At 60.4% G+C, this 57671-nt stretch carries 41 protein-coding genes and 1 pseudogene (2 of these 42 running past the window's edge); 15 read left to right on the forward strand and 27 right to left on the reverse strand.

Going from position 1 to position 57671, the window contains the following annotated elements; translation table 11 throughout:
- The 10 genes from VF34_RS03435 to VF34_RS03480 all read right to left on the reverse strand — a co-directional run.
- Nucleotides 1–5320, reverse strand: the 5' portion of a protein-coding gene (locus tag VF34_RS03435) for a DEAD/DEAH box helicase (protein WP_045840833.1). The gene continues 941 nt to the left of window position 1, outside the view; the window shows 5320 of its 6261 coding nt (coding positions 1–5320); the start codon lies at nt 5318–5320; the stop codon falls past the left edge of the window.
- Nucleotides 5313–10028 (reverse strand): Eco57I restriction-modification methylase domain-containing protein, encoded by a 4716-nt coding sequence (locus VF34_RS03440; protein ID WP_045840834.1) that lies wholly within the window; start codon nt 10026–10028, stop codon nt 5313–5315. The genes VF34_RS03435 and VF34_RS03440 overlap by 8 nt, the downstream gene beginning before the upstream one ends.
- Before the next feature lie 3 nt (nt 10029–10031).
- A complete protein-coding gene (locus tag VF34_RS03445) occupies nt 10032–12827 on the reverse strand; it encodes a DEAD/DEAH box helicase (protein WP_045840835.1) in 2796 nt (931 codons plus the stop codon).
- A 59-nt stretch (nt 12828–12886) separates the two neighbouring features.
- A complete protein-coding gene (drmB, locus tag VF34_RS03450; protein ID WP_045840836.1) occupies nt 12887–14617 on the reverse strand; it encodes a DUF1998 domain-containing protein in 1731 nt (576 codons plus the stop codon).
- Nucleotides 14614–17811, reverse strand: coding sequence for a helicase-related protein (locus VF34_RS03455; RefSeq protein ID WP_231578177.1), 3198 nt, complete (start codon nt 17809–17811; stop codon nt 14614–14616). The genes drmB and VF34_RS03455 overlap by 4 nt, the downstream gene beginning before the upstream one ends.
- A complete protein-coding gene (locus VF34_RS03460; RefSeq protein ID WP_231578178.1) occupies nt 17808–19631 on the reverse strand; it encodes a UvrD-helicase domain-containing protein in 1824 nt (607 codons plus the stop codon). The genes VF34_RS03455 and VF34_RS03460 overlap by 4 nt, the downstream gene beginning before the upstream one ends.
- A 42-nt stretch (nt 19632–19673) precedes the next feature.
- Nucleotides 19674–20426: a DUF6339 family protein gene (locus VF34_RS24210; RefSeq protein ID WP_052718572.1), complete on the reverse strand. Its 753-nt coding sequence runs from the start codon at nt 20424–20426 to the stop codon at nt 19674–19676.
- Nucleotides 20423–21316 carry a hypothetical protein gene (locus VF34_RS24215; protein ID WP_052718574.1) on the reverse strand — a complete coding sequence of 298 codons (894 nt, stop codon included), beginning with the start codon at nt 21314–21316 and terminating at the stop codon, nt 20423–20425. The genes VF34_RS24210 and VF34_RS24215 overlap by 4 nt, the downstream gene beginning before the upstream one ends.
- On the reverse strand, nt 21316–23049 hold the full coding sequence (locus VF34_RS03475; protein ID WP_156158483.1) for a hypothetical protein: 1734 nt from the start codon (nt 23047–23049) through the stop codon (nt 21316–21318). The genes VF34_RS24215 and VF34_RS03475 overlap by 1 nt, the downstream gene beginning before the upstream one ends.
- Before the next feature lie 89 nt (nt 23050–23138).
- Nucleotides 23139–25706 (reverse strand): Z1 domain-containing protein, encoded by a 2568-nt coding sequence (locus VF34_RS03480; protein WP_045840839.1) that lies wholly within the window; start codon nt 25704–25706, stop codon nt 23139–23141.
- Between the two features lie 158 nt (nt 25707–25864).
- Here VF34_RS03480 and VF34_RS03485 point away from each other — a divergent pair, with 158 nt between their 5' ends.
- Entirely contained in the window at nt 25865–26947 is a 1083-nt protein-coding gene (locus tag VF34_RS03485; protein ID WP_045840840.1) for a DNA cytosine methyltransferase, read from the forward strand.
- Nucleotides 26948–27082: 135 nt separating this feature from the next.
- Here the strand turns inward: VF34_RS03485 and VF34_RS03490 are convergent, their stop codons facing one another.
- Nucleotides 27083–28294, reverse strand: a complete 1212-nt coding sequence (locus VF34_RS03490) for a helix-turn-helix domain-containing protein (RefSeq protein WP_052718576.1) — start codon at nt 28292–28294, stop codon at nt 27083–27085.
- A 103-nt stretch (nt 28295–28397) separates the two neighbouring features.
- Here VF34_RS03490 and VF34_RS03495 point away from each other — a divergent pair, with 103 nt between their 5' ends.
- Nucleotides 28398–28580, forward strand: coding sequence for a hypothetical protein (locus VF34_RS03495; RefSeq protein ID WP_032399093.1), 183 nt, complete (start codon nt 28398–28400; stop codon nt 28578–28580).
- Between the two features lie 78 nt (nt 28581–28658).
- Here VF34_RS03495 and VF34_RS03500 read toward each other — a convergent pair whose 3' ends face one another.
- The 5 genes from VF34_RS03500 to VF34_RS03520 all read right to left on the reverse strand — a co-directional run bounded on the left by VF34_RS03500 (nt 28659) and on the right by VF34_RS03520 (nt 36149).
- Entirely contained in the window at nt 28659–31205 is a 2547-nt protein-coding gene (locus VF34_RS03500) for a DUF6508 domain-containing protein (RefSeq protein WP_045840841.1), read from the reverse strand.
- 296 nt (nt 31206–31501) lie between these two features.
- Nucleotides 31502–33286 carry a DEAD/DEAH box helicase gene (locus tag VF34_RS03505; RefSeq protein ID WP_197077423.1) on the reverse strand — a complete coding sequence of 595 codons (1785 nt, stop codon included), beginning with the start codon at nt 33284–33286 and terminating at the stop codon, nt 31502–31504.
- A gap of 481 nt (nt 33287–33767) precedes the next feature.
- Nucleotides 33768–34802 carry a PDDEXK family nuclease gene (locus VF34_RS24220; RefSeq protein ID WP_156158484.1) on the reverse strand — a complete coding sequence of 345 codons (1035 nt, stop codon included), beginning with the start codon at nt 34800–34802 and terminating at the stop codon, nt 33768–33770.
- Nucleotides 34803–34945: 143 nt separating this feature from the next.
- On the reverse strand, nt 34946–35590 hold the full coding sequence (locus VF34_RS03515) for a vWA domain-containing protein (protein WP_230593331.1): 645 nt from the start codon (nt 35588–35590) through the stop codon (nt 34946–34948).
- Between the two features lie 94 nt (nt 35591–35684).
- Nucleotides 35685–36149 (reverse strand): 5' nucleotidase, NT5C type, encoded by a 465-nt coding sequence (locus VF34_RS03520; protein ID WP_045840843.1) that lies wholly within the window; start codon nt 36147–36149, stop codon nt 35685–35687.
- A 402-nt stretch (nt 36150–36551) separates the two neighbouring features.
- Between VF34_RS03520 and VF34_RS25450 the strand changes: the two genes are divergently transcribed.
- Entirely contained in the window at nt 36552–37268 is a 717-nt protein-coding gene (locus VF34_RS25450; protein ID WP_231578179.1) for a hypothetical protein, read from the forward strand.
- A gap of 55 nt (nt 37269–37323) precedes the next feature.
- Complete coding sequence (locus VF34_RS03530) at nt 37324–39639, forward strand: sigma factor-like helix-turn-helix DNA-binding protein (protein ID WP_156158485.1); 2316 nt, start codon at nt 37324–37326, stop codon at nt 39637–39639.
- Between the two features lie 81 nt (nt 39640–39720).
- On the opposite strand, the gene VF34_RS24880 is transcribed toward VF34_RS03530, so the two are convergent.
- The 3 genes from VF34_RS24880 to VF34_RS03540 all read right to left on the reverse strand — a co-directional run bounded on the left by VF34_RS24880 (nt 39721) and on the right by VF34_RS03540 (nt 41224).
- Nucleotides 39721–39858, reverse strand: a complete 138-nt coding sequence (locus VF34_RS24880; protein WP_156158486.1) for a hypothetical protein — start codon at nt 39856–39858, stop codon at nt 39721–39723.
- Between the two features lie 11 nt (nt 39859–39869).
- Nucleotides 39870–40289 carry a hypothetical protein gene (locus tag VF34_RS03535; RefSeq protein WP_197077424.1) on the reverse strand — a complete coding sequence of 140 codons (420 nt, stop codon included), beginning with the start codon at nt 40287–40289 and terminating at the stop codon, nt 39870–39872.
- Between the two features lie 149 nt (nt 40290–40438).
- Nucleotides 40439–41224: a hypothetical protein gene (locus VF34_RS03540; RefSeq protein WP_045840845.1), complete on the reverse strand. Its 786-nt coding sequence runs from the start codon at nt 41222–41224 to the stop codon at nt 40439–40441.
- Between the two features lie 121 nt (nt 41225–41345).
- Here VF34_RS03540 and VF34_RS03545 point away from each other — a divergent pair, with 121 nt between their 5' ends.
- Nucleotides 41346–42119, forward strand: a complete 774-nt coding sequence (locus VF34_RS03545; RefSeq protein ID WP_045840943.1) for an 8-oxoguanine DNA glycosylase OGG fold protein — start codon at nt 41346–41348, stop codon at nt 42117–42119.
- Between the two features lie 56 nt (nt 42120–42175).
- Here VF34_RS03545 and VF34_RS03550 read toward each other — a convergent pair whose 3' ends face one another.
- Together VF34_RS03550 and VF34_RS03555 are read right to left on the reverse strand one after the other, a co-directional pair.
- Nucleotides 42176–42607: a GNAT family N-acetyltransferase gene (locus tag VF34_RS03550; RefSeq protein WP_045840846.1), complete on the reverse strand. Its 432-nt coding sequence runs from the start codon at nt 42605–42607 to the stop codon at nt 42176–42178.
- Nucleotides 42608–42646: 39 nt separating this feature from the next.
- Nucleotides 42647–43243: a TetR/AcrR family transcriptional regulator gene (locus VF34_RS03555; protein WP_045840847.1), complete on the reverse strand. Its 597-nt coding sequence runs from the start codon at nt 43241–43243 to the stop codon at nt 42647–42649.
- A gap of 158 nt (nt 43244–43401) precedes the next feature.
- Between VF34_RS03555 and VF34_RS03560 the strand changes: the two genes are divergently transcribed.
- The 3 genes from VF34_RS03560 (at nt 43402) to VF34_RS03570 (ending at nt 46211) form a co-directional block, all read left to right on the forward strand.
- Nucleotides 43402–44505 (forward strand): serine hydrolase, encoded by a 1104-nt coding sequence (locus VF34_RS03560; RefSeq protein ID WP_045840848.1) that lies wholly within the window; start codon nt 43402–43404, stop codon nt 44503–44505.
- Complete coding sequence (locus VF34_RS03565; protein WP_045840849.1) at nt 44502–44975, forward strand: ArsR/SmtB family transcription factor; 474 nt, start codon at nt 44502–44504, stop codon at nt 44973–44975. Before VF34_RS03560 ends, VF34_RS03565 begins: the two co-directional genes overlap by 4 nt.
- Before the next feature lie 84 nt (nt 44976–45059).
- Entirely contained in the window at nt 45060–46211 is a 1152-nt protein-coding gene (locus VF34_RS03570) for a DUF3089 domain-containing protein (RefSeq protein ID WP_331386589.1), read from the forward strand.
- A gap of 13 nt (nt 46212–46224) precedes the next feature.
- On the opposite strand, the gene VF34_RS03575 is transcribed toward VF34_RS03570, so the two are convergent.
- The gene (locus VF34_RS03575; RefSeq protein ID WP_045840850.1) at nt 46225–46749 is read right to left on the reverse strand and encodes a hypothetical protein; all 525 of its coding nucleotides are present in this window, start codon (nt 46747–46749) and stop codon (nt 46225–46227) included.
- A gap of 26 nt (nt 46750–46775) precedes the next feature.
- The gene (locus VF34_RS03580; protein ID WP_045840851.1) at nt 46776–47303 is read right to left on the reverse strand and encodes a hypothetical protein; all 528 of its coding nucleotides are present in this window, start codon (nt 47301–47303) and stop codon (nt 46776–46778) included.
- A gap of 262 nt (nt 47304–47565) precedes the next feature.
- On the opposite strand from VF34_RS03580, the gene VF34_RS03585 reads away from it, so the two are divergent.
- The 3 genes from VF34_RS03585 to VF34_RS03595 are packed head-to-tail and all read left to right on the forward strand — an operon-like array spanning nt 47566 to nt 49537.
- On the forward strand, nt 47566–48237 hold the full coding sequence (locus tag VF34_RS03585; RefSeq protein ID WP_032407007.1) for a hypothetical protein: 672 nt from the start codon (nt 47566–47568) through the stop codon (nt 48235–48237).
- 14 nt (nt 48238–48251) lie between these two features.
- Nucleotides 48252–48905: a hypothetical protein gene (locus tag VF34_RS03590; RefSeq protein ID WP_156158487.1), complete on the forward strand. Its 654-nt coding sequence runs from the start codon at nt 48252–48254 to the stop codon at nt 48903–48905.
- Nucleotides 48906–48925: 20 nt separating this feature from the next.
- Nucleotides 48926–49537, forward strand: coding sequence for a hypothetical protein (locus VF34_RS03595; RefSeq protein ID WP_156158488.1), 612 nt, complete (start codon nt 48926–48928; stop codon nt 49535–49537).
- Here the strand turns inward: VF34_RS03595 and VF34_RS03600 are convergent, their stop codons facing one another.
- Complete coding sequence (locus tag VF34_RS03600) at nt 49538–51463, reverse strand: flavin-containing monooxygenase (RefSeq protein ID WP_231578180.1); 1926 nt, start codon at nt 51461–51463, stop codon at nt 49538–49540.
- A gap of 185 nt (nt 51464–51648) precedes the next feature.
- Between VF34_RS03600 and VF34_RS03605 the strand changes: the two genes are divergently transcribed.
- Genes VF34_RS03605 through VF34_RS03620 form a run of 4 tightly spaced genes read left to right on the forward strand, consistent with a single transcriptional unit; the run spans nt 51649 to nt 55645 of the window.
- The gene (locus VF34_RS03605) at nt 51649–52311 is read left to right on the forward strand and encodes a nitroreductase family protein (protein WP_032383742.1); all 663 of its coding nucleotides are present in this window, start codon (nt 51649–51651) and stop codon (nt 52309–52311) included.
- 25 nt (nt 52312–52336) lie between these two features.
- Nucleotides 52337–53899: a class I adenylate-forming enzyme family protein gene (locus tag VF34_RS03610; protein WP_045840854.1), complete on the forward strand. Its 1563-nt coding sequence runs from the start codon at nt 52337–52339 to the stop codon at nt 53897–53899.
- Nucleotides 53896–54510 (forward strand): TetR/AcrR family transcriptional regulator, encoded by a 615-nt coding sequence (locus tag VF34_RS03615; RefSeq protein ID WP_045840855.1) that lies wholly within the window; start codon nt 53896–53898, stop codon nt 54508–54510. The genes VF34_RS03610 and VF34_RS03615 overlap by 4 nt, the downstream gene beginning before the upstream one ends.
- 1 nt (nt 54511) lies before the next feature.
- Nucleotides 54512–55645, forward strand: coding sequence for an EstA family serine hydrolase (locus VF34_RS03620; RefSeq protein ID WP_045840856.1), 1134 nt, complete (start codon nt 54512–54514; stop codon nt 55643–55645).
- A 37-nt stretch (nt 55646–55682) separates the two neighbouring features.
- On the opposite strand, the gene VF34_RS25455 is transcribed toward VF34_RS03620, so the two are convergent.
- The 3 genes and pseudogenes from VF34_RS25455 to VF34_RS03630 form a co-directional block, all read right to left on the reverse strand.
- On the reverse strand, nt 55683–56489 hold the full coding sequence (locus tag VF34_RS25455) for an ATP-binding protein (RefSeq protein WP_231578186.1): 807 nt from the start codon (nt 56487–56489) through the stop codon (nt 55683–55685).
- Between the two features lie 66 nt (nt 56490–56555).
- Nucleotides 56556–56927, reverse strand: a pseudogene (locus tag VF34_RS25460) (AAA family ATPase); the annotation flags it as partial.
- Nucleotides 56928–57043: 116 nt separating this feature from the next.
- On the reverse strand, nt 57044–57671 hold the 3' portion of the coding sequence (locus tag VF34_RS03630; protein ID WP_045840858.1) for an LLM class flavin-dependent oxidoreductase. Its footprint extends 476 nt past the window's final position; 628 of the gene's 1104 nt are visible here — the last part of the coding sequence; the start codon falls outside the window, past its right edge — the gene reads right to left on this strand; the stop codon is at nt 57044–57046.

Genomic DNA, 57671 nt, shown 5'->3' on the forward strand with positions numbered 1-57671 from the left:
CATCTTCCCACGAGATCGACCACACCCGCCGGCCGCTCCGCCGCAATGCGTCGCGCTTCTCGGCATCATCATCGGTTCGGTTGTGCTCGACGCTGGCGTGGTACTTGGCACCGTCGAGGTAGACGGCAACGTCGCATCCCTGTGCGTCGCTACGAGTGAAGAGAAAGTCAGGTTGCGTGGCGATGGAGCCCGCTCTGAGATCCACCAGCGGGCGCATTTTCCACCGGCGCGACTCGCCTGTCAAGTTGACGAGGCGCAGGTCCAGCTCCTCACCCTTCGATCCGATAGCCACGTCTACTGAGCATCCATCGCGACTACCGATACGCCCCTTGAGCGCCTCCCGGAACTGTAGCTCTAGTTCGCTGAGCTGGACCTTTGCGATGTCGACGGTGCTGACCGTCGGAATATCTTCCACATTCCACTCAGTCAAGAATCCGTCGAGCAGTCCGAGCGCAGATTCTCTTGACGCAAGATGCATTTCGCGTGACTGCAGGACGCCGTACAAACATCGGTGACATGCCGCACGCCCCTCCAGCCGACACGGGCAAGCGGCAAGGGCATCACGCGCGAGCGTGAGGATATGGCGCAGACGCTCAGGCTGCCCGAACCTATCCAGGTAACCAGTGCCGCCGGGGACAGTGTCATGGAGAACGAGAAAGCGGCGAACCGATCCTGAGCCGTCGCTCATGCTCGATGAGACCACCGCAAGGTGCTGAGGGTCACCGCCGAAGTCTTTTCTCAGACCCAGTAGGAGCGCCCCCTTGAACGATGCCATTGTGGTCTCGAAATGCAGAAGCGAGACAGGGAGCAGCAGTCGCACGGCCTGCGTTTGTAGTTCATGGGAAAGAAGCAACTTCTCCCAAGCAGGGTCCGCACCGCGACGCGTTGCGCAGAATCCACGGTGGCGGGCGGCGTCGCGCTCCGACGCTTTCTTCGCGACCACCCCGCAGTGCGTACAGGTGGTGAAACCTGCTGCACTGCTTGTCTCACCGGCGACGTTGACCTCTGACCCCAGAGCGTCGCCCAACCCCACATTGAGTGAACGGATCAGGGCGGAGCGGGCGTACTCCGCACCGAAGACTGTGTCCTTGAGCCGCCATGCTTTCACGATGTCCACTGCATCGATGTCGACGCTGGTGACCGTGGAGAAGAACGTCTTGGTCCGGTTCTCCGCTTCCTCATCGATCAACACGTCGTCGAGCCGGTGCACAGCAGACACGCGTTGCAAGGGCAATACCTTGTGTACAGCGCCTGCATCAGTTACCGCCGCCGTGTGACATCTCGGGCACGAGGTCAATGCAGCTGCGAGGTCAGTGGTTGCCCATCCGCAGGACGGACACAGGCGCGTGCGCTTCCACAGCGGCTGTGATGGCGGTCCAACGTCGACGGCGTCCACCTCGACACGCTTTCCACTGGCGTAGAAGAACGCGCCGGGAGCCAACTCTGTGAGCGCATTACTACTGCTGCGTTCGTAGGTCAGGTCCAGTGCCTGCGCTTCCGGGGCATCGTTCTCGCTCGCTGTCCACCACAGATGGACATCGAGTGTTGTGGAGTCATCGAGCAGGTTGTAATTCGGCAGAAGCCCGACACCACTCAACCCAGTGAGCGTTTCTTGTTTCCCGCGTTCGCGAAGTTGGTCACCGAGCGCTCTGGATTCACCCATGCACCGTTTGCGGTCCTCTTTCTGGGCGTCGTCGAGGTGGCCGTGCTTATCCAGTTCCGCAACAACTTTGGCCAGACTATTGAGCCGAGTCCGGATCTCATCGGTATCGGTTTGCCACGCTAAGGCCGCGCGTGCAGCAGCATCTCGCAACCCGCCGGTCGCAAACTCGACCGTGGAAGCCTGCGCATCCGCGCCGACCTTGTTACCGAACAGCTCGAGGAACTGCTGGCTGAGGGTGACTGCGTCCGCGGTTACACCATCGACGACTGCTCTCAGCCAAGCGCCGTCCTCCATGCCCCCACCGAGGGCATTGCCCAGCTTGCTCGGCATACCCGGCAAGATGCGAAGAATACCGGCGGCGGCTCGATCCAGACAGAACGCGAAGAACTGGCGGTGCAAAAGCTCAGTAGCATTAAGATAAGCGCCCGGCGGCAGTACCTCTCCCGCAAGCAAGTTGTTTGGTTGCGAGAAGTAGTACAGATCGCGAGGCGAACTCGGAACTGCTGCAAGTACAAACGCATTTCCGGTGGATCGGCCCGCTCGCCCGATCCGCTGAAGGTAGTTCGCAGTAGACCACGGTAATGATGCCAGTGCCACGGTACTGAGGTCACCGATGTCGATACCCAGTTCGAGTGTGGGAGTGCACGCCAGGATATTGGGATCGATTGGCGAGCGGCCGGACTTGAAGCGCGCCTCCACTTCCTCTCGCTCCTCCCGGTCCAAGAGTCCTGTGTGCTCATGACTCACGATTCGCCGAATCCGATGAGTCTGATACAGGCTGCGGTAGAAGTTCTTCGACTCTGGATCAACTACATGCAGGGTGCCTGCACAGCGCATGCGTGGGCACGGCGCTCCGTCCCACACGGTCACCCGTTCGACGGAAGCCGGTTGCAGGTGATGACAATCCGGGCACTGCAGGCGAACAACACCGTTGGGATCGAGAATGACTTTGTCTGCGGTGAGCCCGTAGACCTTGGCGCCCTTTTCGCCACTGCGGCGCTCCAAGGGTTTGCCGTCGCCAGCCAGAGACTCTACAACATCCGCCAATAGTGCGCGGGCCTCGGGCGACGCCACTTCAAGACAACGCTTGGTCCAATCCGTAAGCCAGGACTCACCCTTGGGATTCACTGAAGAGAAGTCGGTATCTCCTGCAGCCCCCGTCGTCAGGAAACCAGGTGCCGGCCTTCCTCGGGGAAACTTCGGCATCCCTTCGGCACTGCCGCCCCATATAGACCAGCGCTTGCCCTCTTCCTGTACATATTTTTTCAGCCACTGATGGTGAATGCCACCATTGATTCTGAGGTGCTCAAGAATACCTAGCACCCAGCGGTCGTACGACAGGCTCGGCGTGGACGCCACGTCGACGCTCAATTGCGGCAGATTCTGATGTATGTCGCGTGCGAGATCACTTGACTTGTCGAGATCCACGTCGATGTCGACGGCCATCGCCCCGGTGAGCTCGAGGGTGCGGCCGATTCGTGAGCTCAATCCCACTTCTAGTTGCGACTGGAATGCGATGCGTGTTGCCAAGAGCTTCTTCAGGCGATGCCCGAAATCGTGTACGAGCCACTCGCCGTCGACTCCGAGGCGTCGGATGAAGTCCGGGGGCGAAATGGAATAGAGCTGCTCATCCGCAATATCGGTGGTAAGGCGACGGGAAGCTTCTTGCAACGAAGTTCGTTCGTTCTCGGTCGCACCAAGTAGGGCAGACCGGAAGTTGAATTGGAACGCACGACCTTCGATGAAGGCAGCTCGATGTGCCGCGTCCTGCACGGAGTCCGTGAAAACCAACGTCTTCTTCTCGGCGTCGGCCAAGAGGGAGGACCCGAATTCGCTTGTCAAACCGACACTCAAGAGAGTGGCAACGCTGGACCCCAAGAACCGGATCGCATTCCGCGCACCACACGACGGGCATGCCTGCTCGAACGCCTTACTCTCGTCGGGTGTGACGTGAACCGGCAACGATTGCGTTCCCACGGTCGAGGTGAGCTCCATTGTTTCGGGATTGAGGAACCTGACGCCGGGTTCCGACTCTCCCGCGAGTAGAAGCGCGCGGGTCTTCGACCTCGATGCCATGCGTGCACTGTCGCGCCAAATACTGACCGGTTCTTCCCCCAGCGAGTCTCCCAGTTCCGTGGTGTTGGCGACCCATCCGGATCTGCCGCACACCCGGCAGTGGGCGGCGGGGAGGTACTTGCCGTCCTCGGTCGTTCCGTCGTGCCACCAGTCGAATTCGGGCTCCAGGCTTAGACTACGCAGCATTCTGGTGAGCTCCCGCACCCACAGCTGAACCTGAATATTGATCATTGGTCTCACCGAGCCGTGCTCATCTCGGACCTTGGCCACTGACATCAACGCAAGGAATTTCAGCAGCGCTTCTTGGACTTCGAGTGGCTTGGTCGAATTGTGCATCCCCCATGGCAGAACGCCCGCCTGGGTGATCTGCACGACTGCCTCAGCGGGAGTCAGTGGAACATTACTAAGGGCCTCGATAACGGCCCGAGTTAGAAAGTGCGACCGCAATATGTTGCCGATCTGCACGGGGTCGCTGTAATCAATCGGCGCGGAATGCGCTCCCGGTTCCTTGGTCGACTCCAATACCGCGCGCGCCAACGACTCCCAGGACCCCGGAAGAGAAGCGACTGGCAGATCTGCTGCCAGAATCGCTTCGATAGTGGGTATCTCTAGGCCGAAGTCAACATGGGGAACGACGTCAGCTGCCGAGAGTGAAGTTTCGACCACCAACGAATCCGGCTCGAATGTGGTTCCGAAAATGGTTTCTGCGAAGTGGCGCAGCTCGTCAGACCGGGTGCCGCCTCCCAGAGTTGCCGAGGTAGCAACGGGCGTGATTCTCCCGAGTGGGCGGCCTTCTTCAGAAACCTGTGCGCGGGCACCGAGCCGGCGGATCAACATGGCGACGTCTGTGCCCTGCGCCCCGTCATAGGTATGGAACTCATCGAGTACCAGATACTGCAATGTGGTGGCTGCGTTGTCCCACAGAGGATTGTCGTCGTTGCGTAGAAGCAGGAGATCGAGCATCTTGTAGTTTGTCAGCAGAATATCGGGCGGGTTCTTGCGCAGCACCTCGCGATTATCGACCAGCTGATTCCGGGTCGGGGTCTTCCGATGACCTTTGCCGCCGATGTACACGCCAGCGGTCACTTCGCTCAGCTGTGGATCGTCGTGGAGGTAGTTGGCGAGCCTCCGTGCCTGGTCTGTAACCAATGCGTTCATGGGATAGAGGATGATTGCCTTGATTCCACGTTCGCCGCTGGCACTTGCCCGTTTCGCATGGTCGAGAAGCGGAACCAGAAACGACTCGGTCTTGCCGGAGCCGGTACCTGTTGTGACAATCGTTGGCTGCGCAGCGCGTCCCCTGGTCGACAGTCGATCGAATGCCTGCGCCTGATGTTGAAAAGGATGGAAACCTTTCGGCATCCAGTCGAGTGGCGACGCCCAAGCTTTGCTCACCTGTTGATAGGGGGTACGCAGCTTGAGATAGGGGCCACGAAAAATACCAGTCTCCGGGTCACGAAGAAACACATCGAGAGCGTCCCGAGCGCTTTGGTCGGCTAGAGCAAAGGTAGTCGACAAATATTCGGTGATCGAGTCGCGTGTCTCTTCAGCCAGGAGAGACGGGAAGGTCGGCTCAACCATTCAGATCAAGCCTCCGCTCAAACTCCGCGTACGCCATCCGCATCTCAGCTTCACGATCTGGTTTGTAAAAGTACGGCTCATCGTGCGTTCCATCTGCAGCAAACGGTTTGTAGCGATCCAGCAGGTCGCCACAGTCTTCACCATCAAGGTGGGCCTGCAGTAGTTTGTAGTCATCCTTCTGCTGCTTGACCCCCTGCGCGTGATGATCTTTCGCAATCTTGCGACCCTGTGCATCAAAATACATCTCGTACTCGTACTTTTGCAGCACAGGAAACTGTGCGCGGAACATGAGCGCCAGATGATCGGCCGACAGTCCAAGCATCAGTGCCGCTAATGCATCAATCTCCACGAGTGCAGCGCGTCGTTCGAACTCTGTTCGGAGCGGTGTCGCCATCGACCAGACCTGTTCTGAAACTTCCATTCTAGATAGTCTTTGGTCGAACGCCGGTGACCATGAATCCGTCGCAAACCCACCCTCATAGAGTCCGTCCCAAAGAGGAGAATAGTCACGAGTGAGACAATTCAGCCGTAGGGTCCGCAGTAGCAAGTACGGCCAAGCTGGGTGTTCCACCGGGGCGGGAAAGCGATCAACGAGCTCCGCATGCACATGACTCATGCCGCTGACTTTGACGAGGTAGTCGAACGGCAATGACGCCCAAAGCCCAGCTACAACCGCACTATTGCGCGAGTCTTCGGCATTAGTCGAGAAATTCTTTGAAGTATGGAAATGCTTAACACATGTCGATACGATGCATGTGTGTACCGTATGGACATGTGTTACTCCGGGCGGGATTATCGCAGCATGTAGCGAACGCTCAAGCCCCGGTTGCGTCATGCTCCTCCACGCCACCCGCCAATAGTCGGTTGCTACACGGTCGCTCCATTGCGGAATCGCAGCATCGTATATCTCACGGTCGCAGGCACGTTGGTAATTGGTACGCGGGATCACCGATTCAGGGAGTTCTTTAAGATCCCACGTCGTGTAGTCGCTTTTGCTTCTACAGAACTCATTCGGCTGCTTCGCAAACGGGTTACCAACGGTAAAGTGAGGGCCTTGGTATACAACTTCACGCCAAGCGGACGGGAACTTGGTGTGCCACTCTAGGTAGCCATCCTGTTTAGCGCCCTTTTCGTGCCATGAGCTCGACCACCGATAGCCGATGTCGCCGAGCCGAGTCTTCTGATGCGCGAGCACATTGAGTACCTCAACATGCTCCCGGGTTACCGGCCGCAATAGCCTAGCCTGACTCGCAGGCGTACCCGCCGGGTCGAACAGCAACGCCCAGGCCTTCAACGTCACGTCATCGATTTCTGTCACGCGCGATGCATGCGGCCGGGTGTCCCATCCGCCCCAGGGATATTGTAGCCCCGGGACCTCCTCGCTCCCTGGATCATTTAACGAGCCATCAATCATGGCCGGATCAACTAAATTGCTTGCATTCAAGAACGCTATTGGTCGCAATCCACAATAAATCGATACTCCGAAATAGGTGACAGCAGCTATGTCTTCAAACAGTTCAAAGTGGTTGGAAAATTGCCAGTGTCGCCGCAGTCGGCCGTAGGCCTGGGCGCGCAAGGCCCCAGCCTTTGGATCAGTGAAGTGGCTCTCAGGATGAATCAACCCTGAAACGCCGCACGCCCCCCCACTCCTCCAGACCCGTTCCATGAAGTTGGTGTAGAGGTTGGTCTGCACCCCGGCGAGTAGCGGGTGCTCGGCCGCAGAGCCGAGGTGCGCAGCAGTCCCAGCCCAGGAAGTTAAGTCGCGGAGGTAGCGCTGTAGTGCCACCTCTGAGCTGAGGACCCCTGCCCGCCTAACATTAAATACCTTCTCTGAAATCTTCTCTTGTAAAAGAAAGTACGGATCGTGCTCCGCGAGGGTGACATCATCTTTCCACACTGGCCGGACCCATGGCGGGTTTCCTACCTGCAGGTCGAATCCGTCGCCCTGAAAGATATGTGCGAAATCGAGTTCCCAGTGAAAAAAGCCCTCGTCCTCAGCGATACTGCGCGCTGCGCCAAGCCATTCGTGCTTCGAGACGAGCTGCCATACATCTTGCATGCCGTAAAAGCTACGTTCCAGATCATCCATCTCGGAAAGCTGCTCGAAGCTGTTGATGGTTTCGTGGAACATGCCCTGATCAGCAGCACCCTTCTTCAACCCGTCCGCTCCAAGCAAACCTTCAAGCGTAGTAGCCCACTCATCCAAGTCCGGTGGCCCAGGATGGCTATCGTCGCTACTGTCGACCGCTCCAGCTAACGGCCAAAACCAAAGCGCACACCATGCGTCCATCGCCAGCCGCAGCCGCATATATGGACCTTCCGGATTAAGCAGTTCCGACTCGACTTGTTCGCGTGTTACCGCGTCAGTTTCGGATTCGATCTCCGCACCCCACACCCTGATCTGACGGGAGACTTCGCGCTCACTGATTTCGAGTCGGCGCAACGTCAGTTCCCACAGTCGCTCTACTCGGCGGGAGAGCGCACGAAGCCGATCGAGCTGTTTCGCCGTCGGCTTTTTCGTCACCTCAGCCCGCCACTTTCTCAATGCAGATGCCGCGTCGGACGCAAGCTCTTTCGCTTGTTTCGCGCCTCCCACCGCGCCCCATCCATCTGCGGGCAGGAGGAAGTGGTGGATCTCCCCGTCGCCAATCGCCCCCTGTGACAGCGGCCGCTCGGTGGGAGGAGTTTTGAGCCAGTTCTTCTTGGCCCGGCCGAGGGACGTGAAATCGTATGTTGCACGACGCGCTCCGATTAGGGAATTCCCCCGACGCAGATGCAGCCCAAACCATGGTGCTTGCAAACCTTCGTGCATCACGTTGAGCCATAGTGACACCTCGGCAAGCTCGATGGCGGTCGCGTTGAGGTCGACACCATAGGCGCGGTGCAGCGCTATGTAAGCCTTGACGTGCTGCATCTCGGTCGCATAGTCCTCGGGCTTGATCCGCTCGCCTAGTTCACTTTGCCGACGCGTTAAGTACTCGGAGGCAAGCTGATTTATCGCCTCGTTCAAAAATGCGCCACTTCCCAGTGCCGGCTCGCAAATCCTGTATTCCAGAATTTGCGAAGCTGGAGTTTGCTTGGTGATCAATTCCGCTAGTGCATGTTTGACCACTGTCTTGGTGAGCACCTCTGGGGTGTAGTAGGAGGCACTTCGTTGACGGTCACGGCCGGACAATCGAAAGACGAAGCTACCCTTAGGATGCCGCATAATATCCCTGCGGCCAGTCAGTCGATCTTCGCGCCACACAAGATCTTCCGCGTCATAGTCACCCGATTTGGTGGACGAGACCAACCACGACCCTTTGTCAGCGTTGCCGTCTTTGGCTACCTCGACCATGTCGTCAGTCGCGATCAGGCCCGAGTAGGACATCAGCCCTTCGTAAACCGCTCCCAGCTGGTTGATGCCGAGTTGGGCGTACGAGATGTAGCCACGCTGCTTGGTATTGTTCTTCGACGGTTTTGACATTAGCAGGAGCGTCAGGACCTCCTGGAGCACTCCATTGCTCAGCTGCGCGTCGTCGATGAGTGGCGTGCGTTTCGGATCGAAGAGATCTGAACGCATTGCCTCGAATACCAGGCCCTCGCTGTCCTTACCTCCAGCGTTGTGACCATCGTTGACGAGTCGAAAAAGGAGGTTCAGCGACTCGTGCAGGTGATGCCCCCTCGCCGATCGACCCGTCAGCGGGACATCAATAAGCTCGCGCAGTCGATCGAGGCCATACCCTGACCCGTACTCAGGTGCCCCCACCGGAAGAATCCCAAGCTCCGGGCGCGCCTCTGCGAAGAGCAAGAACAGAATTCGGTACAGGAACCGAAGTGATTGGATGGTAAGATCCCGTGGCAGTTCGGAAATTCCTTCAACCGGAAGATCCGCTTCTCTTCGCTGCCCCAGCACCTCGTTGGCGATTTTCTCGATCGACAAGCGGAGTCCTTCGCGCAGGTCTTCACTAACCCCGATCGCATGCTTCTCCGAGTCTTCCGTGAAGGCGTCCAACGCGGTCTTGCCGTCGTCGTTCGGAAGCAGTACATCCGCCGACCACAGGCCCGCGTGGTGAGCCAGCTCACCAGTCGCCTTGTCGTCGCGCCTATCGAGCGCAGCCGCAACGTCGAACGCCAGATACCTGCCCTCAGACCACCTGGCCGCATCCGTCAAGAGAACGACAGAACCGGCTACCAACAGCAGGTATCGCGGTCCGCCGTCAGTAATGAACAACTGGGTGACAGCCTTCGAAACCGACTTTATAAACTCAGTTTTTTCACTCGTAATCTTCAGTTCGATGGGGTGAAGTAGCTGCGCGTCATCACCGAACAGCGCATCAGCATTCTCCACGGGTGCCGCTTGCAGGATATGCAACGCATCCGTCGCCGTCGGACTGACAAATCGCCCTAGAAGCGGCACAGTGATCGGCGTCTCACCCTGGCGAGTCTCCACCAAAGTTTCGGACGTCTCGAAACCCAAGGCGGTGAGCAGGAGACGGTGGGATTCGGTCACAGCTTCCGAGAAGCCCGCGGACTCCGAATCGGGCACGTCGGCCAAGGCGTTGAGGTAGCGGCTGCCCACCGACATCAAACCTTTTGTCGGTGTGTCTTTACCCTGCGCTGCGCGTTCCTTCCACGTCTTCGCAAGATCTTTGAGTTTGTTAGGGAAGACCTCCGCAAGCCAATGCTCAGAAAGGTAATAATTGACGTTGGCGATGGACTCGAACATCGTTTACGACCCCGCTCTCGGCACCATGACCGCTACAACACGCACAAATGGATCGCCGTTGGCGGCGAGAGAATCGATGAGGGCAGAAGACTCGTCAACAGTTTTCGCGATCGTCAGTTTCGAGCCTGCCCCTTTGGCGGACCCTGTCACAATCTCGAGTGAAGTCTGCTCCCAACCCTTCAGGTTCTGCCGATAGTCCTCGATACGTTTCAGGAGATCGAATTCGATGTCGTCGCGGCGATCCCTCAGATGGGCTGATGCGGCATCTACGGCGGCCGAGACGCGGTACTGCAATGATCCGAGATCGACACCTTCGAACCCGGAGTTGGCCGCACCTTCTCTGATTCCAGCGGCATCAACGGCTTCGTCGAAGTCTCCTACCTCCGGGTGGTCGGGCAGGCCTCGTACGGCTCCCCAGTGCGAGATGGCAGGTTGCCCAAAGGCATTCGACCACAACGCTTGTGTCAAGAACACTGCTTCGTCGACATCTCCCGACAGCACAGGGATCTCGTTTCGCTCAAATCGTGATATTGCGCGGTCAGCAGCCCAATCCAGAACTGGGTGGATTGGAGCTAAAAAGTGGACGTCCGGCCAGGCGCTGTCAGTTGACCTTCGGGCCTTGTCCAGCCTTTCCTCACAAAATTCCTTGCTACCGGACAACCTGAGCCTCGTAGTGATGTCCTTTTCAGTGACGTATTCAGAAGGAAGATCACGGAAGCGCGGCACGAGATCAGCGGGGGGTACGAACGCAACCAAATCTGCGTCCGTGTCCCGATGGACATCAAGCGTGTGGCCGCCCGGCTCAGCCGCAACATCTACAATCTCGTCCGCAAGAAAGTTGTCATCGTCATCGAACAGTGACCGCTGACTGGCTACTTCGGCTGCAAAGTCCGCGGCGTGAGCACCGCCGGTGACCAGCAGGGCAGCAAAAGGATTGAGCGCAGAGGCCACGGGCTCAGGAACTACGTCGTCCAGATCCTCACCTCTACGCATCGCCTGCATTACGGTCTTCTCTTCGATCTCGGCGTCGTGAACATCGAGGAGTACGCCGGCATCTCCCAACGCCAGGTTTGCCTCATGCTCCTTGAGCAGCAGCTTCGTCACAACCCGAAGGTCACTGGGGATATCTTCCGCATCACTGGTGAGGGCGAGAGCTGTGATCTGCGGTGCATGCATCTGTCCATACCGGTCGATACGGCCATTGCGCTGCTGAATACGGATAAACGACCAGGGCAGATCGAAGTGCACCAGTTGATGGCATTCCTTGTGCAGGTTCAACCCTTCGGACGCCATGTCGGAGGCTAGTAGCACCCGAATATCAGAACTCGATTGCCCGAAACTTTCCACGATCGACTGGATCTTGTCATCGGGAAGGGTGGCGTGAAGCACCTGCACAGCCGTGCGCGACATCTTGAGCTGCTTCGCTACCTGGACATGCAGCCAGTTGAGTGTGTCGATGCGCTCGGAGAAGATCACCACGCGCGTACTCGATCCCGACGCAACGCCAATCTGCTTCAAATGCTCAATCAAAGAGATGAGTTTGGACGGTGTTTCATGCTCAGCTTGCTCGGCGAGCGCATCCAGTCTCGTCAGAGCTGTTGCTTCCGCAATGTGCGCTTCGCCCAGCACTCTCAGTCGCCGACCGATGCTGGCACGCAACGCCTGGGGCGATGACAAGAATGCTTTGAACAACGTCCACGGAAACAGTTGGCGGCCCTCCCCCGCCACCACCGAACCCCCAGCCGGATGCAGCCACACATCTTCCAACTCCCGCAACACAACCACCTCGGCAGTGTTCGGCTTGACCTCCAGCACCCGGGGCTGTTGGCGTTGCTTCCACTTGTGTGCGACGTCGAGCTTCACATCGGGAGAGTTGCGGTGCCGCCGCACATATAGATGCTCGATATCTTTTGCGGTGTACTTTTTACGATCCGCGATCGCAGTTGGGTCCAGCAGGTTGACCAACTCGGCAAACGACTCCGCTTTACCGTTGTGCGGTGTGGCGCTCGCGAGGATCAACGCGTCAGTTTGCGACGCCAGGAGATTTGCCAGTTCATTATTGAGCGTTCCACGGTTGATCAAGTTGTGGCACTCGTCGATCACCACGGCATCCCACTTGTGATTCTTGAGGTGGTGCTTGTACCGCGTTGGGTTCTTCAGCGTGTCGATCGAGACGATGACGCGCTTGTAATAGCTGAACGGATTCCTCGAGCTCGGCAGAGTCTGCTTGACCTTCTGGATGCCTCCCGAATCGAGTCGCACCAGGGGTATTGCGAACCGCGTCCACAACTCGTGCTGAAACTGCTCGAGAACGGCGCGAGGGGTGACGACCAAGATGCGTTCCCCACGACCTCGCCGAATGAGCTCGGACAGAAGTATGCCGATCTCCAGGGTCTTACCGAGTCCAACAGCGTCTCCGATAAGAATTCGAGGCCGGAGGTTCTGCAGCGCCTGCGCGGCCGGACGCAACTGGTAGTCCATCCTGTCGAGGAGCGCCCGGTGTCCGACGGTGATGCGGGTGTCGCTGGCAGGCACCGGACTGCTTCGCTGCACCGATTCCAACCACAATCGCGATCGACGAAAAGCCTTCGATTCATCCAACACAAGCTTGCCGTCCCGGGGATCGAGGCGGTCGATTGTGTCCAGAGAGTCGAAGAACACCGCACTCTGGTCACGAACCAACTCGCTGACTCCGGTGACCTCGACGCGAGCACCGTCGTGTTCCGTGGTTCTCACCGAACGGACCAGCCATTCCTCATCACGGACAATGACGCGCTCACCTGCGGCGATGTTGACCACTAACACTTCCTCACGTTGACACTGCTGACCAGGCTAGCGGCTACCGATACGCGGTCGATCTACATCGACGCAACCAGTTCGCTGAACAACCCAGCGGCATTGTTTCCGTCCTCTGGCGTGCCGAAGAGCAACGCGCGATCGAGGAAGGTGTTGCTCAATTCGCACGATGTCTCCGGCACCAAAACGCAGGCGTGGCATGCGGCAAGGTTGAGCGCATCGGTACCGGATGCCGTCGCTTCGATGCATACAGGGTCAGACGAACACCACGACAAACGGGCGAGGCCCCCACGCACAACGGCCGCGAATGTATCGGGCTCGGCTTGCGAGGCTACGCCGCCGAGACTGCCGGCGGAGTCCGAGCTAGCGGTGTAAATCAGCACGCCCGCCATGTCGTCGTCGACATACAGACGTTCGCGCAGCGAAGCGGCCGGATAGCCGGCGTCCAGGGACAGCTGATCAATCAGCACGTGAGCCAACGTGTGCACCGCGACCTGCACGATATTGACGGGCTCGGCGTCATCACGGCCGAACTCAGTTGCTCGTCGGTTGGCCGCCCTCTGCAACGATCTCTGGCGATCCCGCGCAAACGCGGTGTGTGCCCACGCCGTCAACACGTCACGATCGAGGTCGATAAAGATACCTTCGCCTATGACCTCAATGGCCGGCAACCAATACCGTTTGCCGTGCGACAGTTCGCATATCCCCTCGGCACCAGGTTCATTGACGCCGTCCAAGCGCGAGAACCCGTATAGAGCACGCACTTCACGTAAGCGAGTAACTTTCCGCACGTCCACAACGATGGACGGTAGCTTCTTGTCACGTGTCATCGGGAGGCATACAAAGTCGGACTCGATTCCAGAGTCCTTCCGCCCCGCGATCAGTGCGCCATACTCTTCCTTGCGTAATCCTGCTTCGCTCAGGTCATCGTTTTCTTCGGCACCGTGCCGTCGCTCCAGCTCGGCCGAAATTTGCTCGACCGAGTGTTTACCGTTCGAGGACTTCGCAATGTTTTCTAGAAGCTTGGGCGTCACCGCGTCTGGATCTTGAAGCGAAATCCAATGGCGGTCAACAAATTTGGATAATGCTTCGGAGTAAGGAGGTATCGATATGGCTGAGCGAACCGCCGGAAACCACACGTTGGACGCGCCGCGTTGCAGCACCCGCGGTGTCTCAGCGCAGTCCTGCTTGTGATCGAAGCCAAGCCACGGCCGCGCCCCTTTGCAATGACCGAACTGAGCAAGGGCTTTTGGGCCGAACGTGCCATCCAGCGACTTGGGCGGCACGCCGCACACGCATTTCAGTACCAGGTCGGCAAGGGATGACGTCCGCCCGAGCGAGTCCATCCGCATCTCGTGTTTGATGTTGGGTGCTGAGGGAAAGCCCTGATGCAGCCATCCATAATAGGGAAATTCATCAATATGCCCTTTGGCGCACGCGATGACCAAACGGAATGGGCTCAGCAACGCCTTATCCTTGCACTGGTTGCATTTCGCGACAGTCCAGTCACCCGACAGGTCATAGATGGAGCCGATCCTCCTGCACGCCGGGCAGACCTGTGTCAGAGGGAACCGCGTCACGGGCACATCGCGCGCCGTCCCCGCAGGCGGCGATTTGAGCTCACGGACACCCAGTGAGCGCGCCAGTCGCGGTTCACTGACGAGCGGAGCACGATCGTCTTTCCACTCATCGAGTCCAACGATCATGTAGCTCGTTGTTTCAGATGGAAAAAGACCACCGATGCCGTAGGTGCTCAGTAGCTGACTTCGACGCGCAGTAGCACCGGTTGTCATCGCTTCCTCCTCATTGGAATCTCGTGCAGACCACTCTCGGCGTCGACATCGCGCATGCTCTGCATGGTCGGCCACGGGACGCTCTGTTGTGAGTACTCGATGGTGTCATCGATCAACGCTGTGGCAGGGTCGATCAAAAGGGCTGCCTGAGTGTTCTTATTTCGGTACTGCATATGCGGTCTCGAGGAGGCCGCCTCCGACCACACCTCCAACAGCTCGTCGATTTGCTTGACCGTGTCTTCGGACTCAGACGCCGCAACCTCGCGTACTCGATCGCCGAGAATCTCGGCCACCTGCCGCAATTCGTCCCAGTTGTCATCAGCAAGATATGCAGCCTTGTCCGAGGAGAGTCCTGGAATGAGAAGCCGCGCGAGCGAAACCAGCACACCGTGCAATCCCCGGTCCCGAGCCCTTGCGGCGAAAGGGGTTGCACTCGTTGCCTCGACGGCCCGGTACAGCGCTTGGTGGTAAGGGAGAAAACTCTCGTAGTGCGACCTGTCACGTGATCGTGCCGAGTTGAAGATGGTCACGACCAAGCCAGGGTGCCTACGACCGACTCGACTCGTCGCTTGGATGTATTCCGAACTCGATTGAGGCTGTCCCATGACAGCCATCAGGCCGAGCCGATCGATATCGACGCCCACCGAGATCATGTTGGTGGCGAGCACTACATCGTCAGGCCTGGCTTTGCCGTCGGAAAGCTCGGTCTCGATGCGCTTGAGCCGTTCTGGTATCTCAGAGGACGCCACGCGGCTCGTGAGCTCGTTCGCCGGCCTTAGATCGCGGGCTTCGACACCCCGCCTATGGGCGACCACACCAAGCCGTTCGCGGACGTCGCCCTCGACCTGAAGGTTCGCGCTGCCGAGAACTCGGAGGCTGTTGAAGTATCCGAGCAGCGTCCAATATGGATCCCGCGTCGTGTTCTCGCCATCAAGGTCCTTCGCCGCTTGCAAGAGGGCCGAATACACGCGGACCATGAGCGTCGCGTGGCTGGTCCCCGGTGCCATGATTCCGACGTACTGGCGAGTTCCGAGGGCGTCCCTCGGTGCCGGTTCCGCAAAGAACGATTCGTCTGGGTCGATCCCCGGCGGTGGGAACTGCGCGGCTTGACGCGCGAACACCGATTGGATTTGCCTCTCGGCACGACGGATTGTCGCCGTGGAGGCGATAACCTTCGGCCTGTTTCGACCACCCTCGATATCAAGAGACCTCACCGCGCAAGCGGCGTCGACAGCAGTTTCGTAGAGGCCGACCATGGAGCCCAGAGGTCCCGAGATCAGGTGCAGCTCGTCCTGGATGATCAACGACGGCGGAGACCCGACCCCGTCGCGCGCAAATAGCCTACCGACATTCTCGTTCCAGGCCATTGCTGCGAATTTGTCGACCGTGCCAAGCACCAGTTCAGGACGGACACGATATATGTCCTCGTCTACGACGTGGACCGGCAATGCATCGGAAAACTCGCAGGTTACTGTCCCACAGGCGATCTGCAAGTGCCGTTCAGGAATCTTCTCGATCGTGTAATTCTTGTAATCGAGAAGAGTTCCACACCAAGGACACTGGGTTAGCTGGACCGGGTTGTTCTTCTCAAGTTCCCGACCTGAGCCCAGGTCACGGAGCGCTACACGAGCAAGATCGAGGGAGTTCGGTGTCCCCCCCGAACCGACCCACAGTCCGATCGAGAATGCTCGATTCCCAAGGTCGGGCTCTGCTTTCCGCACGGTCTCCAACGCGCACATCAACATCGTGGCTCGCTCGAACTGCTGGATGGTCAACAGGCGCAGGGTGTACCGCATGATCACTGCAACGCCGAGCGCATCAGGATCTTTGAGTCGGCGATGAATTATCGAAAAGGCGACAAGCCCGAGATATGCTTCGGTCTTTCCACCGCCAGTGGGAAACCAGAGCAGGTCGGCGATGTCGCGATCGGGATGCCGAGGATCGGCAAGCCCCGGAAGATTCAACAAGATGTAGGCAATCTGGAACGGGTACCACTGTTGGTCCCCACCTTCACCAACGTCCCCTTGCGCTCCCGCCCGCACCCACACCTGTCGGGCTCGCTGCAGTTGCATGGCTCTGTTCGACAGGCGGAAGGCCCGCATCGCTACTGCATCGTTGGACAGCAGGTCGATACCCGCTTCGATTCGTCCTGCCGCCTCCGTCGCCGCCTTCACGTGCCTGCGAGCAGTCGGAAGAAGGTCGGCATCGACATCGGAGCCGCTCGACGTCAACGACCCATCGAGATTCTTGATCCAACTGCGGTAACGCGCGGCCAGTCCTCTGAGGCTCTCGATGATCTCGTTGTCCGGCGCATCGGCCAGAAATGCCATCCGGAGGTCGCTCGACTCGTCCAGGAGTCCCGGGCGAGCCCGCGGAACCTCGTATGTCGGAATGAATGTCGTCGAGACACGATCGACACAGCCGTCGACAGCAGTGGACCGGTCCCATTCGGCAGCGCACCCGTGACCGATTGCGAACGTGTACATATTGCGGTAGAGCAGGGCAGCGCTGTCCAGGTCCTCGTCGTCGCCCAAATTCATGTTGCGCGTGCGGTCGACGATCGCAGGTTGCACTGTGGTGACCGTCACGCCCACCTGAAACCACGCCTTGTCATCGCGCATTGACTTCTGCTCGGGTACGGCCGTGTTCCGTAGCGCGGCGGAAACGGTCGCCACGCCGTCTCGTGCAGGCCGGACGTAAATGTAGAGCTCCAGCCCGTCGGCCAACTCGTGCCGAAAGGTGCCGCTTATGGCCACAGACTGGCTCACAGTGGTTGGCTCCAGTGGAGAGCGTTGCCAGTCGTCGGGCCGCCTCTTCTTGACGCCTTCTGCGCCCTCGACCGGAACGCCTGCATATTGGGCCGCCTGAACAGCCAGTCGAACTTCGGACGAGGTCTGCAACCGCACGGAAAAAGTCAAACCCATAGATGACGGATACCGCATAAGCGCCTGGGCAACGGGACTGTCTTCAGTGGCTTCATCATCAGCAGGCTCGATACCGTCCGGTTCCGGTTCTTCCTGAAGGCGATCATCGTTCGGCCAGAGAACACCGATGATGTACCTGTCAAGCGGTGCTTCAGTGATGACTTCGTCCGCGCCTCCGCTGGGACCGATCACGTCGAGCTCTAGTTCTTCGACCATGTCGGCTCGAAACCGATACTTGTCATCGAGCGGGGTGCTCATCGCTTCAGTCACTGCACTTCCTCCATCATCGACCAATCAGGCTCGGCCAGACCTACAACTCTTGGCGCCAACCACATGCCTGAGTAGCTGACATCCATTTGCTGCGTCTTCCGGTAGTCGCCGGCGACCGTCTCGATCGATACCACGGACAAGCCCCTTGCGGTCGCCGGCCAGGAGCCTCCAGAAAGACTGAACGCCTTGGCAAAAGCTTGGTTGAACGCCTCGCTAGTCCGCCCGAGAACTTGGCCGTCATCGGTGACCAAAAGGTACGAAGGTAGCTCGACCGTTGAATTCTCCAGGTCGAGGATTGCTTCGAGATTCGCCCCGACTAGGTCCGACGCGCCTAGCGCCACCTGAATCGCCATGGCATCACCCTCGTTAGCAAGGAGTGGCACGTCCACGTCCACGTCGCCGTACAGAAACTCGACGGACTTCGTCCGCTTCTTTGTCGACTTCCATTTGTTGACGCGTTCCAGTAGACGGCCAGGCAACCACCGCTCCTCTCGGAAAGACGAATATGTCTTAGGCAGGGAGCACAGAAAAACCTCATCGCGCGCTCGGCTGAGTGCCACGTACCGTGCGCGTATCGCCGACCAGGGATCGGCATCTTTTCGTTCGTAACTCTGCTCCACTACGAACACACGATCAAACTCCAAGCCCTTCGCGCGATGGACCGTAGAGACCACAACGCCGCTGTTATCAGGCTCCGTGAGTGTCCTTGGAATGGACCCGGAGCGAATCAGCATACGGAGCCGAGTCAAGTTGAGGGAGTCCCGTTGCCGCCCATTGCCTTCTGCTGTCTTCAGCTCGAACCACGCATCGTTTCCCTTCTCAGACCCAAGGATGCGTTCGAGCGCGGCTTCAACCTCTGATCGGCCAACGAGGGGTCCCTGTAGCTCGCCCAACGCCTGAGCAACCCACTTCGACGCCCCAAAATCCTGCGCTTGTCTACGAACGACATGTCTGATGCCATTGTCATTGAGGTACTTCGATACTCGCAGCACTTCTCCGTTTGTTGTGCAAAGGATCGCCGTGCTGGTACCCGGGATATCCGCGCTATCGGCCCATTCCTCTATCTCGCCAAGTGCCAGGAGCTTGCTCTCAAAATCGTCCAGCTCACGCGATGCATCCGCCGCATCAGTTGTAACCCGCAGCCTGTCCCCCAGTGATACGACATCCAAGGGATCGCGGCCCCGAGCTCGATAGCTCCTACCTAGGCCGACGCCCTCTGCCCCGAATTCCCCCTCGAGTGACGCGAAGACCTCGCTGGAGGACGTCTTGATCTGCGATTGCTCGAGTTGGAAGTCGTAGATGCCCTGCAACGGATCACCCAATGCGGTGATGCCCACACTGGTGTCGATGGCTCGCAGCAGCGCAAGTACGAAGTCGGCACGATCTCCAACCAGATCTTGCACCTCGTCGACCACGATGTGGCGCAGAGACTCGACGTGATACGGAGTCTCGCGCGACTCGGCCAGAATCCGAGTAGCTTGCCGGATTCGAGCTTCGAACGACCCGATCGGTTCGACATCTGCATCGAGCAGCAACTGCCCAGCGAACGAGTCAAAAGTGCGCACGTTCGACTGTGCAATACCTTTGGCATCCAACCTATTTCGCACAGCCGTCACCGCCGCACGCGAAAAGCTCAACACGAGAGTCTCGGTCGAGGAGGAAAGATCCTCGTTCTCGATCAAATAGCCGATGCGCGCGGCGACAACTTCAGTCTTTCCCTGGCCTGCACCAGCGACAACCAGCAGTCGTCGGTCTATCGGCGACTCGACAACAGCGCGCTGCTCAGCACTCAATTCAAAGGGGGCATCCAGATCAGTCACGTTGATCAATCCACCCATTCCCGGTCGGAGTTGCTTGCCGAATCATTCCTGCACCGGCTTTTCGACCGAAGTCTCACGAAAGATCGCCCGGACGCGGTCGTCAAGCTGGTCGTCGCTGAGCACCGAGAAGTCTATGAACGCCATCAACCTGCGGAGTCGAGGTACCGAGTCGCGGAGGGCCTTGCGGCGACCCGTTGCTCCCTCGCTTTCGGTCGAGACCCGTGCGATGGCGCGAGCGAGTGGGGTGACACCCGCAATCGAACGTCGTTCGGTGATCTGGTTCAAGTCGCTTTCCGACAGTTTTCGCAGTAGGGAGTAGTCCATTGCTCCATCAACGGATCGTCCGAATGTCATAGCCTGCCACCACAGTCGCGAAAACATGTGCCGTGTCAGGTCAGTCGCTATCCAACGTTCTATGTTCTCGTTCGGGAAGCGCCACTGGGTTATATCGGGCATAGCTACAACCGAGAGGAAGGTCCACACGCCTCGATTTGCAGCTTCGACCGAAGTGATCCGCATAGTCCGGTGAATATGCTCGGCCGCCACTCGATCGAAATTGATCAGGTCCGCCTTCGCCACCTCGCCCGGGTAGCCGTGATCTTGCGCAATCGTACGAATAGCATCGATCAACTCTTGCACACCCGACTCGCTGACTCGTCTTCCTCCGCTCGCGGCATAAGTCATCTGAGGGTGCTTCGCCCGCGCTGCACCAGCCATATTCTCTGGGTCTTCGTCGAGATTCCGTAGCGCAACCACGCCCGATGCAAGACTCAGCCTGGGCCAGAGGTCTGTCACGAGAGTAACCGTCCGAATCCAATCGAGCGTGCCCCCGCGACAAGAGAGCTACGCAAATCCATGGAGGAGCTCAGGACCGACTCAGCCGTCCATGCGGCAGGATCGTCTAGAACTCGCAACGCGAGACTCCGAGCGGCGGCACCGAAGGATTCTTTGTCGCAATCTTCGAGTTCGTCCCAATGAGCCAACGACCACCGAACGATCTCCTGCACGAGATCTTCCTCCATCTCCTGGATCAGTGCGAGCTGTTCGTCCGTGTGGTTCTTTTCTTTCTGCACGGCCTTGACGAGCTTCGTGTCCAATGGGTTGAGCAATAACAGCAACGCACCCATGGCAGGCTCATCAGGGCTGGGCGGCATCCGAAGGTGCCAACTGGCACCGTTATCGATGCCGAATGCCTCGAAGTCGACCACTTCCGTCGGAAACATGGCTTCGGTTCCAGTCAGCCTCAGCGATTGCTCATCGCTCCACAGGATGCTTCCCGCGTGCCGGGCCTCGCCAGGAAGCGGGCTCAACCTGTCGCGCTCCAGCACCAATCGCCGAGTCAACGAAATAGTGGCACCCGCAAATTGCGGATCGATGTCGATGATGACCTCGAAGTAGTTCTCTGACAACGACACACGCACCGACGGCCCGACCAGATACGTGTCCAACGCTCGCCACCCGAAGTGGAAGGCCAAGGGCGACCCATCGTCGAGCATCGACTGCGCACGTACGACTGCTGGATCAACCTCGATCGTGCAGCGCAAGCGAAGCTCGGAACGGTAGTCCCAGTTCTCGATGGCGTCGCCCAACGGCTCCCATTCACCGTCGACCGATCGGAACCACGTTGAAGGCTGCACGGTATCCACGGCTGGAACCAAGTACGGACGAACATCGCTGACTGCCATCAGCCCTCGTCCTCGACAGTCAACGCAATGCGCACTACAGCGTCTTTAGGAGGCCTGATGGAGACCGTCCATTTTCGGCTGTCCTCCCGAGCGACAGAAATGCTGCGACCTACCCGCTGTTCTCCGTTGGCAGCGTCGGCCCACCCCAAGACCACTGGAGGCTCCAGTGTCCCCGGTTGCTCCGTTCCTCCCTCGATGACCACGAGCGGCTCCGCGGTTACCGTTTTCGAGGTCGGCCACAGTGGTAATTCGATTGTGGCAGTTACCAGAGCCTCACCGTTCACCACCACGAGAGCAGGCCCGTCCACAATTTTGGGCTTGGCCGCTGAACGCCCACCAGAACGACCGGACCGACGGCTCCCGCTCCCCTCAGACGAGCCGGCTCCATCGGCTGATGCCCCGGCAACCAAGCCGGACAGCCGTCCAGCTAGAGGAGCCAACGCCGCTTCATGGTGTAACTCCGGGTCTAAGTCCGGAACAGATGGCTTGAGGTTGCTCTTCAAGAAGCGCGCTCCCAGCCGAACAACACCAAGTGCGGCTCCGTGGAGCCCACTTGTCACCCAATCGTCGTGCGTGGGTGGCTCCGCGTCCGAGAAGTAGCTGTCGGCATCGACGCCGGCTTTGAAGACTGCACCGTACTGAACTGCCTCATTCGGGTGTGGTTCGCCTGCAACATAATCGACTACAAGGTCCGCTTGACGCATTCGCGCACAATGACGTGCGGACCCGCTGAATGGCGCAGCAAGCGACATCAGGTAGTTGTTGGTGATCGGTGCCATCGACTCCACCATTGCAAACCGACCGATTTCTTGCGGCTTGGCCTTCCGGACTGGCACGTCGTACTCACCGGCACGCGAGAGCTTTCGGTAGGCATCCACGAAGGGCTTCAGTTCGATAGTCCGCGCCGGATCTGGAATGTCTACCGGAAAGCCCTCGAATTTGACCGAGCACCTCAGCCGGTTGTTGTCCCCGTCTATCATCCGAGGCCACAGATTCCACAACATAGTCGACGCAATGTAGTCAGCCGCGCCCTCCGGTGTGCGTGGCTCTTCGATGTCGCCGTTGCGAACTGCGCCAAGGTCGACGTCGACGATAGCGACGGTGGTCCCCGTCTGACCGGGCGCAAAAGACGGCAAACCAAGCGACGACGCCATTCTTTCGGCCTCATCGCCGATGAGGGCCTGCGCGATCTCGCCTTCCTGCACGCCGAGCCAGTGTCGCCCGGTGTACCGCACGCCGTTGTGCTGAAATCCATCCCCCATCGCCGCACCGATGAGTCGACGTTGCGGCTTTCCACGGAAGACGCATTGGCTATCGGCCACGATCACATGACAGCGGCTGACGTTGTACAGAATTCCCTTGCCGAAGCCGTATGAACCTCCCCCGAGATCGACGCCTTTGCGCTCACCGACATTTCGGATGAATTTGACGAAATCCGCCCTTTCCCCATCGAGCGGGGGCTGGTCAGCACGCAGGGGCCCTCCGAGCCCAGTTGTACCGCGGTCGGAGATGATGAGGATTGTTGCTTCACGGTCCAATGCCTCCCTCAGCCCCAGACCGCCGCCGTCGGGTCCGGGAAGCAAGAACCCTCGCCACCCAGCCAGTCTGTTACCAGTCAGTTTACGGATTTGGACCTTGAACTCGACATCATGACCAGGAAGTGCTGCATCACAACTATTTTGAGCCGCTTCACGGATGAGGACCGTCAGTGGATCAAGTTTGGGCTTGCCCAACTGGCGACGAATTCCCTCCGAGGCAGTCGAACCCTCGGCAGCAACGCGCTGCGACCACCACGCCGGCTGCTCTACCGCAGCCGTCGAGCTCAACTGGACTCCGAACCGACCAGCTCGTTGAGCTCGTCATCGTTCGATTCGATATCGGCCTCGCTCAAGTCCACACTGACGTATGTCTGCGACACCTGGCTGGTTTGGACGGCGGAGCCTGGAAAGACCAACGCTATCCCGATCACGTCGTCAACAGCATCCAAGGCTTTTCTGGACTCGGCGTTGACCGCTTCGGGTTCGGACAATGGGTCAATTGGGTAGACAAGCAGGAGACCCATTCGTCTAACCTTCGGATCTTTATCCCGATCGTCCATCAGCGTGTTCTCGCCACGTTTACGGGCTTCGGCGGGAGCCATGAAGTCCACAACCCGGTGATCTTTCGACATCAGCGTCTTGATATCGGCTCGCTCATCGCCGTCGTTCTTGAGCTGGGAACGAACGATCCGACCGAAATCGATCCCGCCTAACCGGACGGTGCCTCTCTCCGCACCAGACTTTGCAGCCATCACGGCAAGGTTCCATCGTCCGAGACTTCCCTGCCGCTGCTGTTTGATCACATACTTCTTGATCAGTTCATGATCTATATCGGGCGAGTCGGTGTGAGCTTTGTAGTCGCTGAGAAAAGTGAGTACGTCGTCGGCCTCGACGTCGCGGAACAGTACTGTTCCCGAGTCCAGCACTTCCGCTTCTGATCCTTTGGTGCGCACACGTGACACGAGGCCGTCGGCAGCATCTTTGTTGTGCGACAGCCATTCATGGTCCCGCGCCTTGAAATAACGAGTTTGGACCCTGCGGCCACCGTAGGACGCATACGCAGGAATCGCCGCTCCCATCTTGGCGGTGATGCGAAGCGTCGGATGGGTACGAATCCGAACGCCGAACTCCATCGGAGTGAGATCTTCGGACTCGTACCGTTCGATGTCCAGCCGAATCTCGCGCTCTACCGTCGCGAGGTGGCGGAACCACCGGCGCAGCTCGTCAGTCATCCAAATCCGGGGCAGATCCTCATAACCCGGTCGGAAGCCGAACCAGCGGGCCATCTGCAGAAGGGTGTCGTACGCTCCTGCTGCGCGGACGAAGTAACTTACGATCAGCCCTTCGAGAGTCAATCCACGACTCAGAGTATTACCGCCAACCGCGATTGCCACTTGACCCTCACCCGAGTAGTCCAGGCGATCGTCGCTGCGGAAGTTGTCGATGATGACGCGGCAGTCGGTCAACACTTGCGCGAGCTCCGCGGTGATCTCGTCGAAACTGAGTGCAATCAAGCTGAATTCGTCTGACGGTACCTTCGCGGACTCTGCATTCCACAGGGCCCGGAGACGAGTCTGAGTACTCTCCTCGCCTGACGCCCATGCTCGCGCAAGGGCGGCAACATACGCATTGAGCGGACCTTTGAACTGATTGTGCACGTCCGTCTTCATCGACGTGTGAATCAGCATCGTCGAATGTCCGGCGTCGCCCCGCGCGCGACGCGCTGCTGTGGACAAGACGAACCAATCGAGCGCGGTCGCGAGTGACGGCGGAATCGAAGGGATGAAGTTCGCTGCCGCGGTCTTCCCCAGCGGACGTACGTCGTCGACATCGCCATCGGGGATGATCCGCAACATGTTGGAGCCGTCGAGGTCTTTCCCGTCCGCTTCATCACCTTCGACCACATCTCGGCCGAATATCCGCTCGGTACCGAAGTATCCCTTCGGCTCCGGGAGATTCAAGATGAAGTCTTTCGGATACAGGTCACCGCCTGCGGGATCTATCAGGATGTTGGCGAATGGCGTTGCGGTGTAACCGATGTACGTGCTTTTAGGCAGCTTGGCGATGATGCCCCGGATCAGCGGGTTGATGGACTTGGTTTCCACGCTGGCTTGATCTGCCTCATCGTCGATGATCAACGTCGGCACATCGACCAGGGCTCGCTGTTTGACCGCTGGTTCCAACCACTTGTCCAAACGCTTGAGCACAGCCGCGTTCTTCTTGACTACGGCAAGGATGACCCCGCTGTCGTCGACATGCAGCAGTGCCGTCGACTTGATTGCCGGGGCACGAAAATCGTCGTCCGCGTTTGTCAGAAGCTTCCACTTCGTTGGGGTGAGCTGCTGGAGCTGCTCGTCGAGGCGCTCTTGCGTCTGCTTGCGGAGCCCATTGTGAATACCGGACAGCACGATCACGAACTTGTAGCCGACGTCCGCGGCTTTCGCGATGACGGCGGTAAAGTTGGTGGTCTTTCCGGACTGTACGTAACCGACGACGAGTCCCTTTGCATCCCAGGACGACTCATTCGGCCGAGGAGTGTAGGCGATGACCTTGTTCGACGAGCCGTTCAGCGAGTCAACCCGGTCTTTGGGCCACGACAAGTCGACGCCGATATATTTGCGGAGCGCCGGCCAGTAGATGTCTGCACTGTCGTTCGGTCCTGCGTACCACGGGTCACGGGGTCCGTGAATGATCGGCGGGCCGCCGTTCAGGACACCCTCCATGTTCCGCCGATACTCTCCGACGAAGGCAGTCAACTCCTCTGCAGACACCCTGCCCTTGAAGCTCTTGATGGCCGACTCCAACGATGTCTTCCTCGCCCAGCCTGCAAATACGGCGTAGAACTCGTCCATCAACTCCGTGCCTCCGTCTCGCTTGGTACGACAGAACGCTATCGCAGAAAGTCTTGAGTTCGGGTCAGAAACGATCCGGGCGGTCTGGTGTCTTCAAGCCACAAAGCTGCGGCCAGGGGTGAGAACGCGATCCAAGATCTGCCGGCTATCATGCATGAATGGATCCCGCCGGAGGCCGATCGACGACGAGATACAAAGTGATCGACTTGTTCGCGGGGCCCGGCGGACTCGATGTAGGCGCACACTGGCTCGGAATGACTAGTACCGGGATCGAGATCGACCCCGACGCGTGCGCCACTCGTGCTGAGGCCGCATTGACCACAGAGCAGGCCGATGTGCGCCACTATGGCCCTGACCGTTTCCCAGAAGCGAACGTTCTGACCGGCGGACCGCCTTGCCAGACCTACACACTGGCGGGTAAAGGTAGTGGCAGACAAGCCCTGGATAAGGTTGTCTCCATCGCCGAAGCGATGGCCGAAGAAGTCGACGCGGCCCGGAGTCTCCACAAGTTCGAGGACGAGCGGACTGGGTTGGTGCTCGAGCCGCTTCGCTGGGCTCTGGAGGCACTCAAAGCGCAGAAGCCGTACGAAGCGATTGTCCTGGAGCAGGTGCCAGCGGTAATTCCCATCTGGGAAGCGATCGGCGATGTCTTGCGTAGCCACGGATACGGCGTCGATTACGCCGTTCTGCGTACCGAGCAGTTCGGCGTGCCGCAAACCCGACGACGCGCCATCCTGGTAGCGCGATGGCAAGATGACGTTTCACTGCCCAGACCGACTCACGAGCATTTCCGAAAAGGGGCAGCCGTCCCTACTGGGACTGGCCTTCTCCCCTGGGTTCCCATGCAGTCAGCACTACGAAAAAGCTCCCCGTTCACCGTGGTCTCCAACTATGGCAGCGGTGGTGATCCGCGCAAACGCGGCGAACGCACATCCGCAGAGCCCGCGGCCACTGTGACGGGCAAGGCCACCCGGAACAAGATTCGGATGCGCGACGGCAACGTCAGTGGCATGACTACCGTCGAAGCAGGACTGTTACAGACCTTCCCTGCGGACTACCCGTGGTCAGGTCGGGACATCTCACAGCAAATCGGCAACGCCATCCCGCCAAGACTGGCCACACACGTTCTGGCTGCCGCCCTGAAGCTCCCAGTGTCCGCTGCAGCACTCGATGTCGCGGTGACACTGCCGTGGTCCACGTCGAGGGTTGGCGTCGACGCGCTTGTCGGCACCCCCGTATAGCGGCAATTGCCGGGCATTCTTAGTCGTGCTTACCTGCGACAAAGGGTTGCCACTGGCCCGCCTTGTTCCCACGTTGCTGCGTCAACGAATTCAAGACTGAGACGTTCTGTTCGACGCCCGTGTCTGTCACCACCGCTAGACGAGCGCCTCGACCGTCCGCTTCGAGCGCCGAAGAACTTCGAGAGCGAAGTCGGTCATCCGTACTCGTTCGACGTCACTCGCGGCAGCAATGTCGTTGACGTTGATGGAGATCACGGACAGCTGGCAAGAGAGAACCTCGACGAAATCTTGGTACCTCGCACGCTGTTCGTCCGTAAGTGACTTCCACTGGGTGGGAAGCGGACCCAGACCACGTTGCCATCGCTTCAGGGCATGACCGGCGTGCACGGCGACGTAATCGAGAATTTCCGTCGCAACAGGGATCAGCTTCTCGAGGGCATCGACGCCGCCGCTTGTCCCGCTGAGGCTCGCCTCAGCTGCGTCGAGTTGCTCGTCTTGTTCCTTGTTTCGCTTCTTTCGATACATCCAAAACGCTCCACCGAGGGCCAAGATCACAGCCGGGCCCGCAACCAAAGCGCCCAACAATGCCGTTCCACCAGCTATGCCTGCGCCGCCTGCAGCTAGGGTCCCGCCACCCAACAGCGCTGTGGCGGCATTGGTAGCCGCAACCCCTGACAAACCAGAAATTGCCGCGCCCGTCGACGCGGTTCCGAACGAAACTGCCGCAGTGAACGCCCCGTAGGCCGCAGCAGTGCCTACAGCACCTCCTGTTGCTGCACCGGCCGCACCCGTTGCCAAGACGTGCTTGACTCCGATCTCCGTGACCTTCTGCCGAAGAGCCGCTTCAGTTTGGATTCCGTCCGTGTCGTTCGCCTCGGAGGATTCACTGGTGATTTCGGTCGTGCCGGGATCTGGAACAGGTGCACCCTCGATCTGCTCCGCCACTCCAACGAAGGCCATAAAGAACTGGTCGCGCGCGCCGTCATGAGCGGTATTGAATGTCGTCACAAGCCCCTCGATGAGCTGTGTCCGCCTTTCAAGCTCTTGCTGTATCGCTGCTGCGCGCTCTTTCGCACCCATCCGATTAGTTGGGTGCTCCTCGGGCTCGATCGACTCATCGCGACGCGTAGCCTTCTGCTCGATCTCGGCCACCGAAGTTCTGAGCGCACGCGCGATGCCCTGCAGCTTCACAAGGCTCGGCCGGACTGTGCCGGCTTCGATTCTCGAAATCGCCACGCCTGCACCAGCACCGTACCCAGCGTTGGATCCCAGCTCCTTCTGCGTCATGGAGAGTGCCTCACGACGCTCACGGATCACGGTGCCGAGCACCGTCGTTGAGTAGGTCATGACGAAACCTTAGCGCACTAAGGCCACTTACATATTGACGAAAGACTAACTATCGGGCTAACTTAGCTTCCACAACCGACTTGGAGGCTCTCAAATGGCACATATGAACGCAGATCAGCTCAAATCGCGCCTTGCCGGCGCGCAGCACGTCTACGATGTCGCTGCTGACCCGGCGGTCCGCAAGTCAGCTCACGTGGCGATGCTCGACATCGCTCAAGCGCTCGGCAGCAGTCGTGCATGCGTCGGCGAAGTGATGAGCGCATCGAAGCGCCTTCGCAACCGCTGAGCGTAGGCCGTCACCGCCACTCGACAAGCACACCGGCAATAGGGGCGGACGAACACCATTGTCCTCAATGTCTAGCTGTCAACTGCGCAGCTTCGGGCGGAAGCGAAGTACCGACCGCAACAGGGCGGGCATAGTGCCGTCGTCGAACGCCGACAGAAATGAGCCTTCCGAGAAACGATCGGTCCGTGCTATCAGGGTGATCAACCCCAGAACGACGTCCGCAGGCACGTATAAAAAACCTCGCGACTTCGCTAGAAGTAAGTGACCTTCTTCCCAGTTCATCCAGTCGAATTCTTGGAGCACGAAATTATTCTCGTACACGAAGTGGAAGGCCTCTTCGAGGAGCGGGCCCATCGTTGAATATCCGAGGATGAGGGTGCCACTCGCATCTTGAGTCGGTTCGGTCCATCGCCCAAAGGACCCTGTGTGCTCCGCACATCTTTGGACGAGGGATCCTAGGTGGTTCCATACGCTTTCGTCCAGGTCGGCAAGTAGGCGTATGGGCCGAGGTGTGACCCTATCGAAAGCTGTCGGCAACCCATACTCGAAGCCTGGCAAAGAATCGAAGATGCGAGCGTCGGTGAGCTGCTCCACCGTAGCGGAAATGCTCAACATTGACCCATAGCGGTCAAAGGCCCCAGGATCCACATTATTCACAGTCAACTGGAATTCTTCCGCTCTTTCCGCTGGCGGGAAACGCAGTAGTTGCTGAACCAGCTTCACTGTCCGATGGGCCATCGCTGCGTCTACTCCGTTATCCTGTCTATCGTCGAGAACGACGGTCATTTCGGCGTACGAGTCTGTGCGCAGAACTTCGAACCGACCGGCGCGGTTGTAGACGCTCTTCATTGCGTCGACTGGACCATGTTCCGGACGCACCACCTGCTCCATTGCGTGCAGGACGCCGCCGACAATCAGCAGACCGTGCAGCGATTCGACGGCGACGCTGGGATCGACTGCGAACCTGACAGTAATTACGCGCTGGGAATCAGAGGAGACCGTCTGGCTATTCAACATTTCGGGGTTGTCGGTTTTTCGTTCCAAGTAGAGCGCGTCCTCCGAGGCCGCACTTCTCGAAACCGCCTTGACAGCCAGTTCGCTTGATGCTTTTAACAACTGGCCAACGGTAAGCACAGAAAGTTTCTTCGACCGATAAATGAAGTCTGGATCAAATCGATTGAAGCCCCCCATCGCCTTTGAGGTTTCCGGGTACTCGCGAAGCGTCTCCGAGTGCAATATCTTGTCAATTGATCTGAATTCGAAATAATCAGCATTGGCAACACCCCAAGCTACACGTGAAGCTCTTTTTTCTGGACTTTTTCCTTTTAAGTCCGGTAACACCGCGCACAACCGAAACTCTCGGCCCTGCAGCTGCCACCCCAACCTTACTTTGTTGCCGTCGACTGATTCCGCCCGCAACATCGAGACAACTGGAGTGCCATTGGAGAAGCCAGATTCGACTGTGCACCGAAATTTTGCCCGGTCCATGTCTGCTTGAACGACTTGCGCGAGTGATCGAGCCCGAAGCTTTGACAATGAAGAGAGCAGACGACTGTCTACCGCTCCATGGGGAAGAGAATCTTTGAGCAACACTGGCTCGCTGTACGAGCGGACTACTACGGCATCCGCCAGCTGTTGGAGTGTACAAACCATCTCGCCGTAGTGTCGCATGATGTCTACTTCATAAGTAGCCGGCTCGTTCCTGAGCGCCGTAAGAATGCGCTCACCAAGAACACCGTATGACACTCTGCGCCACGGCCCTCCGTTTGGGACACGGCCCGCTGTATCGAACGTGTCTTCATCCCACTGCGGATCCTGAAGGCTCAGCAAGACCTGTCGAGGTTCGTCCAGCTCGTCGTCACCAAGTATCGCGCGTGAATATTTGTCGAGTTGACCCGGATCCGGAAGGCTGAATACTTTGTTCTCGATGACGAGGGGCCTTCGGCTGTCGTTCCACCAGATCGTAAGGTCCAGGTTGCGTCGTTCGCGCCGGACGATTCGCACAGAGCCTTGGACCGATTCACCGCCGTTCACATCTTCATACAGTCCGTCGAAAACGTAGCTGGCCTGTTTGGTTAAATGTTCGGCGAACCATCCCAGAATGTTGCTATGAAAAAGCTCGCGTCCCCCCAACATGATGTGGGCAAGTGGTTCTTCGTTCAATTTGCTTGCCAGATCAGCAATTGAAGCGGCACGAGCGGCCTCCGTAGGCCACGCGGACGCCTCCAGCTCGACGGGAGTCGCAGATACTGGCGCCACAGCCGAGCAGTTGACGAAACGGATCGGGTTGGCGGCCCCACGCGGGAAGTAGTGGGATACGTCGGCTCCGCAGAACCGATCGTGGAGCGCTGTATCGATCTTGCCTTCGAAGCCGAAGCGACTTCCATCAGGCGACCGAGTCCACGATTCGATCGCATACGCGGCTTTCACGACGCCCCGATACACGGCGAAGACATAGTCCGGAGCGCCGGGCCCCGGTGTAGTACGACTCGCGGCGATCTTCCACCAACGACGAGTCGCCTCAAAGAGCTCCGCCGCGAACTCCGGCGAGGACTCTGCTGAAGCAGGGTACGACTGGGTCAGCTTAATCAGAACAACCTTGGCTGAGTCGTCGATGGTACGCATATCGGTTCTCCGCATTTAGTAGTCAGACAGAGCGAGGGTGCACCTCACACGGTGGGTCTGATTCGTCCGCACGGCCGGCGATCGACCGTGCAACATACAACTTTAGGGGCTCAGCACCACCGAAATGGCTAACTGCGCTGCGCTGTTCGAGGCGTGGTTGATCCATCAAACCGAACTACCCGCGACAGGTTTCGGCCAGTACCTACAAGTGGGGCCCACCGCCCCGTTGGTGCCCGGATGGGTCATCGACAATTTCTGTCGAAAAGCCCAGCTGCAAAATCCCCACTGTCGGTTCCTTACGCCAATGCCAGCCGCTTTCGTTCCCTCTCGATGATGGACGTCTCCGCGGGCGCGATGTCTTGATCCCACCCGTCATCCACCGATGCTCCATCACTTTCCTTCGCCTGACTACGTCGCGCGTATTCGTCGAACAGCTGAGTCTTTCGCTCGAGCACTTCGCGCATCCGCTCGTCGACGGTGTCCTTCGCTAGCAATCGATGCACCTGCACGGTGCGTATCTGGCCCATCCGATGCGCCCTTGCGATCGCCTGGACCTCTGTGCTCGGCTTCCATTGAGGCTCAGTCAAAATCACCACCGAGGCGGCCTGGATGTTCAAGCCGACGCCACCGGCTTCGATCTGACTGATCAACACGGCCCGCCCCTTGTGCGAGGTGAAGTCGTCGACCATCTGCTGCCGTTGGGTCGATGACGTTGCACCGGTCAGCGGTCCGAACACGACTCCCGGCACCTCACGGCGGACTGCGTCGAGCACAGACTTGAAGAACGAGAACACGATGATCTTGACGCCGTTCTCCTCGGCCTCCTCCACGATTTCCCGCAACCGTTCCATCTTCGCCGACTTCGCTTGTCCCGAAACAGCGTAGGCCGACTCTCGCATCGCCATGAAGTTCCGTGATGCCACCGCGTCCCGGTACCGCAAGTTGTCGTCGGCCGTCGGTTGTACCCAGTCCTCGACTTCGATGAGTTCCGGAAGCTCCTTGAGCACGTCCAGCTGGTTGCGTCGCAGATATGCCGGAGCCACAGCTTTCCGGAAAAGGTCGCCGCCGCCGAGACCGTCCGAGGCGTTGATTCGGCGAGCGGTGTCAGGTTGTACATACTCCACGAGATTGCGAAACTCGACCACGCGGTTCTCCATGGGGGTTCCACTGAGAAGAACTGCTCGCTTGGCCTTACCGATCAGCTTGTGTGACGCGATAGATCGTTGCGCTGCTTTGTTTTTGATGTAGTGCGCCTCGTCGATGACAACCAACGCTGGGGTCACCGAGAGGTCGAGTCGTTGAAGGGTGTTGAAGGTGGTGATAGCGACTCCACCTTGCCGAATCCAATCCTGGAGTGCGGATTCCCGTTCTGCTCCGTGCAACTGAAGTGGACGCAGCTTCGTATGCTTTCGTGTCTCGTTGGACCAGTTGATTAGCACGCTCGCGGGACAGACAACAAGAAAGTGCTTGTCGCCCTTCGCCGCAAGATGCGCCGCAACCGCCAATGCTTGAATGGTTTTGCCCAGACCCATCTCGTCGCCAAGAATTACCTTGCCCCGAGAAAGGATGTATTGCGCCCCGAATGCCTGATACGCCCGCAAATATGACCGGAGGTGTGTGCGGTCCAGCACCACCTTCTGTGTTTCGTTCGCAATGGTGGAGCCGACGAAGCCATGCGAGGCATCTACCTCCGCCGCGCCGAGCGACGTGAACTGGCTCAACAGTGCATTGAGCGACGCCGCGTCCCGTTCGTACTCGGTCCATGCATTACCCGCTGGACTACCTGCAGCGACGATCCGCATGATGTGTTCGCGGATCGATTGCGTCTCCGGCGATTTGGCGACCGCATCGAGCTGGTACACAGCTTTATGCGACTCGAGCTTCTTGGCTTTACTGGTGAAAATGCGTGAAATCCAGCCGTTGGACCTGGATGCAGCCGACCGCCAGGGATCTACCAGCGTGCGCAGATGCGCGATTTCGACCGGCAGTCCTTGGACTTCTCGTTCCACCCGTCGCAGCGCTGTAAGGGACTCAAGCAGCTGAGCCTCGAGGTTGGGCTTTCGTTGCGGATCGAGACGCACCCGTTCGCCGGCCCGGATGCGCTTACGCTGCGCGACTGCGGCGTCATGGATCGCTTGTGCAGACTGCGGCCCGATTCCCGGAACGGCACCGATCTCACCCGGTGATGACTTCGCGAGATCCAATACGGTTCGTAGCCGCGTCTGCTCGAGACTGCCGAGGCGAGTTCCCTTGGGCAACGACTGCTTCAGACCGGCTGCGGGTGCGTTGCGGAGGATGTCGTCGGCTTGCGCATCGAGGACTGCGTGGACGGAGCCCCTGATCGACGCACGCAAACTAACGGCGGCCTGTGTTGCTGCTTCTGCCTCCGCAAATAGGGCATCGAACATCTCTGTAGGACGCTCCAGCTCCGAATCGTTCACGCTGAATGTCCTTCCACGCCGTCGCAGTGTCGATAATCAAGATCACAATCGCACACGATCACAACGAGCGTAGGAGTTCCGGTGGTAGTAGTTCCGAGCACATTCACTCGGCACGACTGACCTAGACATTGATTTGCTGGGCGCAATCCAGGACAACGCTCCAGAATTTTTCGAGGTCCAGATCGGAAACCCTGCGACCAGGTGCCGAGGCCCTGTGGTTTTGACCGAGAAATACAGCGAGCTCGGCAAACCCGTCATGCGTGGTGATGTGCGGATACTTCGTCCACGAACCGGAAGCCATCAACTGACCGGACTTATTGATCCACAGCGACATCGGCGGGTACCGATACCCGAAGGGATGAAAGAACACCGCTCCACGTGGTGGAGTGCCGAACCAGAAACCGTCGTGAGTGCCGTAGGAGACGTCGAGAGCTTCCTGCAGATCGAACAACTTTTCCGCCAACGCCCGATCACCGTCAGACAGTACGGCCTCCAGGAACGACTCTTTCGTCCAAACAGGTCCCGCAGAGCCGCCGGCCGAATGCGCTTTTGCATCGGCTAACTCACCCCCGTAGGTCGACGGCACCAAGATTTCGAGCCCACCGTGCCGGGCGTACGCGAGTTGCAGCGCCGTCACGCGGATCTGCACGCGCGTAATGCGATTCAAGTACTCGACTAGCCTCCGCAGATCCGCATCGATGCGATCTACAGCGAGGCAAAGGTGGACACGCCCGGTGGCGATGTTCTCGGCAAGCCGCTCGGCCGCCTCCTCCTCGAGAACACCCAGGTCGACGCCACCGCGCCTTGCCCACTGTCTCCTGAACGACGCTTCGCCACTCAGCGAAATCGCGGAGGCGTAGTCCAAGACCTGCCCGATCACCATCCGCCGTCGCTCTGTGTTCGACGCAAGCTTGCATTCGACGACGGTGACCGAGCCATCACGGTCGACGATGCAGACATCCGCTGGCCCGGCCGATGTGGCGAGCTCCCGTACGGTGAGAGCAGAGTCGGAGACACCCGGCACATGCTCCGGCGCGGCAGCAATGATCCGCTGAAGACGGTCTTCGTCGTCGTACGCCGACATCTCCGGAGATGCCCAGCCGCCCCCGGACCCCAACTCGCGGACTAGAAATCTTGCCGTCTCGTCGTTGACCATCAGACAGCCCTCTCTATCAAGTAACTCGACGTGCAACTCTGCGCGCACTCAGCTGAACACCCAACCGAGCAACGCGGCAACGATGCACAGAAAGAAGATCAGCTCGATCATCCCCTCTGCCGCACCGCTGCCGCCTTTCTTACTCATTCGCCGCGCGCCCTGCGCCGGTCGGCTTCGGAGAAACCCTGGGCCATAGGCGCTCCGTGCACCTGAGCACGCTTGCGGTCCTGGTAGCTCGCCACCGAATCGAAGGCAGCCGTGACGCCGACCGTTGTCGATACGTACGTCATCGACTTCTCCCGCGCGAAGCCGAGATCAGCGCCCACTTCGACAGCGTCGATGTTGGAACCCAGGAAAACGAAGTCCCACTGATAATCCCGCTCCTGCTTCGCAATCAGTTCGCGCACAGCAGTATTGGTCCACTCCTTGCTCGCGTTCTCGTGCCCGTCGGTCATCACCAGGACGGTGACCGAGCCAGGGCGGTCGTCCTCGGGTAAAGCACTGAGCTCGACACCAACCTCGGTGACGAGCCGGCCGACTGCGTCGTAGAGGGCAGTCATCCCGCGTGGCTCCAGCACGAGGTTCGGTACTTCCGCGATCGGCTTCGAGCTGTAGACCGACTCGTAACGATCGTCGAACTGCGCCAGGGTGACGACGGTATTGCCGTCAGACTCACGCTCCTTGGCGATGAACGAATCGAACCCGCCCCGGGTGTCGTCGGCGATGGCATTCATCGAACCCGAACGGTCGAGCAGAGCAGCAACGAGAGAGAGCTGTGGATTGGTCAAAAGAACCTCCTGATGAAAAGTGCGCCGAATGGACGCGGAGAAGATAGTTGCCGAACCATACCGAGGGGTACCGACAAGAACGGCGCTACGACAACTAAGCCCGTTCCAGCAGGTGGGCTGTCACCTGGTCCCACGTCTTGAATGGTTCTTCCCCGTACCGCAGCCATTCCCCCTCGAATTCGCTGGCACCGTTATTGCGTCGGTCATCTACGAGGAAGTCCCCGCGATTCAGGTTCTTGTGGTGGGACAGGATCAGCCTCTTGTACGCGACGGACCCCTCGTCGAATCCGAGGTGCTTCTGCACCCACAGCACCTTGTCGTGCCAGGCGCTGGGGTTCTTCCAGGGAGCGGTGGAGAGGATGTAGGTGTCGAACACGGCCGCCAACGTGCGGTAAGCGTCGAGCGCGCCGTCGATGGGATCCATCAGCGAAAAGATGTGCGGTACTTCGTCGAGGTCGTTGGGGTATTTCGCGATATCGGCCGGGTCTGCCCGGTCGATGCCCGACTGGAAATTCACGAGCGTGTTGTCGAGGTCTACGTACAGAATTTTTTTGGCCATCTGGCACCTTTCGTCGTGCACCGGCGCGGTGCAATGTCAGGGAAGAGTCGCGGGGAAATCGACACCACGGGAGATGCAGAACTTGATCCGTTCTGCATGTCGATCATCGCACACGCCTACGACAAACTGATTCGTGATCAATCGCGTCGCCGTGAGCTCCGTACTGTGTCGGACCCGTCCGCTACCGTAAGTCGTCTAGCACCGAGCCCCCAAGGGGCAGCGAAACCGGTTGCGCACCAGATACTCACCGCCCGTGCCGGGCTTCATGCACTTAGCCCTCGCTCGCCACGATGGACTCGACCTGCCCCCAGACGGAAACGAACGACTGGTGGCGGACTTACAGACCCTCGAGCCCTCCGTATGGCCATTGAACCCGACCCGACGAAAGACTTGGAGACTTACATGAAGCAATCCGAGTATCCCGCTCCGGAATGGCATTTCGCATCGACCATCGATAGAGATCGGTATGCCGTGATCACCGACCTCGATCATGACTACGCCGGATGGTCGGTGGAAGTCGAGCAGGAAGGAGACGTACAGATCGACCAGGTCAAGTCGAGAACCCTGTGGCGTGACGACGAAACCGACTTCAACCTGTTCGGGCTCGGAGACTCGGTGGACGGTTGGGGAGCACCTGTCGAAGGCGGGGCGCTGCTGACCGCGTTCTTCACCCCTGCGGGCACCCGTCTTGCGATTGACCCGTGGGTCTACACGCGAGAATGGTTGGCCGAATCGCTTCTCGCGAAACCGGTGGCACTCATCATCGACCTCGGCCCAAACGACTACATCCCCAGCAAGCACGATTCCGACGACGTGCCGTGTGCTCAACTCCAGGTGATGGAGGACGACGTATTCCTTGTTCGTCGCTCACGTACGGAGCTCGGACATCTACTGCTCGCCGACTATTCGACTGCGGCAATCACTCTCGACAAGTGGTATTTGCAGGAACACTTCGACGACTGCACCGACGGCTACCTGTTCACCAAGGATCGTCGCCTAGCCGCGGAAACCTGTGTCACGTGGTTCCGAGACAAGCAGGACCCGAGCGAGAAGATCGACATCGGCTGCAACTACCGATTCGCTGACGAACTCGTCCCCGCGGATCCGACACTGTTCTAGCCTGGGTACACCGATCGAATGAGAGAACCAACTTGGGCTGTGCCCTCGAAATACATTGCTATGCTGCAACACTGAATACAATCCATCAGTCGACTCGGTCGCTGGGAAGGCATGTCGGAATAGCAAAATCGCAACCAGTACGCCAACACGCCGCTTCCCAACGGTGGTCCGTCCGAGTCCCAATCCGTGGGCTCAGCTCGATATTCCCGATGTATGTGATGGAATGGAAATCGTGACAAGTTTCGGTGCAATCGGCGATAGCGACGACGCGGATATTCTGCAGACTCCTCGCACATGGGGTCAAATGTTCCCCGAATCGCACGCGGTCCTCGTGGTCGGCGAACGTTCGGTGGTCGATGATGAAGCCTCAGCATCCGCAGATGAGTACGAAGCGATCGTAGAGCAGGTCACTGGAGACATCATCGAGAATCGGACGGCTACCGCGCTGGGGGTGCTTTTCCCCTTCGCTCCGCGGCATCTGCCCGAGAAGCGCCTGACGGTCGGCGTGCGTGCGTTCACTTGCCTCGGCAGACTGACGGATTCATCGACGCTCGCGGGGGTTCTCTCGACGTCCGTGCGCGACATCTTCGACGTACGAGGCGTCGGACTGGGAACGGTGCAGGATATCGTCGGCGCTTTGGTTCGCGTTTCCTCGACCGGCGATCAGAGCGAACCTCCCTCACCAGTCCACGAGCCCGCGGAGGCAGAACTACCTCCGGCAATTCGACAACTGATCGACGATGTCCTCGCCCTATCGCGATGGAGACGCGTTCGCGGCCAATCGATGGAGCCCCTCTTCGAGATCAGAGGAGATGACGCCGCGCCCGAACAACTTCAAGACATTCTGACGCGACTCGAGACGCTGACAGCTGACGATTTCCCAACTGCCGCAGAACCGTCAGCGTTCGAGACCCTCGCCGCGTTCTACGATGACCTCGACGACCGTGACAAGCAGATCTTTCGCGATCGGATTGTCTCGCCCGTACCCGTCACATTGCAGGCGGTAGCGGACGACTGGGACGTCAGCCGCGAACGGATCCGCCAGCTCGAGTCAAAGTTGCAGACTCGAGTCGCCGAATTACGTTCCTTCGGAACACCTGTGGGTGTTTTGCTGGCTGCGCTCCGCGCGGAAATCACACCGGTTGCGAGCTTGGAGCGCCTGCTGTCACGACACCCGGAGCTCCGCGAGGAGTTCGTCGGGTTCTCCTCTCCGATGTGGCAAGTCTTGGATGGGATCGACGACAACATCAAGGTGACCGATGGCTGGGCGGCCACCCCAGATACCGAAGTCAGCAAAGCGAATACACACGAATTTCTCCTTGCCTTCGCGGACGAGCACGGTGTGGTGGATCCGAAGTCGTTGCCACCAGGTGGTCTCGGAGCAGACGACGAGCAGAACGCGTGGCTGCAGTGGTGCGGCTACGACTTCTTCCGAGGAAGAATTCTCACCAACACCAGAAATCTCGGCGACCACGCAGCGTCGGTGTTGTCGGTGCACGGCGAACCTATGAGTGCAGAGAACATATTCGCCGGCATCGACAAAGATCGCTCGTTCCGCTCGTTCCTCAATCAACTGGGCGGAGATCCCCGCTTCACTCGAACCAGCAAATCCGAGTGGGCATTGGCAGACTGGGACGTCGCGGAGTACGGGTCGATCAGGGCACAGATTGCCCGCGTACTTGACGAGAACGGCGGCGCTCTGGACGTCGACGAGCTCGTAGACGCAATAGCCACTCGCTTCGGCGTTGCCGCGTCCAGCGTCCGAACCTACGCAGGCACAGGCGACTTTATGCTGGAGCGCGGAGTTGTCTCTCGTAGGACTGTGGCGGCTGCCCCGCGTAAGGCACCGGAGGACACGCGCGGCTTCTACCGTGATGGCACCGTGTGGCGCTTCGCTATCGTGGCCAACAAGGACCATCTGCGAGGGTCTGGATTTGCCGTTCCCAGCGGCGTCGCCCGGCTATTAGCCGTCGACTACGGCGCATCCACAGAACTGCACAGCCGACTCGGCGCTCAAGCAGTGAGATGGAAGGGCGTACAGCCTGGTTGTGGAAGTATTCGTCGTTTCCTGCCGGAATTGAACACGTCCGAAGGCGATCGCGTGTTCCTTGAGTTCCGTGACGACAACACGTTCGACGTGATTCCTGCAACACCCCTCCCTGCGGGTGCTACGAGTGCGGCGGCGGCACTGCACCTGACAGGTAAACCCGACGTCGGCACATTGTCGGAGCCCGAGATTGTGTCTGCGCTGGCCGAGGCGCTCGGCATTCCGGGTGAGGACAGGGCTCGCCGCATCTTGTCGGCGGCGCGCGGGCGCGATGAAGTGGCGATCGTCGAATTGTTGGAGGAAGCATGGGTCGCCCAGCGATAGCAGGCGTAGCGACGTCGAACACGATCGGTCCCCGTGATCGAATCACGGGTCCGCGGACCGGTCAGCTGACGAACAACAGAGTCAACCACCCAGCATGAACAAGGCTTTGTCGACATCACGCGCGAGCCACGTAATGTTCTGCGCTGCAAGCTGAAGTCTGATGTCTTCCACGATCTGCATGTAGCGTCGATACTGCCCGCGGCTCGTTGTTATTCTCACGCCAAGCTCCTTCAGCGCCACGACGGCCCGCCTGTCGAAACGGCCATGCGCTCCGGTGACGCAGCGAGGATCAGAGCCGACGCCAATGCGTCGCCGGAGGAGAATCCGGGCAAGCCGCTCAGGGCGCTTCGGGCCTCACCCGCTGCAGTCACGGTATCTACCGTCACGTTGTTCGCTTCGACATACATTGCCGCAGTTGCTTGTCGGACCACGGCGTCCGGCGTTCTGTTCAAAGCCATGACCCACGGAGTATCGGCACGCAACCGCTTCCAGAGAAGCAAGGCTCCGATGTCGACTTTGCCCAGGCTCTTTGCGTCCTCGACTCGGGCCACCACATCGAACAGGACCTCATCGTAGGCTTCGGAGGTCGCCGCATCGTAAGCAGCATCCGCGTCGACAAGGCGTCGAAGACCATCGGCTTCGAGAATCATTGCCGATGCACCGGTGCCAACTCCTGAACGAATCGACCTGAGTCTTCGTACACGCACCCGACCCCGTACTCCGTGAGCAAAGCGAGCAAATCGTCGACTGGCTTCGCGGGAAGCAACACTGAAACCGCCGGTCTCGTATTGATGTGCCTTCAATAGTCGAGTAGCTGCCCCAACGCCATTCGGACAGCCTCTCGTGAGCTAGATGCCTTGGCCTCATATAGAACGTTGTCCGTGTGGTCAAAAATGTCTGCAAGAAGCGAGCGCGCGGCATCACCGACCTTCATCTGATAGCTACTCACGTCCGAGTTCCGCTTGGCCAGCGTGGCCGCGAATCTATGCATCATTTCGCTCTCGGCACGCCGCGCACGGTAGGAAGAAAAGCTCTCGACGTAATACTCCTTGATCCGGTTTTCCTCCAACGGAATACGTCTTGATGAGGGCTGGCCGGGAGCACTTCTGCGTCCGCCGAGCCAAGGGTTGTCGGTGGTGCGACCCAGGTCTTCGATGTGCCTCGCCCACAGCTCGGCCAGTACGGACGCCGACGGCTCTTTGATCAGCCGACCTGAGTTCAATACTGGGAACTTGAAGTCGGTCAGAGCAGATTGCACTTCTTCGACTGGTAGGCGGTCTTCGTCGGCAAGCATCATGTCCCAGCTGACGTCGACGTACTTTGCTTCGCGGCCGCTGTCGCCCCAGTGTTCGCCAGGGAAAATGCCGTCCGAGATCAGCTCACCGGCCGCTACAACGCCACGATTTGTGCTTGTGCGCAGCATGAAAACACGATCCCCTACCAGGGGATCGCCATAGCCTTGGCCGAAGCTCCAGAAATCCGGATAAGTGAGGCCTGCAGCGGTTTCTTCGATCATCTCCTCGCGAACAGAAGGATCGAGGCCCTCATCACTCCCGTTCCACAGGACGAAGAAGCTCTTGTTCATTTGCAATTCCCTGTTCGTTCTGTTTACTAACCAGATCCCACAGTCCCATATGGGACCGACACTTCGCAGGGACATCGGAAACGCCGCCGAGTGTGTCGGTACCCGATGCTTCGATGGCGGTATGTCACGACTCGACGAGGGGTTCCCGCCGCCCACGGCCTGTGTGCAGTGGTGTCAGCACCGCAGCTACGAACTGCATGTCCTCGACGACGGCGTGGAGGTGGACCTGGATTGGTGGAACGGTCACCTCGACCGGGCAGGCCACGATTTGCGGCTACGCGGCCGCAACCTCGACGGCGAAATCGTCGAATACGGCGGTGCCACCGTGCAGCGCAACGATCTTCGGATCGGCACCGATCTGGCTGTAGGCGAACACGATTCGCTCGGCCTGTTGTTTCTCTGTGCAGCCTGGCAGGGCAGCCATCGGCACCGCAGGGCGATGCGACGATTCCCGGACGTCATGAACCCGCACCTCAGCCGACCCGACGAGAACCCCGTCGCCAAGACGCTTGCCGTGCTCGACAGCTGCGTACGCAACCGCGCAGTGCCCGACCATCCGAACTCGACCTGGTCCGGCTGGCCTGACGCGCCCGGCGTCGGAATGTCTCTCATGGCGACGTTCCTGTGGGCAGTGAAGGCGTCCGTCTACGGCGGTCCGGCGCAGCTGATCGACCAGTACGGAGTCTCGACTCTCATCCACGAAGGATGGCTCGAAGACCCGTCCGTCACCGGCTTCACTCGTCGCCGCTACGACCGCTACGTCGAACTGATCACCGCATGGGCCACCGACATCGGCACCAGCCCCGAGCTCGTCGAGATGTGGCTCGTGCAGCGCTGGAGTGCCCGACTGAACGAAGCACGACACGGTCGCTACACCGCACCCACGTTGTTCTGAAACGCTCGAAATACTATTGCAGCTCAACGGCATTGGTCAGAACAGAAGAGGGTTCGTCATCCGCTCGCCACCATGCGCACGTGCGGGATTCCAGCGTCCAGGTAGTTCTCCCCCACACGAACGAATCCGAAGCGGCCGTACCACTCTTCGAGGTGCGCCTGCGCGGAGAGTTCGACGACCCCGGGATATGCCTCCTGTGCCGCCTTCATGAGTTCTCCGGCGTAGCCCTGACCCCGTGCACTGGCGGCGGTCGCGACTCGGCCGATGTGAACGGTGTCGTCGACGAGGACTCGAATGGTCGCCAGTACCTCACCGTCGTCGTCCTGCATCCAGAACAACTCCGTCGTCGGAAGCAGGTCCGCACCATCGAGTTCGATGTCGTCGACGATTCCTTGCTCGTGCACGAATACCGCGACCCGAAGCGCCATGATGCGGTACAGGGTGTTCTGGTCGACGCGTGCCAGCGGGGCGTGATGGAGAGTGGGCATGGAATTCCGTTCTGTCGAAGGTGGGGACAACGTCACCGATCAGTGCCGGGCACTGCGGTCGACCACGGTTGCGATCGTGCGTTGGGCCAGTCGTCTCTGCGTCGCCGGCGGATACGTCTCGCGATCGAGTATCGCCAGGACCACGATGCCCTCCACCGCGGTAGCAATCTGCAAGGCGTACTCCGCGGCCTCGGCATCGGTAATGTGAGAGCCGAGGTCGGCTACGAGACCGGCTATGCGAGTGAGCCACTGACGCGTGTGGGTCACGTGCGGGTTCCGCAGCTCGGCGTCCGCGATCGCCGCCGCCGCGAAGCCCGTGAAGATTCGGCCTTCGTCAATGCGCTCGTCGTCGAGCGGAAGTACTGAGCAGACAACGGAATACAGACGCTCCGCCGCGGACTGCGTGCCACCGGCTCCGGCCTCCTCAGCCCGCGCTGCCGTGCGCTCGAACAGGGTCTGTCGCGCGTGCACCAACATCGCGGACCGGGAGCCGAAGCGGTGCATGATCAGACCGGTGGTGCAGCCCGCCCGAGTCGCGACCGCGCGCACCGTCGTCGCCTCGATTCCCAACTCCGCGATCGTGTCCCACACGGCCTGCGAAATGCGATGCCGCGGATCGTCCGCTTCGAGTGTCACTCGTTCCCACCTTCCCTTTGCCGTAACACCTGTTACGGATGAGCGTAACAGGTGTTACGGCGAGCTACCCTCCGGATGCCACAGGTAGGGGTTGCCGAGACGAATGATCCGTTCTACTGCTATTCCGTAATTACGGAATACCAACCAAGGAGCTCGAAATGCGACGCCTTACCCTGGTTTCGGCAGCCTGCGCGACGGTCCTGTTGATGAGCGGATGCGCCTCCACCGACTCGGACACCGCCGAGGCCGCCACTCCGACACCGGAGAACTGCGCACCGGTGACCTCCATCGACCTCACCACCGAAGACGGGTGGATCGGACTGATCGATCAGGCACCCGACACCGTCGGCCTCGTGATCGACGACGGACGCGGCCGCACCGTCGAACACCGCGCCGATCAGGAGCAGGTCCTCGCATCGGCGATCAAGGTGGTGCATCTCGCCGCCTACGCCCAGGCCGTCGCGAATGGCAGCATCGACCCGAACGAGCAAGTGTCGCTCTCGGATTGGGAGCGCTGGTACGTACCCAACACCGATGGCGGCGCACATCCGAATGCCCTCAATCGCTTGGGAATCGCGAACACCGGCACCAACGCAACCGACCCCGATGCCACGGTCCGCATCGACGACATCGTCACGGCCATGATCCAGGAAAGCGACAACTCCGTCCCCGACTACCTGCGATACCGACTCGGCGATCAAGCCATCATCGACGCAGCTGCTACCGGAGGGTGGGAGAACTTCGAGGTGCCCAGCCTGGTGACGGACATCCTGTCGCTCTACGACCCCGCTCTCGCCGCCGGTGACCGGTGGGAGACCGCGCAGAAGTGGGCCTTCGACCCGAAGTTCCGCGCCCAACTGGAGACGTCGCTGCAACCGTCCACCCCCGAGGAGCAAGCCGCCCGAGTGCAGAGCACCTTCCGTGGCGGTTCGGCCCAACAACTCAACGGAATGTATCGCGCCTTCACGGATGGAACCTTCGGCACCGCGTCGGATACCATTCTGCGCCAATTGGAATGGCAGCCCGCAGGTGACGACGTTCTCGGCGTCGGCTTCAAAGGCGGAAGCCTCGCAGGCGTGCTCACTCAGGGATTCGAGCTACGGCGGACCGACGGAACGGTGGCGACCGCAGTGTGGCTGATCGATGGTCTTTCTGCTGACAGATTCGAGCAAGCGTATGCGGACGCAGGCGTGCAGCAGCAACTCATCCTCGAGGCCATGCTCTCGTCGGACGTACTCGACCGGATAGCCTGCGTGGTGTGAGCGCAGAGTTCGAGTCGAGACTGGCAGAGCTGGAAGCCCGCGTCGCCGAACTAGAACGACGCGACGCTCCAGAGCCGCTCGATGACTTCCCGTCGACGGGCGGCATCGTCGCCTATCAGGGCGACGTGCATCTGCACGGTACTGTCCGCTGGGACATCAGCTACTCCGCCGACGCCATCGTGGACCTTCCTATTGCTTCGATGTCGGAAGTGCTTGCTGCACTGGGCCATCCGGTCCGGTTACAGATCGTGCGCACGCTGCTCCGCGGCCCGGCGAACACGGCAGATCTGCACGCCGCGGTGGGAGTCGGCTCCTCCGGTCAGATCTACCACCACCTCAAGACGCTGAGCTCGGCGAACATCGTGGAGCAGCAGGGACGCGGTGACTATCGAATTGCCGCCAAACGAGTTGTGCCGCTTCTGGTATCGATGCTCACCGCCGCCGATATCGCCGGTGACCTGGGTACCTGATCGCTATTACCTGCCTTCGATCGCAAAACGAGTCGTGCTAACTTTCTGACAGTGACGCCGGTCACCAGGAAACGGGGAGTTGTAGTGGGACGTCGCGCGACGGCAGTGATGGTGGGCTTGATTCTGATGGCGGGCAGCGTGGTCGGCACCGGCACGGCGTCGGCGCAGCCCGCGCCGACCACGACGTGGCTGTGCAACCCGAACATGGCCGAAGACCCGTGCGACCTACCCGGCGACACCACCGACCTCGGCACCGGCACAGTGACTCCTGGCCCCGCGGCCGTGCCGGAGCCCGACAAGCCCGTCGATTGCTTCTATCTCTACCCCACCGTCACCAACGACGTCGCACTCAATGCCCCCGGCTACGCGACGCCCGAGGTGGCTTCTATCGCCAGTTTCCAGGCTGCCCGGTTCAACACCCAATGCCGAGTGTTCGCGCCGGTCTACCGCCAGACCCCGTTGGTCGGGCTACCTCTGGCACTGGTGGGCGCGGCCGGACCGTCGATAGATCTGGCGTACTCCGATGTGCGCGCCGCCTGGGACAACTACATGGCCACCGAGAACAACGGCCGAGGCGTTATCCTCATCGGCCATTCACAAGGCACGTTCATGCTCCGCAAGTTGATGCGCGACACCTTCGATCAAGATGCAGCCCTACGACAGCAACTCGTCGGCGCATTTCTCATGGGCGGGAATGTCGAGACGGCCCGCGGCAGCACCACCGGTGGCGACTTCACGAACATCCCTTTGTGCACCGAACAGGGCCAGTTTGGTTGCGTCGTAGCATATTCCACCAACACGCTACTGCCGCCGCTGTCGACGTTCGGCAATTCGTCGCTGGATCTGTGGTCTCAGCGATGGGGCCTGCCGAGTGGCCCGCAGTATCAGGTGGCATGCACCGATCCGGTCGCACTCAGCGGAGACGATCGGCCAGTAGGCATCACGATCCCAAGCACGCCGTTCGCGTTCGGCATCATCTCGATTCTGCTGCAGTACACGTCAGCGCCGGAGTCGGTGCCGACCTCGAACTCGACGTGGACCACCAGCCGCGGCCGAGTGGTCGGATCGTGCATCGAAGCCGGCGGGTACAACCAATATCACCTCACGTTCGTGGAGCCTCAGCCGCTCAACGAAGTGCCGCTTCTCGATTCGCATCTGGTCGACATGAACGTGGGCCTCGATCGTTTGGTCAGCATCGCCGATCAGCAGACGACAGCGTGGCAAACAGCCCGCTGACCGTCCAGACGTGTCACGGGACGAGCAACACACCCAATCCGGGGATGAGGGCATTCGATGCGGGTGGGGCTTGCCACTGCTCACGATTGTGGGTGACGGTCACGACCACCGGGCCCGCCCCGGTCTGCGCAGTTACTTCGAGAGGCAAGTTGACCGGATATCTCGGCTCTGCGTTGATCGGGAGCGATGGATTCTCGAGGGCTTCCCAGTGCCGTAGATCGACCGCTCCGACGGCACCCGTGGCGAGATTGCGCCAGTTCACCGTCAGGAAACGGTAATTGAACTGGTAGTAGTACGGCCTGATCTCCGCAGCCGTGAAGCGCACCTCACCTGGCTTCTCACCTACCGTCGCCGTGATCGGAATCGTCTGAACGAGTCCGCCTGGAACCCCAGCCGGACCGAACTCCGGCCCGGTGACGACAGGGACCAGAAGCTCGGACGTCGTCGGTGCCGCCGTCGCCGCACCCACTCCCACACCCAGAACCAGTGGTACGGAGAGCGCCAGCGCAATTACTCCGCGTCGTAAAGATGTTCGCATCGTTTGCCTTTCATCCGCGATCAAATTCAGGGGACCAGCACCACGCCGGCACCGGGGAGAAGAGTGTCGAGGTACGGAGAGCCCCACTGACCGCCGTTCGAGTAGTCCTTGGTGTGCGTCACCGTCACCACAACAGGACCCGGTCCGGTGTTCGCGACCACCTCGAGGGGCAGATCTTCCCGTCCGTAGGGGCCACTCGGCGATGGCGTCGGATCGTCCTGCCAATGCCGAAGATCGGCGGCACCCGTCGCACCTGTCGCGAGGTTTCGCCAGTTCAGGTTCAGATACCGGTAGGGATACTGATCGGCGAATGGAGCAATGTTTGCGGCCGAGAAGCGGGCGACACCGGACTCGTCTCCCACAGTGGCTTTCATCGGGATGGTCTGGAACAGGCCACCGGGGACGGCTCCGGGAGCTACCTGGAATCCGGTCACGATGGGTACCTGCAAGTTCATCACCTGAGGGGCGGCCGCTGCCGTGCCGGCTCCGATCCCGAACACCAGAGGCACGGTCAGCGCCGTTGCTACTACCGCTCGCCGCAATGACTTTCGCATACTGCGTACCTTCCATCGAAGTCGCACAACGTGATTCCAGATCGAGATAGATCCTGCGCCAGGCGTCTCAGGTTGAACCTGAAACATCAACTGGCGGTTGAGTGTAATATCCGTCCACACTCGCAGGCGAAATGTCCGATAGTCCACCCGTATACCGATTCGTGACGGGGTCGTGACACGAATGACGTTAACAGACCACCTGGCCCGTTCGATTCGTAGTTCAGAGGTGATGCACTCTGCAGCCACCGGTGAGGACGAACGAATGAGGCAAGTTCGCAACATCGTGGCCATGTGTGCTCTGGTCGCCGCTACCACCCTGTCCCTCACGGCCTGCGGGTCAGAGGCACCGACAAGCACCGATGCAGCGCCGGCCACCAGCGCCGCCCCCGCGCCGTCCGCGGGTGGCTCTCCCGACACAGGCGGCGGCACCGAGGCCGACAGACCCGTAGTCGAGGCCCCTGAGGTCGTGACTTCGGCACCGGCGCAGCCTGCCGATACCGGGACTCCTGCCGTTCCGTCCGCTCCGAATCGTGACGACGTGAACGTCGACGCACGCGACTTCGAGGTAGACGGTGGCCAGTACTTCTTCCAATCCCCGAGCGGGAATGTGTTCTGCGCATTCAATTCGTCGAATGCTCCCGGAACGATCGTGGGCTGTCAGGTCCGCTACTCGGTGCCGGGCAACACCGGGCGCGAGTGCTTAAACACGGCAAACAACACCTACGGCGTGCAGATCACCCAGGACGGCACCGTCGAACAGATCTGCACCAACCAGGGAATCTTTTTCGGCGGGAATCCCGGCCCACGAGTTCTGGAATACGGCCAGGTCATCGGAGTGACGGGCAACTTCTGCCGCTCAACTGAAGCCGGCATCACCTGCTACGACGGCGACAGAGGCTTCATGATCTCCCGCGACGTCAACATTGCTTTCTGATGAAGGAGCTCCGAATGTTCCGAAGAACTGCTCTGCTCGCGGCGGCCGCAACACTCACGGCCGTGACTCTGACGGCCTGTGGGAGTGACGACGCCCCCGCGGCCGCACCGGCCCCCACCGCTGCGTCACAAGTCTCCGCTCCGCCGCAGGTGACCGTTGCAGCGCCGACCCAGACCAGTGGAAGCAACGCCGGAGGTGAGTCCGGTGCACCCGCGGCGACCGAATCGACGCCAACCGCTGCCGACCCCGGGAGCAACACCGCACCGATCACGCCCGTCGACCCGGCAAGCCTCATCGTCCCCGGCAATCAGGTCGCGTGGAAGTCGCCGTCCGGCAAGATCTACTGCAAGATCGGCTCCGGACCCTTCTCCTCCGGCTGCCAATCGTCCGACGCCCCCGTTCCCGACGGTGCCGAGGCCGACTGCGCCCCGAACTCGACCTTCAGCGTCGACATGCTGTCCAAGGGCTTCTACCTCGACCCCGGCAAAGTGACTCCCACCTGCTTCAACCAAGGAGTATTCGGCGCCGAGGACGCCCACGTGTTGGAGTACAACACGTCCGTCTCCTACAACGGCTTCACGTGCTTCTCTCGAGTCGAAGCAATGATCTGCGACGCCGGTAGCGGGCATGGCTTCGTGTTGTCGATGCAGCAAGCGACGTCCAACTGATGCCGAGACACAGCAGTCGCGTGGCCCTAGCCGCCATTGCGTTCATCGGTGTACTCCTGACGGGATGCAGCAGCTCGGACGAACCGACCAATGCGATGCCGTCGGTCATTCCCACCGTCGTCGCGGGTGCGCCGGCGACATCGACCGAGGCCGCACCGCAGGTCACCGTTGCGCCGCAACCGAGTGGCAGCCAGTCCGAGACTGGTTCTGCGACAACACTATCGGTCGACTCCGCACCGATCACGCCCGTGGACCCGGCCCGATATGCCGCCATCAACAACGAAGTTGGCTGGAAGTCGCCGTCGGGCAACATCTATTGCAAGCTCGGCTCCACTGCGTTCTCGTCCGGCTGCCAAGCCACGGACGCACCCGTGCCCGACGGTGCGGACTGCGACAAGCCACCCTTCTCGGCCGACGAGATGAGCAAGGGCTTCTTCCTGGACCCGGGCAATGTCACCCCGATGTGCTTCAACCAAGGCGCTTTCGGGGTCGAGAACGCGCAATCGCTGGACTACAACACATCGATCTCGCACCTCGGCTACACCTGCTACTCCCGAGTCGACACAATGGTCTGCGACGCGGGCGGCGGGCACGGCTTCGTGTTGTCGGCACAGCAAGCGACGTCCAACTGATCAGCGAGCCTCATCCCGTCGAGGCTCCATGATGAAGTCGTCGAGATCGGCCCGCCGCGTCATCTCCCAGTAGTCGACGATGCGCCATGGCAACGTCGAGACCACGCGTCCGGCATCGTTGCGGTACCAGTTGTCCATGCCGCCGTGCGACCAGATCATCTTCGCGTGCGCCTCGTCGTGCACGCGGACGTATTCCGCTTCGACATCGGCCTTGCACTCGATGGCTCCGATTCGCTTGTCCACCATGTCGATCAACACGTCGACGATGTAGCGGACCTGACATTCGGCGATGGTGATGTAGCTACCCCCATGGCCCAATACCGTTCCGGGACCGCAGGTGATGAAGAAGTTCGGGAAGTCCGGGACGGTGATGCCGAGATAGGCGTGCGCATCTTCGGGACCCCAGATATCGCGGATGGACTCACCCGATCGACCCCTAACATCGATCGGCGTCAGCAGCTTGTGGGTCTCGAAACCTGTCGCGAGGATCACCACATCGACCTCCGTCTCCGAACCATCGCGCGCAACAACCGAATTCGACGAGATGGACGCGACGGCGTCCGCGATGAGGGTGACATTGTCACGCTTGAGCGCGGCGTACCAACCGTTGTCGAGCAACATCCGCTTGCCGAAGGGCGGGTAATCGGGCAGAGACTTTTCGATCAGGTCCGGTCGGCCTTCGAGCTCGGCTTCGATGTAGCGGGTGAAGACGCGTCGATGCGCGTCGTTCATCGGGTTGATCGAGCGCTGCGGATGCTCCCACTCGGGATCGACCTGCAGCGAGCTGTGCACCCGATCGTTGAAGTTCCAGGCCAGCCTGGTGCGGTACCACAGCCGATACAGCGGAACGACATCCATCAGATAGTTGGCGTCGTCGCCCATCTCGGTGAAGTACACATCGCTCGACGAGACCCACTGCGGCGAACGCTGGAAGACCGTCGCATGCCCCACCGTCGACGCGATGGCCGGCAGCACCTGCATGGCACTGGCCCCGGTTCCGACGATGGCGACACGCTTGCCGGTCAGATCCAGATCGGCCGGCCAGTTGGCGGTGTGGAAGATCGGGCCGTCGAACGACTCGAGCCCGGGAATGTGAGGCACCTTCGGCCGATTGAGCTGACCGGTAGCGGTGATCACCACATCGGCGGTCAGGATCTCGCCCTCGACTGTCGTGACGGTCCAGCCCTGCTGCTGCGCGTCGTACTCGGCGGTCGCCACCTCGGTGTCGAAGCGAATGCGTTGCCGCAGATCGTGTTGCGTGGCAACGTCACTGAGATACTCCCACACCTCGTCGCGCTTGCCGAAGTGGGTGCTCCATGCCCGCGGCGCGAAGGAGTACGAATAGAGGTGGCTCGGGGTGTCGACACCCGCACCGGGGTAGGTGTTCTCGAACCAGCCACCACCCACGTCGGAGTTCTTCTCGAGCACAACGTGGCTGATGCCCGCCTCGTGCAGCTTGATGGCGGCGAGCATTCCGGAGACGCCGGCACCGATCACGATGACCGACAGATCGTTCGGAGCCGCCACCGGAGTATCCGAGGCGGTGAAGCCCATGTCCTCGGCGACCATGACGCCGAACTCGGGAGGAACCTGCTCACCGACAGCCACGCTGATCATCTCGACGAGGTGCTCCGAGTCGGGCGAGGGCAACGCCATGGGCGTGCCTTCATGGAACGCACAGATTGCGTCGAGTGCTGCGGCGCGGATGCGGTCGGCAACGGCGTCGTCGAACCCGCCGGAGTCGTTGTTGTCCATGCCCCGACTACGCGTCGGGCGATACGGATCGGTGAGCCACGTACGGTCTCCGGTCAGCTGATAGAGCACCGCCACCAGCGTGGGCAGATTCGCCGCGGTGAGAGCGCGCGAGAGCCGATCCCGATCGATTCCACCCACGGTTTCCGCTGCCGTTGCTGCGTCTGTGGACACCGGTTACCTCCTGTTGCGTGCTGCTCTGTCCGACTCCGATAGCTCAACTAACCATGGTTAGGCAATTTCGCGCAAGGGATTCGCGGTCTCCATATTCACAGCATCTAAGCCCTTGACAATGTGGCCCACGCCACATGATGCTTCAGGGCACTACCTAACAGCGGACAGGCGAAGGGACTTTACCCATGGAACTCACCGAGGCGATGCGCACCACCGGCACCTGCAGGCGGTACCTCAGCGATCCTGTTCCCGACGAGGTGTTCAAGGCCGCGTTCGACGTCGCCCGCTTCGGCCCGCAGGGCGGCAACCGTCAGCCCGTGCGGTGGATCGTCGTGCGCGACGCCGCCCGCAAGCAGGCCCTCGCCGATCTCTACCTGCCGATGTGGGACGCCTATTTCGCCGGCATCACCGGCGGAACCGTCGCCGTCGGAGCACTGCCCAAGACCGTGCAGGACGCCGACTACTTCGCCCGCCACCTCGCCGAGGTGCCCGCCATCGTGGTGGTCTGCGCCGCGCTGGACGGACTGCACCCCACCGACCACGAACTCGGCCGACTCTCCGTCGTCGGCGGCGCATCCATCTACCCCACCGTGCAGAACCTGTGCCTGAGCCTGCGTGATCAGGGCGTCGCGACGGCAGTGACGACATTGCTGTGCCACGAGGAGCCCGCCATTCGCGAACTGCTCGGGATCCCGGACGACTACATCACCGCCGCACACATCGCCGTCGGTTATCCCGAGAAATCGTTCCCGCGCAAGCTCACTCGCGATCCCGTCGAGCAGATCGTTGCGGCAGAGACGTTCTCTCAGCCGATGTTCGACTCCGCTGCACTCTCCCCCGCCCTTTAACAGCTCGCACCTCTAGGAGTCCGCCGTGCCCGGTATTGCCACCCACCACCGCTCCCCCATCGGCCGCGCCACCATCGGTGATCAACTGCGTCGCCATGCACGGACTCAGCCGAACAAGGTTGCGTTCATCAGCTACGCGGCAGACGGCACCCGCGAAGTCACCACGTACGGCGAACTCGACTCTCGGGCAAACCAGTTCGCCAACCTGCTGGTCGATCTCGGAGTGCGCTCGGGTGATCGCGTCGCATCGATGGCTCGTAACAGCGTCGATGTGGTGGTGGCGTACTACGGAACCCTCAAAGCCGGTGCGGCCTTCACCGGCATCAACGTGATGTATCGAGCCGCCGAGGTGAAGCATCAACTCGAGCACGCGGAACCGACTGTGGTGGTGGCCGATCCGGCCTTCGCCGAGATCATTTCCTCGGTGAAGCCGGACACCACTACCCTGGTGACGTTCGGGTCCGAATACGCCGCACTGACGGCGAACACCCCGTCCACCGAGCCCGACGTCGAGATGGACGAGAACGACGTCGCGATGGTCATTTACACCTCCGGAACCGAAGCGGCTCCCAAAGGCGTGATGATCCCGCACCGCAACTTCCTGATCTCCACCGCGCCCGCATGGAGCTGGGGCCTGCGGACCGGACCGGAGGACACCTGGCTGTTCGTCATGCCGTTCCACACCATCGCCGGGCTCGGCTCGATGACGACCCTCACGCTGATGGGTGCCACTCTCGTCCTGCCCGCGACGGTCGACCCTGCGCAATCGCTCCGCATCATCGCCGCCGAGAAGATCTCCGTCATCGCGCAGACCCCCACGTTCTACCTGGCGCTTGCCCGCGATGAGCAATTCGGCCCCGAGGCCGTCAGCCAAGTTCGGCGCTGCCTCACCTACGGTGGCCAAGTGTCACCGCACACGATCAGCGCCTGGGCCGGCGCGGCACCCGAGGCCATCTGGGGCACCTACTGGGGACAGTCGGAACTCTCGCAGCTCGGCTCGGTCGGCTGGTTCTCGACCCTCGACGACATTCCCGACGGCGACGCGTCGTGGATCGGCAAGCCCGTCACCCACCTCGAGATCAAGGTGGTCGACCCCGCGGGCAACGAGAGCGAGATCGGTGAATTGCTGTGTCGCACTCCATCGGTGATGCTCGGCTACTTCAAGGACCCCGAGCGCACCGCCGAGGTGTTCCGGGACGGCTGGGTACACACCGGCGATATGGTGCGCATCGACACCGACGGCAACTTGTTCTTCTACGATCGGATGAAGGACATGATCAAGTCGGGAGGGATGAACGTGTCGTCGCAGGAAGTGGAACGCACCATCCACACGCACCCGGATGTGCTGCGTGCCGCCGTCGTCGGAGTGCCCGACCCGTACTGGTCCGAGGCCGTGACCGCCTTCGTCATCGCGCGCGACGGGGTGACCGCCGACCCGGCCGCGATCATCGAGTACTGCCGCACCGAGTTGGCGTCGTACAAGGCCCCAAAGTCGGTGCACATCGTGGCCGAACTACCCGTCGACCCGCAGGGCAAGATCCTCAAGCGTGAACTGCGACTGCTGGCGGCGGTCGAGGAGACCGTATGACGCAGCCGGCTGATGTGCGTCCCCTGCCCCGACAAATTCGCACTCGCCAACGGCGAGACGACATCGTCGCCAACGCCGCCAACATTTTTGCACGCGAGGGCTACTCGAACGTGGGGATGCGCGATATCGCCGACGCCGTCGGCATCAAGGGTGCCAGTCTCTACCACCACTTCCCGTCCAAGGAAGACATCCTCTTCGCGATCTGCCTGACGGTCACGCAGGAACCGGCCGAGGAGAACCTACCGCTGCTGGACGCGGCCGGAACCCCGACCGAGCGCCTCTCGTCTCTGGTGCGCGCGCACCTGGTGCATCTGAACCGGCGACGGGTGGAGTACATCGTGGGGCTGCACGAGCTCGCCTCGCTCACCCCTGAGCACCGCACTGTGATCGAGGATTACCGCCGCCAGTACCAACGACGCGTCCGCGACGTCATCACCGCCGGAATGCGTAGTGGTGAATTCACCGTCCCGGATGCACGGCTGGCGTCGTTCGCTCTGACCGACATGCTCAACGGCATCAGCAACTGGTTCCACGACGGCGGCGAACTCAGCATCGAGGAGGTCGCCGACAACTACGTCGAATTGGCCGTTCACCGCATTCTCGGGGCATAACATGACAATTGACGGTCACTGCGAGCCCCAATTCGCGGCGGTGCGTGACGCACTCGCCGCCAACGTCGAGAGCGGAGCGGAACTCGGCGCGTCGCTGGTGGTCGACATCGACGGCCACACCGCTGTCGACCTCTGGGGCGGCTACCGCGATACCGAGCGCCGCTCGCCGTGGGAGTCGGACACCATCACCAACGTATGGTCGACGACGAAAATGGTGACGTGCCTGGCGGCGCTGATGCTCATCGACCGCGGAGTGCTCGATCCCGACGCTTCGGTCGCGACGTACTGGCCCGAGTTCGCAGCCGCAGGCAAACAAAACATCGCGGTCCGGAACCTGCTGTCGCACACCTCCGGTGTCTCCGGCTGGGACAGGCCGTTCAGCGAAGAGGACCTCTACGACTGGGAACTCTCAACCTCGCGTCTGGCCGAGCAGGCCCCGTGGTGGGACTCGCGCACCACATCGGGGTATCACGCAGCCAGTCAGGGCCACCTGATCGGCGAAGTCGTCCGCCGCGCCACCGGAAAGCCGTTGCGGCAGTTCGTCGCCGACGAGATTGCCGGTCCTCTCGGAGCCGACTTCCAGATCGGTGCCGCCGATAGCGACTGGGCCCGGATCGCCGATGTGGTTCCGCCGCCCCCGCCGACCGATGATGCCGTGCCCGATCCGACGATGGTGCGTCGCAAGACCTTTCTCGGACCGTTGGTCCAGGCCTCGTCCGCGAACACCGCGGCATGGCGTGCCGCGGACATGGGTGCACTCAACGGGCACGGCAACGCACGATCGGTCGCGAGAATCCTGTCGGTCATCTCCCGAGGCGGAACCGTGGACGACATACGACTGCTGAGCCCGGAGACCATCGACACGATCTTCGAGGAGCAATCGAACGGAATCGATCTGGCACTGGGCATTCCGTTGCGCTTCGGCCTGGGTTTTGCCCTCCCACAACACGAATCGATTCCCTACATCCCCGACGGCAAGATCTGCTTCTGGGGAGGTTGGGGCGGATCGCTGACCGTTCTGCACCCAGATTCGAAGCTGACCATCTCCTACGTGATGAACCGAATGGGGCCCGGAATCATCGGTTCCGACCGCGCGGAGCAGTACGTCCGGGCGGTGTACGCCGGAATCTGCTGACAGTGCGTATCACCGACTCCGAGCGGCCGAGGACCGGCTATGGCGCGAGCAAAGCCAACGGAATCACCGCGATACCGTCCTGTCGGCGGTAAGCGTGAGGACCTGTCGTCACTACGATCGCGTCCCTCATTCGACTGCCCACTGCGCTCCGAAGCCACTTCAGATGTCGGACATCGTGGTCCGTGATATCGGGCGAGACTTTCACCTCGATGCCGATGAACGATCCATCGCCTTGCTCGACGATCAGATCCACTTCGGCAGTCCTGCCACGGAAATGAAACAGCCTCGCCTCGTTCGCTTGCGCGTACACCTCGAGGCTTTGCGTTACGAACGACTCGAAAAGGTGCCCCAATCTGACGCCCGCCGAGCCGCCAGGCGTCAACAGGGACTCAGCTGTCACGCCGAGCAATCGAGCGCACAGGGCTGGGTCCACTAGATGGTGCTTAGGTGCCTTGGCCAGCTTCCCCAACGAATTATCCTGCGGCAACCATGCTTCTACGTCATGCAGCATGCGCAGGCGACTGAGCACATCGCGATAGTTGATCGATGTTTGACGGGTTGGCTTGTGGGTCGCACCCGGCGTTGCCGCATCCCTGATCGACTCCCAGGATGCTGTGGTCGATGTGGCTGCGGCGTATGCAGTCATCCAGGCACGAAGGGATTCCGGACGTCGAACCACGTGGCCTTGCTCCGGAAAGTCGTGTTCGATGATCGCCTGCAGGTAGCCGTCCAAAGCTGCGCGATTCGCGCGACCGGCGAGACGACGGATGCCAGGGAAGCCGGAAACCAGCACTTCTTCGATGTAATCGCCGAGCACGGTCTCGGTCGAACCCGAAATAGTCACCTGCCGGGGAGACAGCAAGTCCTTCAGGGATACAGCCGAATCCGACGGCCGACGTTCGGCGAAGCTCAGAGGCCACATTCGTACACGGACAATTCGGCCTGCACCGGAGTGGACGACAGCGTCGGAAGGCGGCGCGCTTCCCGTCAGCAGAAATTGCCCACCCGACGCATCGTTGTCCACGGCTCTGCGAACCAGATCCCATGACGGCGGGAATCGTTGCCATTCATCGATAAGCATGGGGCGCGCCGATCTCGCGAGCAGATCTGGGTCCGCAGAAATCAGCTGCCGATCCACCGCGTTGTCGAGTTCGAGAACCGACTTCGCACGGCGGGTGGCGGTAGCGGTCTTGCCTACGCCCTTCGCACCGTCGAGGTTGATCGCGGCTAGGTGAGGGAGGAGGTCGTCGAGCTCCTCGTCCACGATTCGCGGGACGTACATGGCACTGGACACGCATCCATCATACAGATTTACCCTCGTCTATCATCCATTTTTCGCATCATCTACTGGACAGATTTCCCAATTGCGCAGACCCGGCGGGTTCGATCCCACGTGCTCTAGCGCGCGGGAACCGTGATTCCTCGCGCGTCGAGGATGGGGCGTACTCCCTCGGCGAAGTGGTACGACTCCTCGAGGTGCGGGTAGCCCGACAGGATGAACTCGTCGAATCCGGCGTCGTGATACTCGCCGATCAGGTTCGCAACTTCCTCGTGCGAACCCACCAGCGCGGTACCGGCACCGCCTCGAACGAGACCTACTCCGGCCCACAGGTTCGGGTAGATCTCGAGGGAATCCTTGCTGCCCCCGTGCAATGCGGCCATCCGGCGCTGTCCCTCGGACTGCGACGACGAGTGCAGCGCGTGCGCCGCCGACACCTGTTCCTCCGGAAGCTCGTCGAGCAGCTTTTGTGCGACGGCCCAGGCCTCTTCGGAGGTGTCGCGGCTGATGGTGTGCAGGCGAATGCCGTAGGTGAGCTTGCGGCCCTCGGCGTCCGCGAGCGCCTGCACTTTCTCGATCTTCGCGCGAGCGTCGGACGGCGGCTCGCCCCACGTCAGATACGTCTGGACGTGCTTGGCCGCGACGGCGAGTGCGGGATCGGAGGAACCGCCGAACCAGAACTCGGGCAACGGGTCCGGGGCCTCCGACACGCGTGCATCTGCGACCTTGAAGAATTCGCCTTCGTGG

Origin of the sequence: Rhodococcus sp. PML026 (assembly GCF_000963615.1) — a bacterium.
Taxonomy (GTDB): Bacteria; Actinomycetota; Actinomycetes; order Mycobacteriales; family Mycobacteriaceae; genus Rhodococcoides; species Rhodococcoides fascians.

Bases quoted from the DNA above. Each gene is read 5' to 3' on its own strand.
- VF34_RS03485 (WP_045840840.1), top strand. From the start codon at position 25,865: ATGGATCCCGCCGGAGGCCGATCGACGACGAGATACAAAGTGATCGAC.
- VF34_RS03490 (WP_052718576.1), bottom strand. From the start codon at position 28,294: ATGACCTACTCAACGACGGTGCTCGGCACCGTGATCCGTGAGCGTCGT.
- VF34_RS03605 (WP_032383742.1), top strand. From the start codon at position 51,649: ATGGAACTCACCGAGGCGATGCGCACCACCGGCACCTGCAGGCGGTAC.
- VF34_RS03585 (WP_032407007.1), top strand. From the start codon at position 47,566: ATGAGGCAAGTTCGCAACATCGTGGCCATGTGTGCTCTGGTCGCCGCT.
- drmB (WP_045840836.1), bottom strand. From the start codon at position 14,617: ATGACAACCGGTGCTACTGCGCGTCGAAGTCAGCTACTGAGCACCTAC.
- VF34_RS03500 (WP_045840841.1), bottom strand. From the start codon at position 31,205: ATGCGTACCATCGACGACTCAGCCAAGGTTGTTCTGATTAAGCTGACC.
- VF34_RS03620 (WP_045840856.1), top strand. From the start codon at position 54,512: ATGACAATTGACGGTCACTGCGAGCCCCAATTCGCGGCGGTGCGTGAC.
- VF34_RS03550 (WP_045840846.1), bottom strand. From the start codon at position 42,607: ATGCCCACTCTCCATCACGCCCCGCTGGCACGCGTCGACCAGAACACC.
- VF34_RS03575 (WP_045840850.1), bottom strand. From the start codon at position 46,749: ATGCGAACATCTTTACGACGCGGAGTAATTGCGCTGGCGCTCTCCGTA.
- VF34_RS03480 (WP_045840839.1), bottom strand. From the start codon at position 25,706: ATGGACGAGTTCTACGCCGTATTTGCAGGCTGGGCGAGGAAGACATCG.
- VF34_RS03520 (WP_045840843.1), bottom strand. From the start codon at position 36,149: ATGGCCAAAAAAATTCTGTACGTAGACCTCGACAACACGCTCGTGAAT.
- VF34_RS25450 (WP_231578179.1), top strand. From the start codon at position 36,552: ATGAAGCAATCCGAGTATCCCGCTCCGGAATGGCATTTCGCATCGACC.
- VF34_RS03440 (WP_045840834.1), bottom strand. From the start codon at position 10,028: ATGTTCGAGTCCATCGCCAACGTCAATTATTACCTTTCTGAGCATTGG.
- VF34_RS03615 (WP_045840855.1), top strand. From the start codon at position 53,896: ATGACGCAGCCGGCTGATGTGCGTCCCCTGCCCCGACAAATTCGCACT.
- VF34_RS03560 (WP_045840848.1), top strand. From the start codon at position 43,402: ATGCGACGCCTTACCCTGGTTTCGGCAGCCTGCGCGACGGTCCTGTTG.
- VF34_RS03545 (WP_045840943.1), top strand. From the start codon at position 41,346: ATGTCACGACTCGACGAGGGGTTCCCGCCGCCCACGGCCTGTGTGCAG.
- VF34_RS03580 (WP_045840851.1), bottom strand. From the start codon at position 47,303: ATGCGAAAGTCATTGCGGCGAGCGGTAGTAGCAACGGCGCTGACCGTG.
- VF34_RS03540 (WP_045840845.1), bottom strand. From the start codon at position 41,224: ATGAACAAGAGCTTCTTCGTCCTGTGGAACGGGAGTGATGAGGGCCTC.
- VF34_RS24215 (WP_052718574.1), bottom strand. From the start codon at position 21,316: ATGGCAGTCAGCGATGTTCGTCCGTACTTGGTTCCAGCCGTGGATACC.
- VF34_RS24220 (WP_156158484.1), bottom strand. From the start codon at position 34,802: ATGGTCAACGACGAGACGGCAAGATTTCTAGTCCGCGAGTTGGGGTCC.
- VF34_RS03495 (WP_032399093.1), top strand. From the start codon at position 28,398: ATGAACGCAGATCAGCTCAAATCGCGCCTTGCCGGCGCGCAGCACGTC.
- VF34_RS03535 (WP_197077424.1), bottom strand. From the start codon at position 40,289: ATGATTCTCGAAGCCGATGGTCTTCGACGCCTTGTCGACGCGGATGCT.
- VF34_RS03590 (WP_156158487.1), top strand. From the start codon at position 48,252: ATGTTCCGAAGAACTGCTCTGCTCGCGGCGGCCGCAACACTCACGGCC.